General features: G+C 45.5%; 48 protein-coding genes (1 of these 48 only partly in view). 28 read left to right on the forward strand and 20 right to left on the reverse strand.

The window, feature by feature from the left end; all coding sequences use genetic code 11:
- From ACHA99_RS11540 to ACHA99_RS11560, 5 genes are all read left to right on the forward strand, one after another.
- Positions 1-944: the 3' portion of an EAL and HDOD domain-containing protein gene (locus ACHA99_RS11540; protein ID WP_393942830.1), read on the forward strand. 265 nt of this gene lie to the left of the window's left edge; the window shows 944 of its 1,209 coding nt (coding positions 266-1,209); its start codon lies off the left edge, out of view; the stop codon is at positions 942-944.
- A gap of 32 nt (positions 945-976) precedes the next feature.
- Positions 977-2,053, forward strand: coding sequence for a histidine kinase dimerization/phospho-acceptor domain-containing protein (locus ACHA99_RS11545; protein ID WP_393942832.1), 1,077 nt, complete (start codon positions 977-979; stop codon positions 2,051-2,053).
- A gap of 3 nt (positions 2,054-2,056) precedes the next feature.
- On the forward strand, positions 2,057-3,646 hold the full coding sequence (locus tag ACHA99_RS11550; protein ID WP_393942933.1) for an ATP-binding protein: 1,590 nt from the start codon (positions 2,057-2,059) through the stop codon (positions 3,644-3,646).
- Positions 3,639-4,889 carry a response regulator gene (locus ACHA99_RS11555; protein WP_393942834.1) on the forward strand — a complete coding sequence of 417 codons (1,251 nt, stop codon included), beginning with the start codon at positions 3,639-3,641 and terminating at the stop codon, positions 4,887-4,889. Before ACHA99_RS11550 ends, ACHA99_RS11555 begins: the two co-directional genes overlap by 8 nt.
- A 586-nt stretch (positions 4,890-5,475) precedes the next feature.
- Complete coding sequence (locus ACHA99_RS11560) at positions 5,476-8,583, forward strand: EAL domain-containing protein (protein ID WP_393942836.1); 3,108 nt, start codon at positions 5,476-5,478, stop codon at positions 8,581-8,583.
- Positions 8,584-8,741: 158 nt separating this feature from the next.
- On the opposite strand, the gene arsH is transcribed toward ACHA99_RS11560, so the two are convergent.
- The 3 genes from arsH to ACHA99_RS11575 all read right to left on the reverse strand — a co-directional run bounded on the left by arsH (position 8,742) and on the right by ACHA99_RS11575 (position 11,266).
- A complete protein-coding gene (gene arsH, locus ACHA99_RS11565; protein WP_311981122.1) occupies positions 8,742-9,464 on the reverse strand; it encodes an arsenical resistance protein ArsH in 723 nt (240 codons plus the stop codon).
- Complete coding sequence (arsC, locus tag ACHA99_RS11570) at positions 9,461-9,895, reverse strand: glutaredoxin-dependent arsenate reductase (protein ID WP_263255848.1); 435 nt, start codon at positions 9,893-9,895, stop codon at positions 9,461-9,463. The genes arsH and arsC overlap by 4 nt, the downstream gene beginning before the upstream one ends.
- A gap of 87 nt (positions 9,896-9,982) precedes the next feature.
- Entirely contained in the window at positions 9,983-11,266 is a 1,284-nt protein-coding gene (locus tag ACHA99_RS11575; RefSeq protein ID WP_393942839.1) for an arsenic transporter, read from the reverse strand.
- Positions 11,267-11,623: 357 nt separating this feature from the next.
- Here ACHA99_RS11575 and ACHA99_RS11580 point away from each other — a divergent pair, with 357 nt between their 5' ends.
- From ACHA99_RS11580 to ACHA99_RS11610, 7 genes are all read left to right on the forward strand, one after another.
- Positions 11,624-11,971, forward strand: coding sequence for a metalloregulator ArsR/SmtB family transcription factor (locus tag ACHA99_RS11580; RefSeq protein ID WP_105250495.1), 348 nt, complete (start codon positions 11,624-11,626; stop codon positions 11,969-11,971).
- A gap of 90 nt (positions 11,972-12,061) precedes the next feature.
- Positions 12,062-13,060, forward strand: a complete 999-nt coding sequence (locus ACHA99_RS11585; protein ID WP_393942841.1) for a permease — start codon at positions 12,062-12,064, stop codon at positions 13,058-13,060.
- Between the two features lie 11 nt (positions 13,061-13,071).
- Complete coding sequence (locus ACHA99_RS11590; RefSeq protein WP_393942843.1) at positions 13,072-13,185, forward strand: thioredoxin family protein; 114 nt, start codon at positions 13,072-13,074, stop codon at positions 13,183-13,185.
- 64 nt (positions 13,186-13,249) lie between these two features.
- The gene (locus tag ACHA99_RS11595; protein WP_393942845.1) at positions 13,250-14,260 is read left to right on the forward strand and encodes an ArsJ-associated glyceraldehyde-3-phosphate dehydrogenase; all 1,011 of its coding nucleotides are present in this window, start codon (positions 13,250-13,252) and stop codon (positions 14,258-14,260) included.
- A 5-nt stretch (positions 14,261-14,265) separates the two neighbouring features.
- Entirely contained in the window at positions 14,266-15,516 is a 1,251-nt protein-coding gene (arsJ, locus tag ACHA99_RS11600; protein WP_393942847.1) for an organoarsenical effux MFS transporter ArsJ, read from the forward strand.
- A 456-nt stretch (positions 15,517-15,972) separates the two neighbouring features.
- Positions 15,973-17,463 (forward strand): SulP family inorganic anion transporter, encoded by a 1,491-nt coding sequence (locus tag ACHA99_RS11605; protein WP_393942849.1) that lies wholly within the window; start codon positions 15,973-15,975, stop codon positions 17,461-17,463.
- A 31-nt stretch (positions 17,464-17,494) separates the two neighbouring features.
- Positions 17,495-18,349: a universal stress protein gene (locus tag ACHA99_RS11610; RefSeq protein WP_393942851.1), complete on the forward strand. Its 855-nt coding sequence runs from the start codon at positions 17,495-17,497 to the stop codon at positions 18,347-18,349.
- Between the two features lie 147 nt (positions 18,350-18,496).
- On the opposite strand, the gene ACHA99_RS11615 is transcribed toward ACHA99_RS11610, so the two are convergent.
- From ACHA99_RS11615 to ACHA99_RS11630, 4 genes are all read right to left on the reverse strand, one after another.
- The gene (locus ACHA99_RS11615) at positions 18,497-19,081 is read right to left on the reverse strand and encodes a YSC84-related protein (RefSeq protein WP_105250489.1); all 585 of its coding nucleotides are present in this window, start codon (positions 19,079-19,081) and stop codon (positions 18,497-18,499) included.
- Positions 19,082-19,235: 154 nt separating this feature from the next.
- The gene (locus ACHA99_RS11620; protein WP_393942853.1) at positions 19,236-20,150 is read right to left on the reverse strand and encodes a hypothetical protein; all 915 of its coding nucleotides are present in this window, start codon (positions 20,148-20,150) and stop codon (positions 19,236-19,238) included.
- A gap of 57 nt (positions 20,151-20,207) precedes the next feature.
- Positions 20,208-20,606, reverse strand: coding sequence for a nitrous oxide-stimulated promoter family protein (locus ACHA99_RS11625; RefSeq protein WP_071940633.1), 399 nt, complete (start codon positions 20,604-20,606; stop codon positions 20,208-20,210).
- Positions 20,607-20,753: 147 nt separating this feature from the next.
- The gene (locus ACHA99_RS11630) at positions 20,754-21,113 is read right to left on the reverse strand and encodes a DsrE/DsrF/TusD sulfur relay family protein (RefSeq protein ID WP_006083495.1); all 360 of its coding nucleotides are present in this window, start codon (positions 21,111-21,113) and stop codon (positions 20,754-20,756) included.
- Between the two features lie 275 nt (positions 21,114-21,388).
- On the opposite strand from ACHA99_RS11630, the gene ACHA99_RS11635 reads away from it, so the two are divergent.
- The 7 genes from ACHA99_RS11635 (at position 21,389) to ACHA99_RS11665 (ending at position 26,971) form a co-directional block, all read left to right on the forward strand.
- Positions 21,389-22,225: a hypothetical protein gene (locus ACHA99_RS11635; protein ID WP_393942856.1), complete on the forward strand. Its 837-nt coding sequence runs from the start codon at positions 21,389-21,391 to the stop codon at positions 22,223-22,225.
- A gap of 143 nt (positions 22,226-22,368) precedes the next feature.
- Positions 22,369-22,680 (forward strand): hypothetical protein, encoded by a 312-nt coding sequence (locus ACHA99_RS11640; protein ID WP_105250486.1) that lies wholly within the window; start codon positions 22,369-22,371, stop codon positions 22,678-22,680.
- Between the two features lie 9 nt (positions 22,681-22,689).
- A complete protein-coding gene (locus tag ACHA99_RS11645; protein WP_393942858.1) occupies positions 22,690-24,144 on the forward strand; it encodes a YdiU family protein in 1,455 nt (484 codons plus the stop codon).
- 13 nt (positions 24,145-24,157) lie between these two features.
- Positions 24,158-24,490, forward strand: a complete 333-nt coding sequence (locus ACHA99_RS11650; RefSeq protein WP_263168403.1) for a DUF3630 family protein — start codon at positions 24,158-24,160, stop codon at positions 24,488-24,490.
- A 2-nt stretch (positions 24,491-24,492) separates the two neighbouring features.
- Positions 24,493-25,515 (forward strand): serine/threonine protein kinase, encoded by a 1,023-nt coding sequence (locus ACHA99_RS11655; RefSeq protein WP_105250484.1) that lies wholly within the window; start codon positions 24,493-24,495, stop codon positions 25,513-25,515.
- A gap of 129 nt (positions 25,516-25,644) precedes the next feature.
- Positions 25,645-26,253, forward strand: a complete 609-nt coding sequence (locus ACHA99_RS11660; RefSeq protein WP_131524948.1) for a thiol:disulfide interchange protein DsbA/DsbL — start codon at positions 25,645-25,647, stop codon at positions 26,251-26,253.
- A gap of 505 nt (positions 26,254-26,758) precedes the next feature.
- Positions 26,759-26,971 carry a DUF1107 domain-containing protein gene (locus tag ACHA99_RS11665; RefSeq protein ID WP_006083486.1) on the forward strand — a complete coding sequence of 71 codons (213 nt, stop codon included), beginning with the start codon at positions 26,759-26,761 and terminating at the stop codon, positions 26,969-26,971.
- On the opposite strand, the gene ACHA99_RS11670 is transcribed toward ACHA99_RS11665, so the two are convergent.
- The gene (locus ACHA99_RS11670; RefSeq protein WP_006083484.1) at positions 26,968-27,189 is read right to left on the reverse strand and encodes a cell division protein ZapB; all 222 of its coding nucleotides are present in this window, start codon (positions 27,187-27,189) and stop codon (positions 26,968-26,970) included. The two genes, ACHA99_RS11665 and ACHA99_RS11670, sit on opposite strands and share 4 nt — an antisense overlap.
- 179 nt (positions 27,190-27,368) lie before the next feature.
- On the opposite strand from ACHA99_RS11670, the gene ACHA99_RS11675 reads away from it, so the two are divergent.
- Both ACHA99_RS11675 and ACHA99_RS11680 read left to right on the forward strand, forming a co-directional pair.
- Positions 27,369-28,862, forward strand: coding sequence for a Na+/H+ antiporter NhaC family protein (locus ACHA99_RS11675; RefSeq protein ID WP_393942862.1), 1,494 nt, complete (start codon positions 27,369-27,371; stop codon positions 28,860-28,862).
- 81 nt (positions 28,863-28,943) lie between these two features.
- Positions 28,944-29,297 (forward strand): RidA family protein, encoded by a 354-nt coding sequence (locus tag ACHA99_RS11680; protein ID WP_393942864.1) that lies wholly within the window; start codon positions 28,944-28,946, stop codon positions 29,295-29,297.
- A gap of 162 nt (positions 29,298-29,459) precedes the next feature.
- Here ACHA99_RS11680 and ACHA99_RS11685 read toward each other — a convergent pair whose 3' ends face one another.
- Together ACHA99_RS11685 and ACHA99_RS11690 are read right to left on the reverse strand one after the other, a co-directional pair.
- The gene (locus ACHA99_RS11685) at positions 29,460-29,801 is read right to left on the reverse strand and encodes a hypothetical protein (protein ID WP_219251781.1); all 342 of its coding nucleotides are present in this window, start codon (positions 29,799-29,801) and stop codon (positions 29,460-29,462) included.
- Positions 29,802-29,814: 13 nt separating this feature from the next.
- Positions 29,815-30,087 (reverse strand): Rho-binding antiterminator, encoded by a 273-nt coding sequence (locus ACHA99_RS11690; protein WP_105251101.1) that lies wholly within the window; start codon positions 30,085-30,087, stop codon positions 29,815-29,817.
- Between the two features lie 218 nt (positions 30,088-30,305).
- On the opposite strand from ACHA99_RS11690, the gene ACHA99_RS11695 reads away from it, so the two are divergent.
- On the forward strand, positions 30,306-31,397 hold the full coding sequence (locus ACHA99_RS11695) for a branched-chain amino acid aminotransferase (protein WP_263201299.1): 1,092 nt from the start codon (positions 30,306-30,308) through the stop codon (positions 31,395-31,397).
- Positions 31,398-31,482: 85 nt separating this feature from the next.
- Here ACHA99_RS11695 and ACHA99_RS11700 read toward each other — a convergent pair whose 3' ends face one another.
- The 6 genes from ACHA99_RS11700 to ACHA99_RS11725 all read right to left on the reverse strand — a co-directional run bounded on the left by ACHA99_RS11700 (position 31,483) and on the right by ACHA99_RS11725 (position 43,359).
- Positions 31,483-36,009, reverse strand: coding sequence for an EAL domain-containing protein (locus ACHA99_RS11700; RefSeq protein WP_393942936.1), 4,527 nt, complete (start codon positions 36,007-36,009; stop codon positions 31,483-31,485).
- Between the two features lie 371 nt (positions 36,010-36,380).
- Complete coding sequence (gene prpF / locus ACHA99_RS11705; protein WP_168825993.1) at positions 36,381-37,589, reverse strand: 2-methylaconitate cis-trans isomerase PrpF; 1,209 nt, start codon at positions 37,587-37,589, stop codon at positions 36,381-36,383.
- A 93-nt stretch (positions 37,590-37,682) separates the two neighbouring features.
- Entirely contained in the window at positions 37,683-40,286 is a 2,604-nt protein-coding gene (acnD, locus tag ACHA99_RS11710) for a Fe/S-dependent 2-methylisocitrate dehydratase AcnD (RefSeq protein WP_393942868.1), read from the reverse strand.
- Positions 40,287-40,366: 80 nt separating this feature from the next.
- On the reverse strand, positions 40,367-41,494 hold the full coding sequence (prpC, locus tag ACHA99_RS11715; RefSeq protein WP_393942870.1) for a 2-methylcitrate synthase: 1,128 nt from the start codon (positions 41,492-41,494) through the stop codon (positions 40,367-40,369).
- A 167-nt stretch (positions 41,495-41,661) separates the two neighbouring features.
- Positions 41,662-42,540 carry a methylisocitrate lyase gene (gene prpB / locus ACHA99_RS11720; protein WP_006084450.1) on the reverse strand — a complete coding sequence of 293 codons (879 nt, stop codon included), beginning with the start codon at positions 42,538-42,540 and terminating at the stop codon, positions 41,662-41,664.
- A 51-nt stretch (positions 42,541-42,591) separates the two neighbouring features.
- Positions 42,592-43,359, reverse strand: a complete 768-nt coding sequence (locus ACHA99_RS11725) for a GntR family transcriptional regulator (protein WP_393942872.1) — start codon at positions 43,357-43,359, stop codon at positions 42,592-42,594.
- Between the two features lie 300 nt (positions 43,360-43,659).
- Here ACHA99_RS11725 and ACHA99_RS11730 point away from each other — a divergent pair, with 300 nt between their 5' ends.
- The gene (locus ACHA99_RS11730) at positions 43,660-44,154 is read left to right on the forward strand and encodes a 2-thiouracil desulfurase family protein (RefSeq protein ID WP_131524937.1); all 495 of its coding nucleotides are present in this window, start codon (positions 43,660-43,662) and stop codon (positions 44,152-44,154) included.
- 7 nt (positions 44,155-44,161) lie between these two features.
- Here the strand turns inward: ACHA99_RS11730 and ACHA99_RS11735 are convergent, their stop codons facing one another.
- From ACHA99_RS11735 to ACHA99_RS11745, 3 genes are all read right to left on the reverse strand, one after another.
- Complete coding sequence (locus ACHA99_RS11735; protein ID WP_131524936.1) at positions 44,162-45,106, reverse strand: acyltransferase; 945 nt, start codon at positions 45,104-45,106, stop codon at positions 44,162-44,164.
- Positions 45,107-45,119: 13 nt separating this feature from the next.
- A complete protein-coding gene (locus tag ACHA99_RS11740; protein ID WP_393942875.1) occupies positions 45,120-46,016 on the reverse strand; it encodes an acyltransferase in 897 nt (298 codons plus the stop codon).
- Between the two features lie 112 nt (positions 46,017-46,128).
- Positions 46,129-47,655, reverse strand: coding sequence for a YifB family Mg chelatase-like AAA ATPase (locus ACHA99_RS11745; RefSeq protein ID WP_393942877.1), 1,527 nt, complete (start codon positions 47,653-47,655; stop codon positions 46,129-46,131).
- Between the two features lie 218 nt (positions 47,656-47,873).
- Between ACHA99_RS11745 and ACHA99_RS11750 the strand changes: the two genes are divergently transcribed.
- From ACHA99_RS11750 to ACHA99_RS11765, 4 genes are all read left to right on the forward strand, one after another.
- A complete protein-coding gene (locus ACHA99_RS11750; RefSeq protein ID WP_131524933.1) occupies positions 47,874-49,019 on the forward strand; it encodes a DUF1963 domain-containing protein in 1,146 nt (381 codons plus the stop codon).
- A gap of 712 nt (positions 49,020-49,731) precedes the next feature.
- The gene (locus ACHA99_RS11755; protein ID WP_393942880.1) at positions 49,732-50,760 is read left to right on the forward strand and encodes an ABC transporter substrate-binding protein; all 1,029 of its coding nucleotides are present in this window, start codon (positions 49,732-49,734) and stop codon (positions 50,758-50,760) included.
- 45 nt (positions 50,761-50,805) lie between these two features.
- Positions 50,806-52,590 (forward strand): GGDEF domain-containing protein, encoded by a 1,785-nt coding sequence (locus ACHA99_RS11760; protein WP_263237001.1) that lies wholly within the window; start codon positions 50,806-50,808, stop codon positions 52,588-52,590.
- A gap of 755 nt (positions 52,591-53,345) precedes the next feature.
- A complete protein-coding gene (locus ACHA99_RS11765) occupies positions 53,346-54,662 on the forward strand; it encodes a hemolysin family protein (RefSeq protein WP_105250472.1) in 1,317 nt (438 codons plus the stop codon).
- Between the two features lie 193 nt (positions 54,663-54,855).
- Here the strand turns inward: ACHA99_RS11765 and ilvY are convergent, their stop codons facing one another.
- Positions 54,856-55,728, reverse strand: coding sequence for an HTH-type transcriptional activator IlvY (gene ilvY, locus ACHA99_RS11770; protein ID WP_105250471.1), 873 nt, complete (start codon positions 55,726-55,728; stop codon positions 54,856-54,858).
- 231 nt (positions 55,729-55,959) lie between these two features.
- On the opposite strand from ilvY, the gene ilvC reads away from it, so the two are divergent.
- Positions 55,960-57,438 (forward strand): ketol-acid reductoisomerase, encoded by a 1,479-nt coding sequence (gene ilvC, locus ACHA99_RS11775; RefSeq protein WP_131524931.1) that lies wholly within the window; start codon positions 55,960-55,962, stop codon positions 57,436-57,438.
- Positions 57,439-57,671 lie beyond the last annotated feature (233 nt).

The raw sequence follows: 57,671 nt of genomic DNA on the forward strand, positions 1-57,671 counted from the left end.
CTGTTAGCCCAAGCGAGGATAACTTTATTTTAATTAAAGAGTTATTTAACTTGGGTTATTATCTTGCTTTAGATGACTTTGTTTATTCTCCTGAGTGGGAACGTTTTTTTCCTTTTTTTAAACTTATAAAAATTGATATAATTTCAACGCCTTTGGATAGTGTTTCTCATCTGATCCCTAAATTTAGACAGTATAATTTAAAACTACTTGCAGAGAAAGTTGAAACATTGGAAGAGTATAGGCTAGCTAAGTCACTCGGTTTTGATTATTTTCAAGGTTATTATTTTTATAAGCCAGAACTCATAGAGGGGAGTGAAATAGGTGCTACACAACATTTTGTTATGTCTATTTATAATGAGGTTTTTAAGTCTGATTTTAGTTATAAAAAACTTGAAAATTATTTTTCTCAAGATTTAGATCTTACTTATAAATTACTAAGATATGTCAATTCAAGTCAGTTTGAGCATGTGAATGAATTTACCTCTATTAAGCAGACTATGGTTTTTTTAGGTGAAAATAAACTTCGTAAGTTTGTAAGTCTCATTATTTTGGCTGAACTTAACCCCAATAAACCAGTTGTGTTAATTAATAATACTATAATCAGGGCTCGGTTATGTGAAGAGTTAATATCATTAATGGGATTTCCTTTGTTGAAAGAGTCAGCATTTTTGACTGGATTATTATCTACTTTAGATGCCATTTTAGATAAACCGATGAACAGAGCGATAGAGCCGCTTCCTCTTGAACAGCAAATAAAGCGTGCTTTACTTAATAATCATGGATACCTAGCTCATTGTTTACAACTTACTCTGGCGTATATGGAAGGTGATTGGGTTACTGTCGATTATTTCATTGATAATTATAATATTGATCCTGAGAGGCTCATCTCAGCGTGTGATAAAGTGTATAGCTGGTTTAATCAGTATAAAAATTCAGTTCAGTAGTAATGAATGCTAGTTTGCAATAAGGATATGCGATGATGAATGGTATTGATTTAGACTTGTTTGATTCTTGTGCATTTATGTTATCACCTGAGGTGGAGTGGTTAGGCGAGAATCAAATTTTCTCAAATAATAATTTTTTAAAAAATGCCAAGAAAAAAATAATTCAGCATTTTGAAAAGATTAAACAGAATATCACGCCTAATGAATGCTTAATGATAGGAAGTAACTGTTTAAAGTTTAGCCTATTAAAGATGGCAAATAAAAATTTTATTGTTCTCTGTGTCGTAGAACATGATGCGCCAATAACAAAAAGTTTCGAGTATGGCCAATTTAGGTGTGAGAATCCTGCGGGTGATGACTTTAGATATCAGAAAATTACTTCAGATGGTGTTCTTGTCGTAAATAGTCTTGGCAATATTGATTTTATTGGTGGCAGGGTTAAATACCTTTTCCCATATTTACATTTTGATAATTATATTGGCAAGTCATTTTTTAGTTTAATTCAAGATATTGTTAGCTATGAGGTTGTTGGTAGAAATAATTATAGAATTATGAAGTGGTTTAGATATAAATGTGCAACTAATAAAAAAATATGTCTATCTTTTAAAACTAAATCAGGGTTGTATTTTGAGTATAGAGATTTCTTCCTTGATGATGGAACTCGGTTTGGGTTAATTATAGATGAATCTAAACGATATGAGAAAGAAAAAGTATTAATAGAGAAATGTTCAGAGCTGGAACAATTGAATAGCTTTCAAAGTGATTTTATTGCCACTCTAGGTCACGAGATTAGAACACCATTAAACGCAGTGCTAGGCTTAATTGAGCTCAGTTTAGGTAATGTAAGGGCACAGGATAAGAAGTTATTATCTGTCGCATTCAGTACTTCAAAACAAGTTTTATTACTCATTAATAGTATGTTGGATTTTAAAAAGACAAATGAGAGTAGTGCAGATGTTAAAAATGATTCGGTAGATGTTAGGTTGTTAGGCGAATCTGTTGTTGATGCGTTTAGCCTTCAAGCAGATAAAAAAGACATTAATTTAGACTTTTTTATGCCATTAAATTTTAATCGCAGGGTTATTTGTGATGAAGTTAAACTAAATTAAGTTATCTATAATTTAATCTCCAATTCAATTAAGTTTTCCAATAAAATTGACTCGTCGATTCTATTAGAAGTAGAAGTTCTGGAACAGTCATTCGAAAATGTAAAACTAAAGTTTTCTGTTATTGATAATGGTATCGGTTTAACTGAAGAGGAACAATCAAAAGTGTTCGGTAAGTATGAGCAGGCATCATCAAATTCTTACCGTCAGTATAGTGGTGTTGGCTTAGGCCTATACATAAGTAAAAGTATATGCCGTTCAATGGGAAGTGACCTTCAGGTTATTAGTCGTATCGGTGATGGTAGCGTTTTCTATTTTGTTATTGATTTTGCTTTAGATAGTCACTTTACGGCACCTGATGTAAGCGGCTCCTATCGTTCTGATATTGATGCTTCAGTAACAGCATATACTAACAGTTCGATTTTTCACGAATCAGTTTCAAGATATTCCAAAGAGCTTGATTTCGAGTTGCTATATTTACCAAGTAATGAATTACTGGAATTTGAAACTGAAAGCTCAATACTTTTTATTGACTTGAATCAAAATGATATTATCTCAAAGAATGAATTTGTAACTAGTATTTTTACAAGAAAAGAAAGAGTTGCAGAGTTGAGGAGAGTGTCACTTTCTAAGTCTAACTCCGACTACGAAGTGATTTCATATCCACCACTCAGAATTCAATCAGTAACTGATTTCGTTAATGTTAAAAATTATTTGAATATTATTGACGAGCAGGCTTCGGATAGTGCTGATTATAGTAATATTAGTGTGTTAGTTATTGATGATTGTCAAGAAAACTTATTTGTCATCGAAAAGCAGTTATTATCTGTTGGAGTCATAGTTTCCTGTGTTCAAGATCCGATGCAAGCAATTGAGCTTTTTAAGACAAATAAATTAAATGTCGTTATTTCTGATGTGATAATGCCAAATATATCGGGCTCAGACCTCATTGGCGTCATTAGAGAAGTTGAAGGATATCGGGAATTAGCGCCATCGATTATTGTGATGTTGACCGCTGATAATGGCGACATATGTAAAGATGAATGTTTGCAGGCTGGAGCAAATCGCGTACTTGTAAAGCCTCTGACGTTGAATGATTTGATTGGCCTTTTAGATGAAGTAAAAGTCACTTTGTCAAATAATGCAAGTTTAAAAAAGTCTACAGTTAAAACTGATAATACTTCTTTTGATAATAGTTTTTTCTGTTGTGATGAAGCACCGCAGGAATTAGTAGACATCTTACAGATAGTCAACTTATCAGATATATATAATTTTGTAGGTGAAGATATAAGCGATGAAGAGTTATCTATTTTTTTAGAGCAATATTACAGTAATTTACTTGTTAAGCGTGAAGCATTAAGGTCTGCAATTGTGGATAATGATCTTCGTATTATTACTGCAATTAGCCATACCCTTAAAAGTAATTCTCTTTACATAGGAGCAAAAAAATTAAATTTATCTTGCCAAGAACTAGAGCGTGTTTCGCGTAACAATGCTATTGATTACAAAGTTATCTTAAAATGTTGGCAAGAGGTTGATGATGATTTATTTGCGTTAATTGAGTTTTTTATGCAAAGGAGTAATGCTAGTGGATAGAGTCAATTTTGAGCATATCGTTCTCTATACGAACGATCAAGATAATGATAGATTATTGATAAGTGTTCTAATTCGTCATTTTTCTCGTATTCATGTGATTAAAACGAATGCTGAGCTTGTTGAGCAAATCAAACAATCAACCCCCAAAGTGATTCTTGTTGCTGCTGAAACTTTACAAGAAACTTTACTTATTTATTACGAAGCCATAGAGGAATTGCAGGCTGTAGAAATATGTGAGCATGCCGTTGTTTCTCTTATTCCAAAACATCAAGAAAGAGAAGCGTACGAGGCTTATCGTAGTGGTGTGATTAATGATTATTTAATCGCTAGACCAATGTATGAAGTGCATAGAGCAATTATAATATGTACACATTTATTGCGGGAAATTGGGTTGAGAGGAAAATATAAAAAAGTAGAAGAGTTTGTAAATGTGCAAGATAACTACTCTTCGCACATCAAGGAGATTGTCCTTAAAGGTGTTCAGCGTAAGAAGGATTTAGAACATAGCTTTGAATTAAGTTTGATTGAAATCGAGCAATCATTAGATATGGCAGAAGCGCACCTTGCAAGTAATAGAACCGCTGAGTTAGATCTGGCTTCATTGAAGAAGATATTATCATTTATTCGTTCTAATGAAATTAGACCAGCTTTGTTGAAACTACAAAGTAAGGCGTTGCACTTACTTGAACTTGTTGTTACTGATGTATCAAATGTGGCGACGGTCGCAGAAGCCCCTTTGCCAGAACAGGAGCATATTGAGGTTAGCAACAAGGCAGCTCCAACCGTGCCTGATACTAAATACACGTATAATCGATTGTATTCGGAGTCAAAAAATTCTCTTGTATCAGTTGAAGTTCCTGTAGTGCCAAAGATGTTAATTGTTGAGGATGATCACATTAGTTTGAATTTAACTATTATGCTTCTTAGAACGTATGCCATTGAACTTGATACATCATTGTCTGGACGTATGGCGTTAGATTTACTTTCTAAGAAAAAATATGACGTTATTTTAATGGACATAAATCTTCCTGATACTAATGGGTTTTATATTATTAATCACATTAATAAGTCTAATGGAATAAATGCAATTACGCCCATTGTTATGTTGACTGGGAATAAAAATAAGTCATCAGTTCAGCAGGCAATAGCTGCAGGAGCTAAAGGTTACATTATCAAACCACTATATAAGGATTCGATAATCAAGCTTTTTAGGAAGTATGATATTCCATTGCATTTGCGATAGTTCTATAGACATGGGTTTTAATAGTGCTTGTATATTTTTCTTTTAACCTCACAGGTATGGGCTTATATCCTTACCCGTAATATCTACCTTTTTAGGTATTTAAATTATGGTTTTTTTATGTTTTGGAGGTAGAGGTTTTATGTCAGCATAGCTGATTCAGCACTCATCTTAGTTGGTGAGTTAGAAATGCGATGTGGTGACTGAGTTTCTAATGATTTACATCAGGGATTTTAGATTTTAATCGCACTGTGAGCCAGATATGCTGTGCATTTACTTAGAAAATTTACTGTAAGTTAGCTATATATCGCTTTTTATCGTTAACGATTGAACGCTCAATAATCATTTTTAGATACTGTTTGCAGTTTAATATCTGATAGCTATATTTTAGGCATGTATTTGATTTACATTTTATGTTGTACATTGTTCTTTCGGGTTTTTATTAGATTATACTGATGTTTTTTAAGTTATAGTCTTTAGCTTGAATATGATGTTCATCTGTGGAATGACCACCTATTGTTGGTTGGCGTTAGTGTCAATCATAGATCAAGGGAGTCGTTTTGATGGCGCTAGTTGTGATGGAGTTAGGATGGTTGACAATACTGTACATAATCATAAATCTCGGACTCAATATATTATTTTAGCTGTGGCTATTTATGCGCTTGCAGCGCTTGGATGGATCTTTTTATCCGATCAATTGTTGCTTGTCTTTACGGACACTGAAACTGTGTTTCGTTTATCCCTCGCTAAAGGTTTTTTCTTTGTATTTACCAGTGCCTTTATCCTACTTTTTGTTCTGAATGCCGTTCCTGACCGTCATAATGCTCCATCGGGTAATTTGCTAGAAATAACCTTTGCTCGCTCTGTAGCGATAAGCAATATCTCATGGCTTAAATACATTGCGATATTGAGTTTTACGCTGATAACGCTATGGTTTGCCAATTCGCTTTCAGCTGAGCAGCACCAGCGCTTACTATTGCTGATTTTTATGTTGCCTATTTCATTAAGCGCTATTGGTGGCGGATTCGCCCCCGGATTAGTCGCGACATGTCTCTCTGTTCTATGTGTCTATTATCTTCATCCAACCGCCAATAGTCTCGACAATATTCATTCTGTAGATTGGTTACAGCTTATTAGTCTAAGTGTTTACGGCATAGTGATCAGTGCACTAAGCGGCTATTTACGTGCTTCATTACAGAAATTGGATGTGAATCATCAACTGCTCGATTCTGTGGTTTCTCAAACAACCGATGGTATTTTTGTTAAGGATTTGGCGGGGCGTTATATTTTGGTCAACCAAGGTGCCGCTACCTTTGTCGGCAAGAGTATGAGTGACATCTTGGGCAAAGATGACACTGATATTTTTGATGCTGACTCTATTGATATTATCCAAGAAAAAGATCGCACTGTATTAGTATCCGCAATGGTCACCACACATAAAGAGTATTTACATATTCAGGGTGAAGCAGCCATTTTTCAAGTGACCAAAGGTCCTGTGTTTGACGCTCAAGGTGCAATTTGTGGCTTATTTGGAATAGCAAGGGATGTCACGACTCAAGAAAAAAATGCTGAACATTTACTCATTAGTGAGTTGGGATTAAAACAAGCACAACAATTATCAGGGATTGGCAGTTGGGAGTGGGATTTAGTTACTGATTCGCATACTTGGTCTGAACAGGTTTTTGTGATTTATGGCTTGCCATATAAAGAAGCTGCCCCTTCGATAGAACAAGTGCAGAAATTATTTACTCCTGAGAGTTGGCAAGCGTTAAGTACGCTGGTGATGCGATGTGTGCATACGGGAGAAGAGTATGAATGCGAAGCTGAGTTGCTAGATCCTAATCGTGCCCATCGTTGGATTATGGCTAGGGGTCAAGCACAGCGTGATCCGCACGGTAAGATATTTAAATTGCACGGTACAGTGCAAGATATTACCCAGGCGCGACAGCTTCAACAACAACTAGCGGCTCAAACAGCACAATTGCAAAGGGTTATTCAAGGTTCTGAACAAGGATTCTGGGACTGGAATGCTGTTACTGGAGAAGTGCAAATCAGCCCAAGATTTGAAGCCATTTTGGGATATCAAGCTGGCGAGATGAAGCTGACGGTTAATAATTGGCGCCAATATGTGTATGCCGAAGATGTGCAAAATATAGAGCAACAGGTTTTACAACATCTCATCCATAAAACAAGCAGTATAGAGTTGGAAGTGCGCTGCATTAAAAAGACTGGCGAGCTGTGCTGGATATTGTGTAAGGGGCGAGTCGTTGAAGAGGATAGTCAAGGTCGAGCGTTGATGATTTCAGGAACTCAAGTCGATATCACGTTATTAAAGACCCATGAGACTGAGTTAGATCGCGTGGCAAATTATGATGCACTCACAGGATTACCAAATCGTCGCTTACTTTTAGACCGTTTTCAGCAAATGATTGCCCATGTTCAACGTAATGGCAGTCTCTGTGCCGTGTGTTTTATGGACCTTGACGGGTTTAAGGTGGTCAATGATCGTTATGGCCATGAGGTTGGTGACCAACTGTTGATCGCGATTGCAAATAATGTGTCTGTGGTGATTCGGCAGCAAGATACGTTGGCCCGGGTAGGAGGCGATGAGTTCGTTATCTTATTTGAGATGATGTCTGAGGAAGAATGTACTCAAGTACTATTACGAATACTGGCGGCGGTCGATCAGCCGATATCAATCGGCGATATAAATCTTTGTTTAACGGCTTGTATTGGCGTGAGTTTGTATCCAGAGGATAACGTTGACCCCGACATTTTATTGCGCCATGCCGACCAAGCCATGTATATGGCAAAATCGGCAGGTAAGAATCGTTTCCAAATGTTTGATCCTGACATTGATCGTAACATTATTGCTCGGAGAACTTGGTTAGAAGAACTTAAGTCAGCTTTTGAACGTCATGAATTTGTGATGTTTTACCAACCAAAAGTGAATCTCGCTACCGGTAAAATTATTGGTGCGGAAGCCTTAATTCGTTGGCGTCATCCACTGCGAGGTATAGTCGGTCCGAGTGAGTTTTTACCGGATATTGCAGGCAGTGATCTTGAAATTGCTTTAGGTGAATGGGTTATCAATACTGCAGTAGCGCAATGGCAGAATTGGCAACAGAGTGGTCGTCCGATAGCAGTAAGTATTAACGTGAGCGCTCGGCAGCTATTGGCTGAACACTTTAGTGCATTCTTAAAATCGACGTTAATGCAATATCCCGATTTGACGGCCTCGGATCTAGAATTGGAAATTTTAGAGAGTGCCGCCATTGAAGATATGACATTGGCAATTGAGATCCTTCAGGAATGTAAGCGTTTGGGTGTCCATTTTTCCCTAGATGATTTTGGTACAGGTTATTCGTCGTTAACGTATTTACGCCAATTACCCATATCGACGATAAAAATTGATCAGAGTTTTGTGCGAGGCATGCTCGATAGCGAAGATGATTGGCGTATCGTGGAGGGTGTTATCCGCTTAGCGTCAGTATTTAATCTTAATGTGATTGCTGAAGGTGTTGAAACCATTGCCCATGGTAAAAGTTTAGCTGAATTGGGCTGCCAATTGTGCCAAGGCTACGGCATTGCTCGGCCTATGCCTGTAGAGGAGTTTGCTCTTTGGTACGATGAATGGCCATCGCAATATCAACAGATTAAACATGAATTCAAGCAAATGGACGAATTGCATCTTTAATAGCAAGTTACAGAGAGTTTTTAGCTGGCTTTAAGGATTTAGGTGCTCACTCGTGTATTTGGAATGTATTTATTTGGCGTGATGGTTCTTATCTGGAGCAAAAGTTGGCGCTGGGCTAATCTTTTGCTCCATAGTTCAGAATACTTTTAGTGTTTAATCTATATTTCTTTTTGATTTACTCGGGTTGATAGCTCTGAAGCGCTTTCTTTGCGTTCGCTATATCGGTTCGTGAGGAAATCAACATTGCCCCTCAGGAGTAAAGTGAACTTCATCAATTCCTCCATAACATCAACTACGCGATCGTAGTAAGGCGAAGGTTTCATTCGGCCTGCCTCGTCAAACTCTAACCAAGCTTTTGCGATTGAAGATTGGTTGGGTATGGTGAACATGCGCATCCATCGGCCCAATATACGCATTTGGTTTAGTGTGTTGAAGGACTGTGAACCACCACTCACCTGCATTATTGCTAATGTCTTACCTTGTGAAGGCCGGACAGCACCTTCAGCCAAAGGGATCCAATCGATTTGAGCTTTCATAATACTGGTCATCGCACCGTGGCGTTCTGGTGAACACCACACCATACCTTCGCACCAACGTACCATTTCTCTTAGTTCCATGACTTTGGGATGACTGTCAGGCGCATCATCAGGAAGTGGAAGTCCAGAAGGGTTAAAAATACGCACCTCTGCGCCCATGTGTGTTAATAGTCGAGCGGCTTCTTCCGTCGTCAGTCGGCTATAGGAGCGCTCTCGTACTGAGCCATAAAGCATCAGTATTCTAGGCGGATGGGTTAAAGGAGTTAGATTAAAACAGTCCATATCCATGTTATTAACCATTAATTCTTGTTTGAGCGCTGGCATATCGTGGTTTAGTGGTTTCATGTGCGAACTCTTTGTCCCTGTTCATTAATGATGATTTCGCCATCTTCTTTGGTGAAAGGGCCTTGTTGTGCTTTGGTCAAAATATCAAGCACTGTCTCAGATGGGCGACAGAGTTTTGTGCCTCGCGGCGTAACGACGATAGGACGGTTAATTAAAATGGGATAAGTCAGCATAAAGTTAACCAGTTCTTCATCAGTAAATGTGTCTTCAGAAAGTCCTAGTCGTTCAAATGGTTCAACATTGTTGCGTAACAATGAACGCACAGAGATTTTCATCTCATTAATTAACTTAAGTAATTCATTGCGGGAGGGTGGCGTTTCTAAGTAGTGGATGATTTGGGGTTCGACTCCACTATTACGGATCAATGCTAAAGTGTTGCGCGATGTACCACAGGCTGGATTGTGGTAAATCTTAATGCTGTCATCAATCATATTAGTCATAACATGTCTCTGATAAATAATCGCTTATAAATTTATCCATAGGCACTAAACAGATGCTCTAGTGCCCATGGACGAAGATTAGAAGGAGAGGCGCAGTGCCAGTGCCGCTAGGGTGACAAATAGCACAGGTAGCGTCATCACTATGCCGACGCGGAAATAATAGCCCCAGGTAATATTAATATTTTTCTGCGCCAGTACATGCAGCCATAGCAGGGTTGCTAAACTGCCGATGGGGGTGATTTTAGGGCCTAAATCGCTACCAATCACGTTAGCGTAAATCATGGCTTCTTTAATCACGCCGGTGGCATTGCTACCGTCTATCGACAGGGCGCCAATTAACACCGTTGGCATGTTGTTCATGATGGACGATAAAAAGGCGACCAAGAAGCCCGTGCCCATAGTGGCAGCCCAAAGCCGTTGTTCTGCCAAGCTATTTAATACGCTCGATAGGTAATCGGTTAAGCCTGCGTTGCGAAGACCATAAACAACCAAATACATGCCGAGTGAAAAGATCACTATCTGCCATGGCGCGCCGCGCAGTACCTTAGTGGTATCTATGGCATGGCCTTTTTTCGCAACAACAAACAGGAGCAGGGCACCCACGGCAGCGACTAAACTCACGGGCACACCGAGCGGTTCTAAGCCAAAAAAGCCCACCAAGAGTAAGACTAATACGCCCCAACCGGTTTTAAAGGTGTTGAGGTCGCGAATGGCGGCCTTAGGTTCGCGTAGTTTTTGCAAGTCGTAGGTCGCGGGAATATCTTTGCGAAAAAACAGATGCAGCATGACTAAGGTGGCACTAATAGCTGCAATATCGACGGGCACCATCACAGAGGCGTATTCGTTAAAACCTATATTGAAGAAGTCCGCCGAAACAATATTGACTAGGTTAGAGACAATTAACGGCAAACTTGCGGTATCGGCAATAAAACCCGCCGCCATCACAAAGGCTAAGGTTGCTCCGGCGCTAAAGCCCAGAGCCAGTAACATCGCAATTACGATCGGGGTGAGGATCAACGCCGCGCCATCATTGGCAAACAATGCGGCAACAGTCGCGCCGAGTAATACTATGTAAGTAAAGAGTAAACGGCCACGACCTTTGCCCCAACGGGCCACATGTAGCGCGGCCCATTCGAAAAATCCCGACTCATCTAATAATAAACTGATGATGATCACGGCAATAAAGGTGGCGGTCGCATTCCAGACAATATTCCATACCACAGGAATATCCCCTAAGTGGACCACACCCAGTAGTAGGGCCAATACGGCGCCCAAGGTAGCACTCCAACCTATGCCTAACCCCTTAGGTTGCCAAATTACTAACACTATGGTGAGAACAAAAATTGCCCCTGCTAACCACATACAAGCTCCTCAAAGAGTAGAGATTGTCTACCCTCAACCATAAAATAATGCCCTCACCTAACGATATTGTCGGTGGGTTTGAATGATTTTTTATATGTGAATTTTCGTATGTATCTTAGTGTTGAACACTATACTCAAACACCATTTTGACTAATGCGTGAAACTTAAGGTGATCTTATATACGGATATTTACATATATGAAAATTCGTATATATTGTACAAGGTCTTTCCAAAAGATCCATAGCCATGAAAAACGAGTGTTGTTTCTTACCGCTCACAGCTTGCTGTTTGAATGAACATTTAGGAAAGTTAACAAAAGGAACAAAATGTTTGTACTAGTTCAGTCTAAGGGCATCAATGATTAATCCAACCCAGTTTTTTAAATGTTTAGCCGATGAAACCCGCTTGCGTTGCATGATGTTGATCCAGCAAGAGGGGGAGCTCTGTGTCTGTGAATTGACCGAGGCATTGCAAGAGACCCAGCCTAAGATTTCGCGACATTTGGCCCAATTACGTAAATGCGGTTTATTAGTTGATCGCCGTCAGGGGCAATGGATTTTCTATCGTATCAATAATGACTTACCCGAATGGAGTCAGTTAGTGTTGAGTGAAGTTACCAATCAAAACACTGTATTCCTTGAAGAAAATATGCGTAATTTGTGCAAGATGGGCGGGCGTCCTGACCGTGCTAAAGCTTGCTGCTAGAAGACTAGCAGCAAAAATTTAACCTCAAATATACGTTTTTTCATATGTTTACGTGTATAAAGTTTTGCTTAATATTAAGGTGGCGTAACAATGCTGCAAATATTTTCAGATTTAGCAAGCTGGTTAACTTTTGATTTGATGGGTTTAGAGCCCAATACTAAGCTCGCCGACGCCATCCATTTTTTTATTGAAGATACCACTAAGATTTTTGCGCTCCTGTTGCTGATGATTTATGGCATCGCTTTGGTGCGGGCCTCGCTCAATGTTGAGCGGGTTCGGGATTACTTGGCGGGTAAAAATCGTTTTGTCGGTTACGTTATGGGATCGGGTTTTGGCGCTGTTACCCCATTCTGCTCATGTTCTAGCATTCCGGTTTTTTTAGGTTTTACTTCCGCGGGGATCCCCGTTGGGATCACTATGGCATTTCTGATCACTTCGCCGTTAATTAATGAAGTCGCTGTTCTGTTGCTTGTGAGTCTGCTGGGCTGGCAGTTCACTGTGATATACGTGCTGGTCGGCATGTCAGTGGGTATGTTAGCGGGGGCATTTTTGGACTCGATTCGCGCTGAGCGTTGGCTGCAGTCCTTTGCCGCCAAAGCACTCGAGCAAGGTCAGGCGCAAGCAAGTCGCGATAATAGCGAGGGTATGACATCAACATCCATGACGTTAACCGAGCGACATGAATTTGCGAAAGGCGAGACCCTAGAGATTTTTGGCCGAGTGTGGAAATGGGTCATTATTGGGGTTGGGCTTGGCGCCGCACTCCATGGATTTGTGCCTGACGGTTGGATCGAAGCCCACTTAGGCGATGGTCAATGGTGGTCGGTTCCTGCGGCGGTATTGATTGGTATTCCTCTGTATTCCAATGCGACTGGGGTTATTCCTATCATGGAGAGCCTTATCACTAATGGCTTGCCCGTAGGGACGACATTGGCATTTTGTATGTCTACGGTTGCCGCCAGTTTTCCCGAGTTCATTTTGCTCAAGCAGGTGATGCAATGGCGTTTGCTGGCCATCGTTTTTGCTATTTTATTGATTTCATTCACCTTAATCGGTTGGATCTTTAACGCTATAGGTCCCATTCTGTGAGAATTATAAAAATGTTAAATATCAAAGTATTAGGTAGTGGATGCGCTAAATACACTAAAACCGCTGAGATTATTACCGCCATTGCCAACGAGAAGGGCATTAGCGCGGCTATATCGAACAGATAACGCTTTAATCTTAAAAAAATAATATAAAACACCTAATATCAAACTGAGTGTGAAGGATGCAGGTATGACAATCAAAATCGGGATAAATGGCTTTGGCCGTATGGGACGTTTAGCACTGCGCGCTGCTTGGGGCTGGGATGAGGTTGAGTTTGTGCAGATTAATGATCCCGCAGGGGATGCGGCGACCTTAGCCCATTTGCTGACATTCGATTCTGTGCATGGTCGCTGGCAGTACGAAGCCAATGCCGATGCTGATGACATCATTATCGATGGCAAGCGTATTCGCTGTACTCGCAATAAAACCATCGGGGAAACCGATTGGTCCGCCTGCGATGTGGTGATTGAAGCCTCGGGTAAGATGAAAACCAAAGAAGTGCTACAAGCTTATTTAGAACAAGGCGTTAAACGCGTTGTAGTCACTGCGCCCGTTAAAGAAGAGGGCGTGTTAAACGTCGTCATGGGGGTGAATCATCAACTCTATGACAAAGCCATTCATCCGATTGTAACCGCAGCCTCCTGTACTACTAACTGTTTGGCGCCAATCGTCAAAGTGATCCACGAAAACCTCGGCATAGTGCATGGTTCCATGACGACCATTCATGATATTACCAACACTCAAACTATTTTAGATGCGCCGCATAAAGATCTTCGCCGTGCGCGGGCCTGTGGTTTAAGCCTTATCCCCACGACAACGGGCTCGGCGACGGCCATTACCCATATTTTCCCTGAACTCAAAGGTAAGCTTAACGGCCATGCCGTGCGGGTGCCGCTTGCGAATGCCTCATTAACCGATTGCGTGTTTGAGGTGAGTCGCCCAACAACGGAGGCTGAGGTCAATCGCCTGTTAAAAGAAGCCGCCGAAGGGCCATTAAAAGGCATTTTAGGTTATGAGGAACGCCCGTTAGTGTCGGTGGATTATAAAACCGATCCCCGTTCGAGCATTATCGATGCGCTATCGACCATGATCATCAATGGTACTCAGGTCAAACTCTACGCTTGGTATGATAACGAGTGGGGTTATGCCAATCGCACCGTCGAACTGGCCCGCATGGTCGGTCTGATGGATAAGGCATAAGCTTTATGGCTAAGCTGACAGGGTTCTTGTCTAACATATCACCCGAGATCCGCCAGTATTTGGTGGTTACAGGCAACTATTGGGCATTCACGCTCACCGATGGCGCATTACGTATGTTAGTGGTGCTCCATTTCCATGGATTAGGTTATAGCCCGCTGCAAATTGCCATGCTATTCCTCTTCTATGAAATCTTTGGGGTGGTAACGAACTTAGTCGGCGGCTGGCTCGGGGCGCGTTTAGGCTTAAATAAGACCATGAATGTGGGCCTATTTATGCAGATTGTTGCCCTTAGCATGCTGCTTGTGCCTAGCGGTATGCTGACGGTTGCTTGGGTGATGGCGGCGCAGGCCTTGTCGGGTATCGCTAAAGATCTCAATAAAATGAGTGCAAAAAGCAGTATCAAGTTGTTGGTGCCCAATGATGCTCAGGGTGAGCTGTATAAGTGGGTTGCCATGCTCACTGGCTCCAAAAATGCGCTAAAGGGCGCGGGGTTCTTCTTGGGCGGCGCCTTACTGACCCTGTTTGGATTCCAGCAGGCCGTGTTAGGCATGGCGATTGGCCTATTGCTGGTGTGGATTTGTAGTCTGTTAAGTTTGCAACGCGATTTAGGTAAAGCCAAAAACAAACCTAAGTTCACGGAAATTTTCTCTAAGAGTCCGGCGGTAAACACGCTTTCTGCCGCACGCATGTTTTTGTTTGGTGCGCGGGATGTGTGGTTTGTGGTGGCTTTACCCGTTTATTTGGCCTCAGCCTTTGGTTGGGATCATTGGTATGTCGGCGGTTTTCTCGCACTCTGGGTGATAGGTTATGGCATAGTGCAAGGCTTCGCACCTCGCTTGACGGGGACAAAGTCGGCGGGCAAAAACAAGGTTCCCGATGGACGTAGCGCCTTAGGTTCGGCGGCGATATTGAGCATAGTGCCAGCAGGCATTGCGCTGGCGATAAGTTATGACTTTCATGCCGAGAATATACTGATTTGGGGATTGATGCTATTTGGCGCCTTATTCGCGATCAACTCTTCATTACACAGCTATCTTATCGTCAGTTATGCGGATGACGATGGCGTATCGTTAGATGTGGGTTTTTACTACATGGCGAATGCTATGGGACGCTTGATCGGGACTGTGTTGTCTGGCTGGGTGTATCAAGTGTATGGCATGGCGGCTTGTCTGTGGATATCGGCGGCATTTATTGCGTTAGCGGCGCTTATCTCAATCAAACTGCCTCGGCATAAAGCGATATCAGATGGTGCTTAATACTTACCTAAGCTATCCCTGAGTTGTTGCGGTTGTTTTTATTCAATACCCACCAAAGTATGGTGGGTATTTTAATCACTCTGATGTTAACTGAAGTTTTTTGATTTTGAGCAAACAACTCTCTATACTCCGGCCTGTTTTATACACGTCATTATGTCGCTATTCCCAATAGCACAACTATTTTTAATGCAGTCAAATTTGAGTTGGCTCATATAAGTGAGGTTATTTTTCGGTGATGAGCATTAAGCCGCATTAGTTTAATCCTTCCTTTTTGGATCGTTAAGATCCGTCCTTAGTCGCTACCGACTCGGTAGTTGTTTTGCTGTACCCCATAATCCCAATTGCATTTCGTCACCTTGACGCATAAGTACCTCATTGGCTATGCGCTGACATTTGAGTCAAGTGTTGATATTAGCTATTGGAAGATATGATTAAATTTCAATCAGAGTGAGTGACATGATACAAACCATGAAAAAAGAGTGGTTCTCCAACATACGCGGAGATCTGTTAGCCGGTATTGTGGTTGCACTGGCGTTAGTCCCTGAGGCGATTGCCTTTTCTATCATTGCAGGCGTCGATCCTAAAGTCGGCCTGTATGCTTCATTCTGTATCGCAGTGGTCATCGCGTTTACAGGTGGCCGTCCTGGTATGATCTCTGCCGCAACGGGTGCTATGGCGTTGTTGATGGTGACCTTAGTGAAAGAACACGGCCTCGAGTATTTACTCGCGGCGACCCTATTAACGGGTGTGCTGCAAATTGCCGCGGGTTACTTAAAGCTAGGAAGCTTGATGCGTTTCGTCTCCCGCTCTGTGGTGACGGGCTTTGTGAATGCACTGGCGATTCTGATCTTTATGGCCCAGTTGCCCGAACTGACCAATGTGACTTGGCACGTATATGCGATGACGGTAGCTGGCCTCGGTATCATTTACCTATTCCCACTCATCCCAGTGATCGGTAAATCCTTACCTTCGCCTCTCGTGTGTATTGTCGGATTAACACTTTTTGCGGTTTATATGGGGTTAGATATTCGTACTGTCGGCGACATGGGACAACTGCCTGATACTTTGCCTATTTTCCTCTGGCCTGAAGTGCCATTGACCCTTGAAACTCTGATGATCATCTTCCCTTATTCGGCCGGCCTTGCCGTGGTGGGTTTGCTGGAATCTATGATGACTGCCACCATAGTCGATGACTTAACCGATACCCAAAGCGATAAAAACCGCGAGTGTAAGGGCCAAGGTATTGCCAATATCGGCGCGGGTTTAATGGGCGGTATGGCTGGTTGCGCTATGATTGGTCAGTCGATCATCAATGTTAAATCGGGTGGTCGCGGACGGTTATCGACCTTTTCAGCGGGGGTATTTCTACTCATATTGATTGTATTCCTCGGCGAATGGTTAAAGCTCATCCCTATGGCGGCACTGGTTGCCGTGATGATCATGGTGTCTATCGGTACTTTCTCTTGGGATTCAATTCGCAATCTTAAGCATCATCCAATATCAACCAACCTTGTGATGGTGGCGACCGTTGCTGTGGTGGTTGCTACCCATAACTTAGCTATGGGAGTATTTGTGGGGGTATTACTCGCGTCCCTGTTCTTTGCTAATAAAGTGGGCCGTTTTATGGTGGTTAAGAGTGTAACGGCTGCTGCCGACGCAGGTCGCCATTATCAAGTTATTGGGCAAGTCTTTTTTGCCTCGGCAGATAAGTTCAGTAATTCATTTGATTTTAGGGAAGTGGTTGATAAGGTGACTATCGACTTATCTCAAGCGCATTTCTGGGATATTACTGCGGTATCGGCCCTAGACAAGGTAGTGATTAAATTCCGTCGCGAGGGAACTGAAGTGGAGTTAATTGGCCTTAACCAAGCCAGTGCAACCATAGTCGATAAATTTGGGGTGCACGATAAGCCAGAAGACGTTGAAAACATGATGTCTGGTCACTAAGCCCTTAGCAACACAGGAAAAGGAAAAAACGATGACAAATGTGATTGCCTGTATCGACGGTTCAAAAGTGACACTCGCTGTATGTGACGCCAGTAGCTGGGCCGCCCAGCAACTGGATGCCTCAGTAACTCTATTGCATGTATTGGATAAGTCAGCCTATCCGATAGAGCCAGATCTGTCGGGAAATATTGGCCTAGGTACACGGGAGCACTTGCTCAATGAAATGGTTGAGCTCGAAGCGCGCCGAGGCAAACTCGCACTTGAACAGGGTAAGTATATGCTGCAAGACGCAAAAATCCGCGTTGTTGAGAAGCAGCCTAGCAGAATGGTTGCAACCTTGCAGCGTCACGGCGATTTAGTCGAAACCCTGTTAGAGCAAGAATCCCATGCCAGACTGGTGGTGATGGGCCGTCAAGGGGAGCAGCATCAAGATCAAGCGCAGGCCATTGGCAGCCATTTAGAAAATGTCATTCGCACGCTTAAGCAGCCTATTTTAGTGGTGATGGACGAGTTTACTGCACCGAAGCGATTTATGATCGCCTATGATGGCAGCATTACTGCGAAAAAAGCCCTTAATCAAGTGCTAACGAGTCCACTTTTAAAAGGGCTCGAATGTCATTTAGTGATGGTGTCTGATGATCAATCGCTGGCGACCGCTGAACTGGCGTTGGTGACCGAATCTCTGATTGCGGCGGATTTCAATGTGGTTACCGCCGTTTGTCAGGGAGAAGTGCAAACGGCCCTTGAGATCTATCAACTTGAGCATCAAATCGATCTTATGGTGATGGGCGCCTATGGTCATTCGCGTATTCGGGAGTTTTTTGTGGGTAGTAACACCACAAGGATGATCAGTAAAAGCCATATCCCCTTGTTATTACTTCGCTAGGTTAAATATACATTTCAACTTATTTTGCTCAATCCTAATGACTTGGTTTTAGTTAGAACATCTGAGTCAGAAGCTTGAGGTAATTATTTAAGAAAAAACGGCGAGCATTTAGGCTCGCCGTTTGATATCACAGCCGAATGGCTCGTGTTAGTTAGCTTTAGGCTCAAAGCTAAAGGCTTGACCCGCAAGAGCGGCTTCAAACATTAAGCCGCCTTTTGCTGCGGTAAATACTGCCATACCGTTGATATAAGAGCCGCTCGCCGAGCGATTACCACCCGATTGGCCTGCGCCTGCTGAGTTGCCTGTGGTTCCTGCTTGAGCGCTTGCTCCCATGTTGATGGCAACTGCCGACGCTTGGGCGTCAAACTCGAAACTGCCGCTCGTGAAGGCTTCGTAGGCTTTGGCATCTTTAAAGAAGATGATCTCGCTGTAGGCTTGTCCACCTAATTGAAAACCGATGGATAATTGAGTCAGACTCGAATCACCCATATAGGCACCGCCTTGGTAGACTCTGCCTTTGCCATAGGCTGCACCGATCCCAATTCCGCCTTTACCCACAGTTGGGAATAAAGCATAGCCATAGGCTGTGTCGAAAAATTTACTGGTTTCTTTCGCTTTTTGGAAATTGACTACTGCCTGATCGTAGCTTTCATCTGCATGTACAGTTGGGGCAGCAAATAGGCTCACAATAAGGCATGTTGATGCCGCAATGGCTGTTAAAAATGATTTCATGGTAACGCCTCTTCTCAAGTCTTTAGTTGTTCCAGACTAGCCTTTATCGACACAAATGACAGCCAAAAGTGACATATGTGTCAGCTTAGGTTCAGTGTTCGACTTAATGGTTGGAGTGATATTGGTGGTGATGATTGGAGTGCGGTTTCGCCAATTAGTTCTTAGGTGGCGAAGAACCTTGGTTTTTTTCTGCATCGTCCTGCTGAACTTGATGCAAAAATTCATACTCCTCTGGGGTGAGAACATTTTCAATGACGAGTGGGCGTTGCTCTAACTCTGGTTCGGCCATGCGGCCTTTTAAGTAGGCAGAGCGGGTGATTTGCTTTAGCCCATACACCGCCAGCATATACATGCTCAGTAGTAAGGTCAGCCTTGGCAATGCGTGGGAAAGTAGCGATAGATTATCACCAAGATAGAAAGGCAAGATCACCACAAATACGCGGATTAACCAATTCAACAACATGGCCAAGGTCAAGCTTATCAGCCAACGAAACCGAATGGTGCCGAGCGCCTCTTGGGTTTGAGTGACATCTCTTTGATTGCGTTTATGTCGACGAAACAACATCCACAGCGCGATAAAGTAAAAACAGGTTTGTACAGATAACAGCGCTGGGAGTAGAGCGCCCCATTGGCTGATACTCATTTCTTTAAGCATCAGAGCTATGGGTTGCCACTCGTTAATGGGATGCGCAGTTAATCTTAGGGCAATATCTAAAATGGCGAAAAATAATGTTAATGCAGATGGCCAGTAATGCTTTGAAAACCCTAGCGGTTTATTGGTTGGTGCTAAACTGCGTTTGCAATATAGATAGAGCAAAGGCATGAGCAAAAAATAGATGGGGTTAATCAGATTGAATAGGATATGAATGGGAATTGGACTGTTATCGCGGTTTAACATACCCGTGAGGAAGTATAGAGCAATAAGACTTAAGAAAGCGGCGAGGAGTTTTTGGTTAGCGTCTGGGTGATAAAAATAGCGAATATAAATAGCTAACGCGAGGCAATGTACGCCTCCAAATAATGACAACCACCAGTAAGCTTGAGTGAAAAAACTATGAAACTCGTTCATATGCGATACCTCGAGCCCTGTTATATCAGGGAAATCGGCTCGGTAAAAGTATCGCCGTTAGTTTTTCTGTTGGCTTGCTATGCGCTGATGGCGATTTGAAGCCGCCTCGGGCACAACGCTGGGAACAGGAATGCGTTCTGCGAGTAAGTGCTTGATTGCACGAACGGGATGCGGTAATAACATCCGTGGACCAGAAAAGATCATGATCTCTTTGACGATTTGTTTCTGCGCAGGTTTGTAGCAATGCACTGGGCATTTATTACAGGTGGGTTTGTTTTGTCCGTAGGGGCAGCGATCTAGGCGTGTTGCGGCATAATCCAATAACTCAATGCAATCTGCACATAGGCTCGTCGCGTCTTGGCCTTGGTGTTTCGCCTTGCAATAAATCGTCACCATTGCGGCAATGGTTTGGTGTTCGTACAGGAGTTTGCCCGTAAGCAGTGTGGCTGTGCCCATTGGAATACCTTAGCTTGTCACTCGGATATCCCATCATAGGCAGTGAAATTGGCGCTGACAAAACGAAAGCGCCAATTTATGAAGGTGCGCACAAAATGGGGCTTTAAATAATCCAACTATCCCCAATGTCACACCTAAAAATAAATCTTAGATATGCATCACTTTGTCGGCGGCCAGTGTCCAGCGAGTTAAATCTTGTAGTGTGCCTATGTGCGCACCTTCGATAATCATTTCCGCAGTAACACCTCGTGCTTGAGCGCAGGTCTTGCAAAGTAGAATAGGAACTTGCTGTGCCGAGAGAATTTCAAACATCTGCTGCAGGTTGTAGCTTAAGTCAGGTGTGGTTTGATTTTTGAGTGCGCCAAACACGGCATCTGACATGAGAAAAAGTTTAAGATCGACCGCTTGCTCGTCCTGATCCTTCAGGGCTAATGCGATGCGTAAGCTATTAAATAGCTTTTCTGTTCCGTAGGGACTGGCATGGGCCACGATAAGAATACTTTGCATCAGGTTTTCCTTATGTTTGTTATAAGCAGGTGGATGGGGGGGGATTAGGGAACTCGATTGTGCCAGTCTAGCGCAATTGGCTATAACTATTTGAGCGCAAGATCGTATAAAAAGGCATAAATACTTGATTTGCACCGACACAATGGACTTTAATAGCGGTTAATCTCTGCTCAATTTTTAGCTAGACTCGGTTGCCATGGACACAGTCCTGATGGACGTTGGCAAACCCATTGACACGGCTTCTGATGAGAAGCGGCTATCAAAGGTGAACAAGAATGAAGATCTTAGTCGTATTTATACTGATTGCTGTCGGGGTGTTTTTATTCCTTCGCGCGCAGCGATTGGCGAAAGAAGAACAAGAGGCGATGAAACCCAAGTCGACCTCGGTAAAACCTGTAGTTCCCACCGAAGAGGCACCTATTTTCTCCGCTGCTGAGCCCGAGCGTGTAGAACCTGAGCCAGTTAAAAGGGTTGAGGATACTGGCGTGGCTGAAGTAGAGCCCGTTATCGAAGTTGAAGCCGAATTAATGCCCCGTGAGACCGAAAGCCCTGCGAGCATTTCGGTGGCGCTAGACACAGATATCATCGAAGTCGATATACCTGCAGCCCATAACGAAGAGGCGGTGATCATTTTAGGCACTACGCCTACAGATGAACAAGCTGACACCCAAGATGACGCAGAGCCAGCATCGAACACACGTTCTGAGGTCGGTGCGCCAGGGGCTTGGGCGAATGTGACTTTAGTTCGGGCCTTTGAGGAGTATCAAGGAGCGACGTCAGCCAGTGCTCGCTATACCGCGCTGCAAAATATGATTGCTGAATGCTACAAACAGCGTAAATCGGCGGATTACCTCAACTATGGTGCTCAATTAGCGGAAGAGTATATTGCACTGTTCCAAGCGGCTAGCGCCGAGCAAGGCAAAGATACTGAGCTTAAATCTTCCGGTTTCCTGCATTTAGCCACCTTGCTAAATGATACCCAAGCCTTCGATGCCGCCATTGTCATCTGTCGTAAAGCACTCGAGCTTGGGCTGAGCGATGGCACTGTCACTGGCTTTGAGGGCCGAATCAACCGGATTGAGAAAGCACAGACTAAAGCAACCACGGCTTGATATGTTGTAGGGAGCGCTTAGCGGGTAAACCCTTAGTCGAAAAGCGGTTATTTCCCTCGTCTAAGCAGTGTAGAATCCCTGCTAACTGAATGCGCAAAAGGCGAACTAAGGTTCGCCTTTTTTATGGGCTTAATAGGGGAAAAATGAAACTAAGCTATGCCTTACCGAATGTCTTATTCGGGCTTGGATTATTGCTACTCAGTGGCTGTACTAAAACCCCAGAATGGACTCTATTTTATTATCCCGATGTGAGTGCCATTCCGGTGACACCTTTGCAGGCCGAAGATATTAATGGTTACTACGATTCTCTAGAGCAATGCCAGAGCAAGGCTCATGGTATGCAACGTCTAAGTCGTTCTGGCGTGAGTGGTTTTGGCCTTGGATCTTATCAATGTGGGCACCTATGCGAGTTCGACGATAAGTCGGTGCTGGTTTGCAAGACCATGAGCCAATAGGTGGACAAGATGAAGTTTAAACAGGATTTTTTTACTCAGCTGCCTGAGTTTTACTCGCAAGTATATCCACAAGGGATAACTAAGCCTGAATGGCTGGCATGGAGTAATGACGCCGCGCAATTGATTGGCTTGAGCCAACCCACCGATGAGTTGTTATTGGGCTTATCTGGCAATGCGGCCGTCGATGGCGCGACCTACTATGCCCAAGTGTATAGCGGCCACCAATTTGGCGGTTACACGCCGCGCTTAGGGGATGGACGCTCGATCATTTTAGGTGAAGCGATTGGTCCAAATGGCGCATGGGATGTCGCTCTTAAAGGCGGCGGTCCGACGCCTTATTCGCGCCGTGGTGATGGCCGTGCTGTGATGCGCTCCGCGGTGCGCGAGTTTTTAGTCTCTGAGGCGCTGCATCATCTGCACGTGCCGACGACTCGCGCTTTGGCCGTGATTGGCTCTGACTTGCCCGTATGGCGTGAGAGCCAAGAAACCGCAGCCATTACCGTGCGTTTAGCCCGTAGCCATATTCGTTTCGGTCATTTCGAGTTTTTCTGCCACAGTGAGCGCGGCCGTGCCGATAAGCTGACTCAATTACTCAACTTCACTATTACTCAGCATTATCCCCATTTGAGTTGTGATGCCGCAGGTTATAAAGCGTGGTTTTTACAGGTAGTGCAAGATACCGCCAAGATGATTGCCCACTGGCAGGCGGTCGGTTTTGCCCATGGCGTGATGAACACAGACAATATGTCGATTCTAGGTGACAGTTTTGACTTCGGTCCCTTTGCGTTCCTCGATACATTCCAAGAAGACTTTATCTGTAATCATTCTGATCCCGAAGGTCGCTATGCCTTTGGTCAGCAGCCGGGTGTCGGTTTGTGGAACTTGCAACGTTTAGCGCAGGCGCTCACACCAGTGATCCCATCCGATGACTTAATTGCCATTCTTAATCAATACCAAGAGGCGCTAGTGCAGCCTTATTTGTGCTTGATGCGGGCAAAACTAGGTCTATCTGCAGTTGATGTTTCGTCGGTGGAGCAGGACAAACAGGATCTCGAACTTATAGGTCGATTTACTGTGCTGATGGAGAAAAATCAACTCGATTACACTCAGACTTGGCGTCAATTAGGCAAGTTAGATCCAACCAGCAAACACAGTGCGCTGCGGGATGACTTTATCGATGTCTGTCAGTTTGATGTTTGGTATCAAGCCTATCAACAGCGATTGGGCGTGGTGGCTGATATCCCTGCGTGGCAAACTGAGCGTAATAATGTGAATCCCAAATATATTTTGCGTAACTATTTAGCCCAAGAGGCGATAATCGCAGTAGAAGAGGGTAATCTTGCGCCGCTGCATTTGCTGCAAAAAATCTTAACTCAGCCCTTTGCCGAACACGCAGAGCATGAAGACTTGGCCAAGCGTCCACCAGACTGGGGCCAAGGCTTGATCATGTCATGTAGTAGTTGATGGGATAACAAGCATGAAATTATCAAGTACGCATTTAAAAGCCATGAGCTTAGATACCATTAGCTTAGATAAAAGTGCCTTAAGTTTAGCGGTCAGTGCGGATATCGATTTTGATCGTTTCGCCGACTTTGCCGAACCCTTAGCCGCGGCGCTAGATTGCACTGTGCGCGAGCGTCAGTGGGGTGCCGACAGGCATCAATGGTTATTAGAATTTGAAGGCAGCCAGTTATGGCTCAATTATGAGTTTTACGGCAACATTTGCTGGCTCTCGACCGAACGAGAAGCCGATTTTGAGGTGCTGGAATACTTAGCCACTTTGCTGCAACCTCACCTAAGAGTGAACTGAATATGAGTCAGAATATGACGCCACCAACCACGAGTTCTAGCGGCGCAGAGTTCCATTTTCAAGCCCTAACACCGGATTTGATCTTAGATGCGATCGAAAGTCTGGGCGTGTACCCAGAAACGGGCTTACTCGCGCTGAACAGTTACGAGAACCGCGTTTATCAGTTCCGTAGCGATGAAGGGCTGCGTTATGTGGTGAAGTTCTATCGCCCAGATCGTTGGAGCGATGCGCAGATCCAAGAGGAACATGATTATGCGCTCGCACTCGCGGCAGAAGATATCCCGATTGCCGTACCTGTAATTATCGAAGGCCATACGTTACACAAGTACCAAGGTTATCGATTTACCCTGTTTCCTTCCTTGGGTGGTCGCGCCTTCGAAGTCGATAATTTAGAGCAGCTGGAATTAGTGGGTCGGTTCATCGGTCGTATACATCAGTACGCGGCGCAAACGGTATTTGCTGAACGTGAACCGCTGAATCCGCAGATTTTAGGCGCCGAGCCGCTCGCGTGGTTAAAGCAATCTAATCTGGTGCCTAATAGCCTACGCTTGCCGTTCTTTACCGTAGTAGAGCAGGTGTTGGCAAAGGCGAATGCGATTTGGGATCGCCAAGATTTTGCGGCCATTCGTTTACACGGCGATTTACACCCAGGCAATATTTTGTGGACGCCAGACGGTCCCGGATTCGTCGATTTAGACGATGCTCGCATGGGACCGGCGATTCAAGATTTATGGATGATGCTAACCGGGGATAGAGCGCAGCAACTGATGCAGCTTGAGATCTTACTCGAAGCCTATGAAGAATTTTGTGAGTTTGATACAAGACAGTTAACCTTGATTGAACCGTTGCGGGCGCTGCGTATGGTGCATTACAACGCGTGGATTGGCCGTCGCTGGGACGATCCTGCTTTCCCGATGAACTTCCCGTGGTTTGGGGATGAAAAGTATTGGGAACAGCAGATTTTGGCGTTCAAAGAGCAATTATTTGCCCTTAGCGAACCACCACTGAGCCTAGTGCCGTATTAGCATTGAGCAAAATATGATTTCACAGACGTATCTTGTGACATTAGATTGAACTCTTAAGCTTGAGTTACACTCAAAAAATGGAATATGTTAGTCTCCAGCCAATTTATCAAAATGATTTAAGGAATTTTCATGAAAAAAGTATTACTCATGGCCGCGGCTCTGTTAATGGCGCCACTGGCAGTATCGGCTGTGGAATACCAAGAAGGTGTGCATTACACAGTGATTAACGATGGCCCAGCAACTGCGAAGCCTGAGATTACTGAGTTTTTCTCTTTCTATTGTCCGCATTGTTTTACTTTCTCTAAAACCGTAGTGCCAAAAATTCTCACCGAGAAGCCAGAAGGCGTTGCGTTTAACCAAGCACACGTTGATTTTATCGGCAAAGAGATGGGGGTTGAAATGTCACGCGCATTTGCAGTCGCACATCAGTTAAACGTCGATGAGAAAATGGATGCGGCGTTATTCTCTGCTATTCATGAGAAGAAACAGCATTTTACTAATCGCGATGATGTTCGTGCTGTGTTTATTGCTAACGGTGTCGATGGTAAAACCTTCGATGCGGCTGCAGAGTCTTTCATGGTAAAGGCGCAAATGGCAAAGATGAAGCGTGATACTGAAAATGCTAAGCTGACGGGTGTACCTGCTCTGGTTGTTAACGGTAAGTACCGTGTTGAAACAGGGGCAATCAAATCCTACGACGAGCTGTTAGAAATTGCTTTCTACCTAGCAAAAAAATAGTTCGATAGGCGTTACCCGCACTGCTGTCATATGAGCGGATGATAATGCTGTATCGATTGCATGTTAAAGAGAGCCTAAGGGCTCTTTTTTATTGGGGCGGTTGGCAACAACAAGGCAAATAGCGCTTTGATAGGGAGTTTAACGTACTGAGTTAGGCCTCTGTAGGCTAGTCGTTTGAACTTATGGAATAAAGACGAGGCAAAAAATGGGCAAAAAAAACCGTACTTCTTGTAAAAGAAAGTACGGACTTGAGCCAGAGGACTCATTTTTACCCTGAGTAACGCTAATAATTTAGCAGAGTGTCAAAAAATTGGCAAGTGACATTATTATGGCGTTCTTCTTTTTTACTCACAGGGTGACATATTCATAGTTTAACTAAATCAAACGATTAAGTATTTTTGGCGATAAAAGATGAAAAATACCACTCTAACGATGAAACTCAAGTGGCAAAGCTTCTGTCAAACAACTGTAATCAATAACAACAAGAATGCTTGTAGGTGGTCATATGAGAGTTTTTCCTGTCTACGCACCTAAGCTTATCGTTAAGCACGCGCGTATTTTTCTCACTGGTGTTATTTGGGTTAAAGATTTAGGACGATTGGAATTTGAGAAGGGACGGTTTTTACTGCCAAGAAAAAGCCTGCCAAAAGTGAAGCAGGCTATTTTAGAATTGAACGAACTGATCGAAGCGCAGCATCATCAAACTAATGCAGTTTAGATTTCGCTGTTTAACAAGCCAACAAGGCCAGTCACTTTTTCGTTCCAAGAAGTGAGTTCTTCTTGTAGTTGCTGGTTTTGCGCATTCAATTGTTGATTGTGCTCACTCAGCGTAGACGCTTTTTGCTTCTCTTCTTCAAGCTCCATTTTTAGAAGCTCGATAGTTTCGAGTGCAGCCTGGATTTTGGTTTCCAGTTTGGACAGTAATTCAAGGCTCATCTGGAGAGTCCTATGGTTTCTGGATGGGACTGTGATTCTAGCAGTGCCTAGAACTTAAGGAATAGCGATTCTTGCCGTTTGGTCAAAAAACACCCTATTACTGGGTTCTAAATTAAGTTTTTTTGCATTTGTTATTAACTCGTTAGTATTCTTGGTTTTATTTTTTATCGGAATGGTCCATGTCGCCTAGTTTGCTCGCCATACTCCCGTTACTGTTGACCTTAACCTTAGCCCTGTTTTTACGCCGCACGCTGGTGGCGTTAGGCGTTGGTATCGTCTCTGGCGCCCTATTGATCGCCCAATTTGACCCGCTGCAAACTGGGTTGTATTTGCTTGATATCGGTGTAAAACAATTTTATGCCCAAGGTGCTTGGCAAGCGTGGCATCTCAATGTGCTGTTCGCCATGTTACTGCTCGGTAGCATGACGCAATTGTTAGCACGTGGCGGTGCCGTGGGTCAGTTTGGCGATTGGCTGTATAGCCGTATTCGTACTGAGCGTCAGGCGCGTCTTGGGGTCGTATTTCTTGGTTGGTTAGTGTTTATCGATGGGATTTTCAGTTGTCTTGCTGTCGGCCATGTGTGTCAGCCGCTCAGCCAGCGTTATGGTATTCGCCATGAGCAGCTTGCCTATTTGGTTGATTCCAATGCTTCGCCTTTATGCGCGCTATTGCCTTTCTCCAGTTGGGGCCCCTATGTGATGGCGCTTATCGCGGGGATCAGCTTTTTACCTGTGTCGCCACTGGAAGCCTTTATTGAGGTAGCCTTGTTTAACTTTTACGCCATAGTGACCTTAGGCTTGTCCGTGCTCGTCGCTTGGTATGGCGTGGGTTTTCACTCTTTTGTTGCTGCTACTGCTGTGGAATCCTCCAATACGGTCGAGGTTAAGGGAAATCCTTGGCTGCTCGCAATCCCTATGCTGACTCTGCTGTCTGCTTCAGTTGGATTAACTTTGTGGTCGGGGGCTCAGCAGGTCTCTTCTTGGGATGTGTCACTTTGGCTTGCTAAGGCTGATATTGGCGCTTCTATGCGCGATGCTTGTTTGTTGGCAACCTTGGTCACTCTTGCCATGTTAGGCTTGTCTGGGCGACGTTTAACGGCGTTAGTGGGGGATTTGAGCCACGGAGTTCGCATGATCGCCTTCGCCATTGCGATTTTACTCTGCACTTGGATGATTGGCACTGTGATCCAAGATCTTGGCGTCGCTAAATTATTGGCTGCTTGGGCTAAGGCTTATCTTTCCCCGCATCTGCTGGTAGCGGGAATGTTTTTACTCTGCGCGATAATGGCTTTTGCGACGGGTTCAAGCTGGGGAACATTTGCAATTATGATCCCTATTGGCGCAGAGATTGCCCATAACTTAGATCCTCATTTGTTGTTACCTGTACTGAGCGCTGTGATGGCGGGGTCGGTTTTTGGCGACCACTGCTCGCCCATTTCAGATACCAGCGTGCTCAGTGCGACCAGCTCAGGTTGCGCTCCCCATGACCATGTGGTGACTCAGTTGCCCTTTGCTTTGATCGCGGCATGCGCAGCCTTAGTCGGATTTCAATTAGTCAATTTAGCCGTGGCGACGCCGTTAGTGTGGCTGGCCGTGGTGAGCTGTAGTCTAGGATTATTTGTCTTGATGGCACGTTTTTATTCACCTTTGCCCAGATTCGTGGCGCAGACATAAAGCCAGTTTATCGCTAAAATGGCCGATTCGGTTCTTACTGAGCCATTTATTTAAGTGCATCTGATTTAAGAGATTATCAATATGAGTATTACCCGTTTAGATGTAGGTACCCGCATGAGCAGTATAGTGATCCACCAAGGTACTGTGTATCTGTGTGGTCAAGTGGCGAAGGACAAGTATCAAGGTATCACCGAGCAAACTGTCACTATGCTTGAGGAGGTCGATACCTTGTTAGCGCAGGCGGGAAGTTCGCGTGAGCATTTACTGTCAGCGACTATTTATCTGAAAGATATGGGTGATTATGATGCGATGAATGCGGTATGGGATACTTGGGTGCCTAAAGGTCATGCGCCAGCCCGTGCTTGTGTGCAAGCCGCTATTGCCGAGCCTGAATATTTGGTTGAAGTCTCAGTGATTGCGGCGGTTGCGGTTTAAGCGCTAAGCTATTTTTCGTCCCGTTTAGAAGCCTGTTTCGATCCCTATTTCGAATCCTGTCACCGAGTGTCATGACTCGGTGAAGCTTTTCCGCAATACACCTCGCTAACTAAACCTGTATTGTTCAGCAGGTCCACTCTCTTCTAACAAAACCCTTTTGCTTTAACCTAATAAGTATTCCATTAAATGTGCAGGGACAAGCGGCGGATGATCCCCATATTGTTCTGAGAGTGCGGTGGCGATAGTCTCAATATCTTGTTGGGCTAAGCCTTGTTCGATAATGGCAAACGCCCAAGGAGCCTCGGTTTTGAGTTTGAGGAAATAAGGCGTTTCGACAAATTGTGCGAGTGAGTAAGCGGAGCCTCCTAAACCATGCCCCCAACCTTCGCTGACCTGAAAGGGTCTATCTAAATGTGCCATATCAAACTCAATGAGATGGGGGTATTGGCCGTTATGCCCACCGATCCAATGACCGATTTCAACCGATAAAATCATAGTTGCCATGTTATATCCTTTGCTAGGGTTGCTTGGCCGCAATGAGTACTCGGCTAAATTCAGCATTAGGCTCGAGGGGGGTGATGGCGGCGATATGGTCGAGTCTAAGGGATTGTTTAGTTTGTTGCAGTTGGATGATAAGCCACTCAGTTTTGTCGGCTCTTGTCTGCGTGGTGATAGCTTTACCTTGGCATTGGGTGCCATCAATAAGCTCAATGTTGAGTTGATAACCACGCAGACAGGCGAGTTCGAGATAGTCGTAGTGGGCGCAGGGGATCATTTTATAATCTGACATTGGATCATCTCATTGGGAGTTCGACCCTATTGTGGCAAAAATACTTGCCATTGGCATTATTGTGGATTGTTTTATCCTGTCTCTGAGGCCGTGTGAAAAGTTGAACCAAGCGTGTTAGCGAGTTTTTTATTTGCTTAGACCTTTAGATATGCGCGCCCCTCTTGACTTTATTCCTGTCGCTCCCTAGTCTGCTTGTTCAGTAATCAAGGTGGTATGCGATGGAAATAACCTACAATTTAAAACCTGCGTCCGAGCGCCGTACTGAGCAATTCAAGCCCGAGGGGAATGTGGGCTTTGGTAGCCTCAGAACCGATCATATGTTTTTGATGGATTATCATGATGGACAATGGTGCGATCCGCGCATCGTTCCTTATGGACCATTTGAAATGGCACCGGGTGCAATGGCGTTGCATTATGGCCAGTCGATCTTCGAAGGCGCGAAAGCCTTTATGCACGAAGATGGCGAGATTTATACTTTCCGCATTAATAAGAATGCCGAGCGGATGAATCGCTCCGCCGATATCGTTTGTATTCCTAATATCGATGAACAAATGCAGATGGATGCGATCAATGCGTTGATTGATGTCGATCGCCTGTGGTTCCCGATGCAAGAAGGCGCGTGTCTGTATATTCGTCCTTTTATTTTTGCGACCGAAGACCGCCTCTCTGTGAGCCCAAGTTCGCGTTATACCTTCTGTGTCGTGTTAAGCCCAAGTGGCGCTTATTACGCGGCTGGCGTGAACAAAGGCATACGCTTGCTGATCAGCAAAACTTTCCATCGTGCAGTATCGGGTGGCACTGGCGCCTCAAAAGCTGCGGGTAACTATGCGGCTTCGTTGCGTGCGGGTAAAGCGGCGGCAGCCTTTGGTGCATCGCAAGTGTTATATCTCGATTCAACCAATCAACAGATTGAAGAAGCGGGCGCGATGAATCATTTCCACATTCTGAAAGATGGCACTGTGATTATTCCAACCTTCACAGATACTATTTTGAAGTCGATCACCTCGCAATCTATTATGGAATTGGGAGATATGCTCGGTTGTGAAGTGCGCCAAGAGACTGTCATGCTTGATAAATTTATCGCTGATATTGAATCTGGTGAAATTGTCGAGGCTGGTGGTTTTGGGACGGCGGCCGTGGTTTCTGCTGTAGGCTCCTACATTTTTGAAGATGGCCATGTTGTCACTGTCGGTAATGGTGAAGTGGGCGAGCATGTTCAGCGCATCTATAAACTGTATACCGAAATCCAAAAGGGCCATATTAAAGGTCCTGAAGGTTGGGTTAAGCGTGTTGAACGTTTAGCAAAGTAAGGAATTTGTGGTGATGTTTAAAGGCTCTTAGGAGCCTTTTTTATTGGCTGAATTTTGCGATGACATTTGTAGACTTCGCCTTAAATCAAAGTGGCTGTGGCTTAGATTGATTTTTGAGTAAGGTTAAACAATCTTCGGCATTTAAGGGTTTACTCAGTAAAAAACCTTGTACTTGATCGCAACCCTGCATCGCCAAGAAGTTGAGCTGTTCTTGGGTCTCTACGCCTTCGGCGACGACATTCAGTTCTAAGCTGTGAGCGAGGGCAATAATGGCGCTGGTGATGGCGGCATCGTCGGGATCGTTGGTGATGTCTCTGACAAATTCTCGATCGATTTTGAGTGTGTCTATCGGGAAGCGTTTGAGATAGCTTAGGCTCGAATAACCCGTACCAAAATCATCCACGGCTATGGTCAATCCTAGGGCCTTGAGTTTAGATAGGATGCTGACCGATTCCTGCGGATTGCCCATGATCATTGATTCAGTAAGCTCAAGCTCAAGGGATTGAGCCGGGAGACCTGATACGGCTAAAGCAACTTCGATGGTGGAGATAATGTCCGCTTTCAGTTGGCGAGCCGATAGGTTGACGGCGATAGTGATCCCGTTAAATCCTAGGCTATTCCATTCGGCTAATTGCTGGCAGGCGTGGTTGATCACCCAATGGCCAATTTGGGTGATGATGCCGGTTTCTTCCGCCAGTGGAATAAACTCGACGGGGGAAATGGGGCCAAGTTCAGTGTGATACCAACGTAAAAGTGCTTCCAGTCCTGTGAGTGAACCATCTCGTAAACAGAATTTAGGTTGATAAACCAAGCTTAGTTCTTTGCGTTGGATAGCTTCCTTTAAACCACTTTCGAGTTGTACATGACGGGTGGCGATTTCATTTAACTTAGAGGTATAAAACTGAAAGTTATTTCGACCTGATGATTTTGCGTGGTACATGGCGGTATCGGCAAATTTAATCAGTGAGTCGGCATTGTCCGCATCGTTAGGGTATAAGCTGATACCTATTGAGGTCGAAATGGTCAGCGTTTTATCGTCCAATAGGAAGGGCGTTTGGAATGCTCTGAGTACTTTTTCTGAGATCAGGGTTGCGGCTTTTGTTTTCGCAACACCTTCTAAAATAATAGTAAATTCATCGCCACCTAAGCGTGCAACAGTATCGCCATCACGCACCGCATTTTGCAGTCGTCTTGCCACGGCTTTCAGTAACAAATCCCCGACATGATGACCCATAGAGTCGTTGATATGTTTAAAGCGGTCGAGGTCTAAGAACAGCAAGGCAACGATATTATTCGCTCTGTGCGCTTGAGTAATCGCGTGATTGAGCCTGTCTTGAAATAAGGTTCGGTTAGGTAAGCCAGTTAATGTGTCGAAGCTGGCGAGAAAACGCAGATCTTCTTCGGCTTTTTTCCGCTCTGTGATGTCGGTAAATACTGCAACGAAGTGACTGGTTTCGCCTTTGATATCGATTACTTGGTTGATTTCAAGCCAGACTAAAATGGCCTGACGTTGTTTATTGCGGATCCACAGTTCTCCGACCCAATGTTTGTGACGCAGTAGCTGTTGTTCAATTGTATTGAACAACTCCCGCTGTTGGCGACTAAAGGCTAAGTGAATGAAATGCCTGTCGGTTATTTGGCGTTCTGTGTACCCTGTAATGGCACAAAATGCTGGGTTGACCGAACGAATTCGATAATTTAATCCTCCCACTACAACGGCTTCGTTCATACTGTTGAGCACTTGTGATGACAGTACCAACTCGTTTTCAATCAGTTTGCGTGAGGTAATGTTGCGGTTGGTCCCTGTCATGCGGATCGGATTATCTAGGCTATCTTTTTCCACCACTTTACCGCGGTCTAAAATCCATACCCAATTACCGGGGGAGCGTTCGACTCGGTACTCTGCTTCGAAGAAAGGCGAACGACCTTGAAGGTGTTCGTTAAGCTCAAATTTGAATCTTTCCCTATCCTCTGAGTGCATGCTCTCATGGGCTATATTGCTGCTATTCCAATGGGGGACTGAAGAATCCATATTGGTACGATAGACTCGATTTTCTGGTATGTTCCAGTCCCACATGCCATCGCCAGAGGCCCAAAGTGCAAGTTTGAGTCGCTCCTCTGAGGCGCGGATACTGGTTTCAAATTCGCGCTGTTGCTGGCGTTTTCTTTTGCGCCAGATAATGATCCAAGCCAACAGCCATAGAGAGAGCAAGCTATAGAGGGCGTAGGCGAACTGAGTTCGATAGAAGGGCGCTTGTACATGAAGATCGACAGAAAGGGCGTAGTCACCTTGAGTGTTGTATTGCAGCCCATGGCGAACATGCAGTTGGTAGTGGCCAGGGTTAATATTGGTGAAGGTGATTTCATTACCTGTGGGGAGCTCATGCCACTCGTTATCAAATCCTTCAAGAAAATAGCTGAAGCGGTTTTTACCCGTATAGCTGAAATCCAATGAGGTCACCTCAAAACTGATCAGCTGATCGCTATAGTCCATTACTATGCTAGGTGGATGGCTCAAATCGAGAATAGTGTGCCCTTTACCCGCAATACTATAGCCAGTGAGTGCGACTTTAACATCGGGTCGTTGATCTGGAATTGACTTTGGATTGAAACGATTTATGCCATTAATACCACCAAACCAGAGATCGCCATCGCTGTCTTCAAGTTTTACGCCACCGTTAAACTCCAGTGCTTGTAGCCCTTCTTGTTCGTTAAATATGATGACACGATTGGTTTTAGGATTGAGCTTTCCTATCCCCGCATTACTACTAAACCAAATGTTGTGTTCTTGATCCTCGAGTAAGGCATAGATGGTATCACTTGGTAATCCCTGATTGCGGGTATAGTGGCTAAAACCTGCATCGGCCTCTTGGGACGGTAACTTGCTGATCCCACCATGGGTGGCAAACCATACCTCGCCCGATTTTGTGACTAAAATATCGCGGACACGGTTGTTGATCAGGCTGTTTTTGTCTGAGGATTGATGGAAGTAGGATTTACCTGTGCCTGTTTTCATATCCAGCTTAAGCAGGCCATCGAGTGTACCTATCCATAGCGTATCTTTGTGTGTTCTGAGGATTAAAAACTGGTTTTGTGCAGGATAGAAATTATCAATATGTGCCAATGAGATAAAAGTAAATTCATCGGTATTTATCGCCTTACGGTAGAGGACATCGGTTGTTGCCACCCAGAGGTGACCTTGCTCATCAATATCTAAACTACGGATATAATTGGTTTCTGAGCCTTGATCAGTGCGTTCTGTCACCTTGAGTAACTGGAATTGGCCATCTAGCGCCAGTCGACCTAACCCATAGTTAGTGGCAAACCAAAGCACGCCATTTTTGTCTTGGTCTATATCTCGCAGGATAAGATTTAAGTTGCGTTGATGCATCCCTAAGGCGTTAGCAAAGAGCTCCGTGTAGTGTTCATATTTTCCATTGGCCAACATGCGTTTAAGCCCAGCACCTTCGGTGCCTATCCATAGCGCATTATCTTGGCTGCGGAACAAGGTGCGAATGTTGTTACTTTGTTTCGACAGATTAGGGGTGGATTCGTAAATATGCTGAAAATACTGACGACGGGTATTAATTTTATCTAGACCAGAATAACTGGCACCTAACCATAAATTGCCAAAGGGATCTTGCAGTAAGCTCAGTATGTTATTTTCACTGATACTGTTGGTACGCTTAGGATCATACCTGTGGTAGGTAGCAGTAAATGCCTTATCGTTTCTCTCGAGTTGAATAAGACCGGCTTCTGGCCCAACAACCCAAAAGTCACCCTGCTCAGTTTGGATAAAATCTTTAATGTAAGGCACATTATCGTCTGTCTGCCAGAGGATTTCGCCCTGTTGTGACGCCAAGTTGTAATGCCATAATTGCTCACCCAGAGCTAAAGTGATCGCATTAGCGGAATGTGCCCTAATTTGATGTGCAGTGAGATTCTGCGGGACATTTAAGCGAGTGATAGTATTGGCACTGACAGCAAAGGTGCCGCTATCTTGTGTTCCTGCCAGAAGGTAAGTGTCTTCAACATTGGCTAAGCTGGTGATGTGGGGTTGAACACTATTACCTAAGTTCACTTGGGTAATGCGTTTGGTTTTGGTCGATAGGGAAAATAGTCCTGCTTTAGTACCAATCCAGAGTGTATTGCCTACAACGCTGAGTTTGGTTGTGCGTGGATCGGTAAGCCCTTGTTCTTGGCCAAAGTGTTCAAAGGTCCCTGTGCTCAAATCGAGTCGATTTACCCCTTGGCTGAAAGTCGAAACCCAGATATTACCTTCTGAGTCTTGAATAATGTCAGAGACATAGCTCTCAGAAATACTCCTCGGATCATTGGGTGAATGGGGGAAAATATTGAAGCTGTGACCGTTATAAGCATGCAAACCATCTTGAGTGCCAATCCATAACATACCTGCATTGTCCATAAACAGGCTGGTAATCGTATTTTGGGTAAGGCCATCTTCACTGCGAATATGTTCAAATTTGAGCTGTGTGGAAGCCGCGCTCAATGGTTGAGCTAATCCATTGCACGAGATCCCCCACAAACTTAGGATAAAAAGCGTACTAAATATTAGCTTGTGGATTAGTTGACTCAAATTTTCCCCTACCAAAAACGGACCCATCCTGATTAGGTTTCTATTTAGTTTAGTTCTTAGCCTAGACCTTACATGCCATTTTGCTGTAAAAATGCGACTTAAATTGCTGACTTGGTTTAAAAATAACCAAAATCGATGGGCACGATTCTGTAATAGATCATGCAATATATTAACTGTACCGTTTTACTGCCAATATTCTTTTTATGACGAGTTTGTATTCTGGCGTTTTTGCTAAAGGATCTTAGCATTGTTTCAGGTATGTCAACATATCATGCTAAGACAAATACGGGCGAAGCAGATTAAAATGATGGGCGAGAATAGAAAAAAGACCTTGCCGGAAGGGGGAGAAGCAAGGTCTTTGGTTGAACTGTTTTACTTAGATAAAGTTACGCAGCGGGCACCCGCACAAAACCTTCCATCAGCACGCGGGCGCTGCGGCTCATAATGGCTTTGACAACCGTCCATTCTCCATTCACTAAGTTTGCCTCAGCGCCAACGCGCAAGGTGCCTGAGGGATGACCGAAACGTACAGCATCTATCGTTTTGTGAGTGTCTCCGCCTGCGGCTAAGTTGACTAAAGTGCCGGGAATTGCCGCCGCCGTACCAATCGCAACGGCAGCCGTGCCCATCATTGCGTGGTGCAGTTTGCCCATAGACAAGGCGCGTACCAGTAGGTCAATTTCATCTGCATTGACGGTTTTGCCGCTCGATGACACATAGGCTTTAGGTTTAGCGACAAAGGCGATCTTAGGCGTGTGTTGGCGTGCAACTGCTTCATCAATATGCGAAATCAAGCCCATACGCACGGCGCCATAGGCGCGAATGGTTTCAAATTTGGCAAGGGTGGCATTGTCACTATTAATATCATCCTGTAGCTCAGTGCCTGTGTAGCCTAAGTCTTCTGCGTTGATAAAAATGGTGGGAATGCCCGCGTTGATCATAGTAGCGTTAAAGTTGCCAATGCCCGGCACTTCTAGCACATCGACAAGATTGCCCGTAGGGAACATGTTGCCACCGCCACTGCTGGCATCCTCATCGGCAGCCGGGTTCATAAACTCGATTTGCACTTCGGCGGCAGGAAAGGTCACACCATCGAGCTCAAAATCACCGGTTTCTTGCACTTCACCCTTGGTGATGGGCACATGGGCGATAATCGTTTTGCCTATGTTGGCTTGCCAAATTCGGACTGTACAGACGCCATTGTGTGGAATACGGGCCGTATCAATTAAGCCATTGCTGATGGCAAAGGCACCGACAGCGGCGGTCAAGTTGCCACAGTTACCGCTCCAATCGACAAAAGGTTTATCGATCGCCACTTGGCCGAAGAGGTAATCGACATCGTGATCGGTTTGGGTGCTAGGGGAGAGGATCACGGCTTTGCTGGTGCTCGAGGTGGCTCCACCCATGCCATCGATTTGTTTACCGTAAGCGTCTGGGCTGCCTATCACTCGTAGTAACAAGGCATCACGTGCAGGACCTGCAACTTGTGCGGCTTTAGGTAAATCCTGCAGACGGAAAAACACGCCCTTGCTGGTGCCGCCGCGCATATAAGTCGCGGCGACTTTGATTTGTGGCGGGAAAAAATTCTTACTCATGCTATTAACTCCAAGGGGAATAGCGATACAGGTTAGCGTTGCTATCAAAGGTGGCGATTCACGTGTGGAGTCGCCACCTGTTGAAAGCGAGTTTTACTTCAGATTCGACTCTAAAAAGTCCTGAGCAAAACGCTGCAATACGCCGCCGGCCTCGTAGATAGACACTTCTTCGGCGGTATCGAGACGACATGTGACTGGCACTTCGATGCGCTCCCCGTTTTTACGGGTGATAACGACAGTTAAGTCTGCTCTTGGCGCTGGAATGCCGAGCACATCGAACACTTCGGTGCCGTCTATACCATAGGTGGCGCGGTTGTCACCGGCTTTAAATTCCAGTGGCAACACGCCCATACCGACTAAGTTAGTGCGATGAATACGCTCGAAACCTTCGGCAACAATGGCCTCAACCCCCGCTAAACGCACGCCTTTGGCGGCCCAGTCACGGGACGAACCTTGGCCGTAATCTGCGCCCGCTATGATGATCAGCGGCTGCTTACGTTCCATATAGGTTTCAATCGCTTCCCACATACGGGTCACTTGGCCTTCTGGCTCGATACGCGTCAGTGAGCCTTGTTGTACTTTGCCATCAACCAGCGCCATTTCGTTTTTAAGCTTGGGATTGGCAAAGGTGGCGCGCTGGGCGGTTAAGTGATCCCCCCTGTGGGTGGCGTAGGAGTTAAAGTCTTCCTCCGGCAAGCCCATCTTGTGCAGGTATTCGCCCGCGGCGCTGTCCATCATAATGGCGTTCGACGGCGATAAATGGTCGGTGGTGATGTTGTCACCCAGCACCGCCAGTGGTCGCATGCCTTTTAACGTGCGCTCTCCGGCCAATGCGCCTTCCCAGTAAGGAGGGCGACGAATATAAGTAGATTGCGGGCGCCAATCGTACAGCGGGCTGATTTGTTCGCCATAATCGACGGCTAAATCAAACATGGGTTCGTACACTTTACGGAACTGCTCAGGTTTAACACTTTTGGCAATCACGGCATCGATTTCTTCATCCGATGGCCAAATGTCGATAAGTTTGACTGGGTTGCCGTCTTTATCTAATCCCAACACATCTTTTTCGATATCGAAACGTATGGTGCCGGCAATCGCGTAGGCGACGACCAATGGCGGCGATGCTAAGAAGGCTTGTTTTGCATAAGGGTGAATACGGCCATCGAAGTTACGGTTACCCGATAACACAGCGGTGGCGTACAAGTCGCGGTCGATCACTTCTTTTTGAATCACAGGATCCAGCGCGCCGCTCATGCCGTTACACGTCGTGCAGGCAAAACCAACAATGCCAAAACCGAGTTGTTCAAGTTCAGGCAATAGCTTGGCTTCTTCCAAATACAACTGCACCGCTTTTGAGCCTGGTGCCAGTGAGGTTTTGACCCAAGGTTTGCGGCTTAAGCCTTTAGCGTTGGCGTTGCGGGCAATGAGACCTGCAGCAATCACGTTGCGTGGGTTACTGGTGTTAGTACAGCTGGTAATCGCCGCAATAATCACAGCACCATCGGGCATTAAGCCTGGCTCGTTTTCGACTACGCCGCTAATTCCGCGCTCAGCCAATTCTGATGTTGGCACCCGTGCATGTGGGTTTGATGGCCCTGCAATGGTGCGCACCACCGAAGATAAATCAAAATGCAGTACGCGTGGATAGTGTACTTCGGTCAAGCTGTCGGCCCACAAACCTGCGGTTTTGGCATAGGTTTCAACCAGTTTAACTTGCTCGGCTTCGCGGCCAGTTAAGGTCAAATAATCTAAGGTTTGCTGGTCGATGTAGAACATGGCCGCAGTGGCGCCAAATTCAGGTGTCATATTCGAAATCGTGGCGCGATCGCCTAATGTCAGCGCCGCTGCGCCCTTACCGAAGAACTCTAAATAAGAGGAGACGACTTTTTGTGCGCGTAGAAACTCGGTCAAGGCTAATACGATATCGGTAGCCGTAATGCCTGGCTGTGGTCTGCCCGTGAGCTCGACACCGATAATGTCCGGTAGACGCATATAGGATGCGCGCCCTAGCATGACGCTTTCGGCTTCTAAGCCACCGACACCTATGGCGATAACGCCGAGCGCATCAACGTGCGGCGTGTGGCTATCGGTGCCGACTAAGGTATCTGGGAAGGCCACGCCATTGCGTGAATGCACCACAGGCGACATACGTTCTAAGTTAATTTGGTGCATGATGCCGTTACCCTGAGGGATAACATCAATGTTTTTAAAGGCTTTTTGCGTCCAATCAATAAAGTGGAATCTGTCTTCGTTGCGTCTGTCTTCGATGGCGCGGTTTTTGGCGAAGGCGTCTTTATCAAAACCACCAAATTCGACAGCGAGTGAGTGATCCACAATTAATTGTGTTGGTACAACAGGGTTCACTTTGGCCGGATCGCCACCCTTAGCGGCAATAGCGTCACGCAGACCCGCAAGGTCAACTAAAGCGGTTTGCCCCAAAATGTCGTGGCACACCACGCGGGCAGGAAACCAAGGAAAATCCAGTTCTTGCTTAGATTCGATAATCTGTTTTAGCGAGTCGGTTAAAACGGCCGGATCGCAGCGACGGACTAAGTTTTCAGCTAAAACGCGCGAGGTGTAAGGCAGCTTGGCATACGAGCCAGCTTGAATGGCTTCTACGGCTTCGCGGGTATCGAAGTAATCGAGTTGAGTGCCGGGTAAGGGCTTACGATATTGGGTATTCATAGCAGTGCTCATAACATCATCCATTTCGGAAAATGAAGTTGGCGCGAGACTTACATTGAGTGAAATCTCGCGCCAAGTGTGGTCAATTTTGCTTAACGGTTGGCAATTGGTACCACTTTGCGCGGCGCAACGCCCACATAATCGGCACTCGGGCGGATGATGCGGTTGTTAGAGCGTTGCTCCATCACGTGCGCCGCCCAGCCAGTGACGCGTGAACACACGAAGATTGGCGTAAACAACTTAGTCGGAATATCCATGTAGTGGTAAGCGCTGGCATGGAAGAAGTCAGCATTACAGAAGAGTTTTTTCTGTTCCCACATCAGGGCTTCGCAGGCAACTGATACGCGGTATAGGCGGTCGTCACCGTTGGCAGCCGCCAGTTTTTCTGACCATTCTTTGATGATGGCGTTACGTGGATCGCTGTCGCGGTAAATTGCGTGACCGAAGCCCATTATCTTATCTTTACGCTCGAGTTTGCCCATTAAGATGTCGCGCGCATCGGCTTCATCTTTCATGTCTTGGATCAGTTCCATCGCCGCTTCGTTCGCGCCGCCATGCAGAGGGCCGCGCAGTGAACCAATCGCCCCAGTCACGCATGAATGCATATCTGACAGGGTGGAAGCACATACGCGAGCGGTAAAGGTTGATGCGTTAAATTCATGTTCTGCATAAAGAATTAACGATACGTCCATCACTTTAGCATGCAGTGCCGACGGCGCTTTGCCATGCAATAAGTGCAGGAAGTGTGCGCCAATTTGATCGTCATCGGTTTCAGTATCAATACGCACGCCATCGTGGCTAAAGCGATACCAGTAACAGATGATCGATGGGAATGCGGCGAGTAAACGGTCGGTGATTTCACTCTGTTCGGCAAAGCTGTGCTCGGCTTCTAAGTTACCTAGCATAGAGCAGCCAGTACGCATCACATCCATAGGATGAGTGTCGGCGGGAATGCGCTCCAATACTTCTTTTAATGCTTGCGGCAGACCGCGAAGGCCTTTGAGTTTGGTTTTGTAGGCATCAAGTTGGGCTGCCGTGGGCAGCTCGCCGTAAAGAATAAGGTAAGCGACTTCTTCGAAGGTGGCATTTTCACCGAGATCTTTCACATCATAACCGCGGTACGTTAGGCCGCTGCCTGACACGCCCACTGTGCTCAATGCGGTTTCGCCTGCGCTCTGGCCACGTAATCCTGCACCGCTTAGTTTTTTAGCTTCTGACATAATCCTTCCCTTCCGTTAACTCTGTTTGGTTATTGCTGGCGGATTTCAGTGCTCATTTCAGAGCACTTATTCGCCGACATTTATTGGTTAAGGCTGCACTTTTTATGTAATTTGTTTAACGCTAAATCGGTTTTAACGCCAAACCCTGTAGGGTTGCAGCTTTTCGGTTATTTATCTTGGCTGAACAGTTGATCTAACTTGTCTTCAAAGGCGTGGTAGCCCAAGTATTTATACAAGTCTTTACGGGTCTGCATCGTGTCTAGCACGTTGCGTTGATGACCATCATTCATCAGCGCTTGCATGACGTTCAGTGCGGCTTGGTTGGCTGCACGGAAAGTACCGAGTGGATAAAGCACCATGTCGGCGCCCGCCTCGGCGAGTTCTTCTTTATTGAACAATTGGGTTTGACCAAATTCAGTCATGTTCGCCAAAATCGGTGCTTTTACCTGTGCTTTAAAATGGCGATATTGGTCTAGCTCAGTTAAGGCTTCGGCGAAGATCATGTCGGCACCGGCGGCAATATAGGCTTGCGCGCGTTCGATACCTGCTTCTAAACCTTCCACGGCGACCGCATCGGTGCGCGCCATGATCACAAAGTTAGGATCGGTACGGGCATCGACGGCCGCTTTAATGCGATCGACCATTTCTTCAATGCTCACGACTGCTTTGTTGGGTCTATGGCCGCAACGCTTTTGCGACACTTGGTCTTCCATGTGCACAGCAGCGACGCCGATTTTTTCGAATTCTTTGATGGTACGAGCAATGTTGAATGCGCCGCCCCAGCCAGTATCGATATCTACCAATAAAGGCACTTGTGTGGCTGAGGTGATACGACCGGCATCAATCAGCACGTCGTTCATTGAGGTCATGCCCAAGTCAGGCAAACCGTAGGAAGCATTGGCAACGCCAGCGCCCGAAAGATACAAGGCTTGGAAGCCTGTTTGTTCTGCCATTAAGGCAAAATAGGCATTGGTGGTGCCAACGATTTGTAACGGTTTGGCCTTAGCAAGAGCTTGGCGAAAACGTAATCCTGCGCTTTGAGTCATGGTTTTATCCTTTTCCATTTTATGGGACGTGGCATATTGAGCCGTATGAACTTAGCTAATGTTGGCTAAGGTTTCTTTTGCGGCTGCATTGGCTTGCAATTCAATTAAGCGTAATTCGGTATTTTTACGCCCCTGTTCGATATGGCGGCGCATCAGCAAACTGGCCAATTCACCATCACGCTGGGCAATGGCTTCGACTATGCGTCTGTGTTCGGCAATCGCTTTCACGGGACGACTTTTATTAGTGCACTGGTAGCGATACATACGTAGCAAGTGATACAGGCCGCCTACTAAGGTTTCCTGCAGATGCTTGTTACCGCTGGCTTGAATAATTTGGTAGTGAAAATCGACATCGCCTTCCTCTTGGAAGTAAGTATCGCCCTTGGCGAGCGCCGCTTCTTGCGTTGCGAGCAGATCTTCTAGTTTGACTAATTGTTCTGGGGTAATACGGCTGGCGGCGAGTTCGCAGGCCATGCCTTCAAGTACGCTACGTAGTTGATATAAATCGTTAAGTTCATTCACCGTCAGTTGGGCGACGCGGGCCCCAACATGGGGCGCACGCACTACTAAACGTTGTCTTTCTAAGGTTTGCAGTGCTTCGCGGGTCGGGCCGCGGCTGATGCCGTATTTTTCGGCCAGTGCTTGCTCGTTAATCTTGCTGCCTGCAGGCAGTTCGCCCTTGATAATGCTGGTTTGGATCTGCACCAAAATTTGATCGGCTAATGTGGTCGACGTTTTATCTGCCGAGGTCGATTTGACCTTGTGCAGGTGGGTAACTTGAGTGTCATCAGAAACGAACGTCGTGTCTTGCTTCAACATAGAACGCATCACTATTAATAGGATTGTCGACAATGGGTAAAAAATAGCCCTCCCTTGGTGGATTGTCAACAATGTGTTTACTTAGACGTAAGTCTATATTTCAATGGATTTCTATTTTTATTATTGATTTTTATCATTTTATTTTAATTATCTCGTTGTTAATATTTTGTGTTATGAATATTTAAATATTAAATTGTCAACAATGACGTGGTTTTAACCTTCCAACCTCGTTGCGGATGTTGATGGTTTTGGAGAAAATCGTCCAAATGCATTTGGCATGTTTATCCTTCGCGTTATGCTATGGGCGGAATGAGACATTTGGGGATGACAGTGGAAAAAGTGTTAGTGAGCAGTTGTTTACTCGGACAAGCGGTGCGCTACGACGGTGGCCATAACTTGATGGAGAGCGAGCTGGTGCAAACGTGGCTCGAGCAAGGGCGGATTGTGGCGATTTGTCCCGAATGTGCAGGCGGTTTGCCAACACCTAGACCGCCAGCGGAGCGGATTGGACAGCGTATCTTAACCGCTCAGGGTGAGGATGTGACCCACGCTTTTAGTCTGGGAGCCGATCTCGCGCTTAAGCTGGCGCAGCAACACGGGATTAAAGTGGCGATTTTAAAAGCCCGCAGTCCATCCTGTGGTAATAGGCAGATTTACGATGGTCAATTTGTAAAACAGTTAATTGCGGGACAAGGATTGACAGCTGAAAAACTCAGCGCCGCAGGAATAACCGTATTCAATGAATTGGAGTTATCCGCTGCAGCGGCATGCGTTGCTAAACTAGAGCAAAGCTAGAGACGAGCTAGCTTGCTTGAGTGTGATTTGGGCTGGTGGCCTTATTATTCACACTTTGGTGCGTTTGGAGTAAAGCATCAATTTGTTGATCTTTTTCCGCCCACACTTGGTTTAACCAGCGCTGGAATTCGACGCGGTACTCAGACTCAGAGAAATAACGTGCCGCATCGACCTGAGGCACGGGCAGGGCGTTAATTCGCACAATAATCTTACTGACCTTACCATTCATCACCCCAAACAGAATATCTTCAGGCGCATCTGGGTAGACGATTGTCATATCCAGCAGGTTAGTAAATTGTTCGCCCATGGCTGATAAGGTAAAGGCGATACCACCCGCTTTAGGACGTAACAAATGTTGATAAGGCGAGTTTTGGCGCTGATGTTTATCTTGGGTAAAACGGCTGCCTTCAACATAGTTAATGATCGACGTGGGCATATTGCTAAACTTGGCACAGGCGCGGCGTGTGGTCGCTAAATCTTTACCCTTAAGCTTTGGATTCTTTTTGAGTTTTGCGGGGCTGGTTCTATTCATAAATGGCATATCCAGCGCCCAACATCCTAGGCCCATGATGGGCACATAGATGAGTTCTTTTTTGAGGAAGAACTTCAGCATAGGGATGTGGTTACGTAACACGTAAGTTTGCGCGGCGATATCGAATCCACTGAGGTGGTTGCTGATCAGCAAATACCAGCTGTTTTTATCGAGTCCTTCGAGCCCTTTGACATCCCACTCAATTTTAGCGATCAAATACAAGATGCCACCGTTGCAGCAGGCCCAAGCCCACATAAAACGGTTCATGACCGCAGTCACCGCATTGCGCGCACCTTGTGCTGGCATCACAAGTTTCACTAATCCGCCAATGCTGATAAGCGAGCCCCAAACGGCGGTATTAATGATCAGCAAGCTTAAGCTCAGAATAAACAACACTGAACCAGGCAGGAAATTCAACATAGTGGCGTTACCTTTATTCTTTATTCGCTTGGCTAGCGAGTTGGCTTAACACTTGATCCTTAGTGAGCCAGAGTTGATTCAGTTGTTCTTGGAAGCCAATTTTAAAATCGCGGTCATTCATATAATCGCCGCGCATCGCAGGATCAATATCGGAGACCTTGATGTGTACTTTAACGCTTGGCAACTTGCCTGTCAGGTAGTCCCAATAGCTCGGTACTGCGTCTGGGTAGTAAATGGAGACATCGACTAGCTTGTGGATCTGTTCACCCATGGCTGATAGCGCGAAGGCCATACCGCCCGCTTTAGGTTTTAGCAAATGTTGGAACTGTGAGTTTTGTTTTTGATGCTTAGCCTTGCTGAAGCGTGTGCCTTCGACAAAGTTCATCACACTTACAGGTTTAGCCTTGAACTTAGCACAGGCTTTACGTGTAATTTCAATGTCTTTGCCCTTTAGCTTAGGTTTTTTACGTAGCTGTGCCGTGCTATAACGGCGCATAAACGGAAAATCGAGCGCCCACCAAGCTAGGCCTAAAATCGGCACAAAAATCAGTTCTTGCTTGAGGAAAAACTTCAAGAAAGGGATTTTTCGATTAAAAATCCGCTGCAGGATCAGGATATCGACCCAAGACTGGTGGTTGGCTATCACCATGTACCACTCTTTAGTGGAAAAGTCGGCGTCACCACTCAGTTCTATTTTAACGGGATGTAAGCAACGCTCAATCACGCCATTGACGCTGATCCAAGCGCTGGCACAAAAATCGAGCACATGACTAGTCGCAGTCCTTAATGGACTGATAGGTATCAGTTTTACAAAACTGATTAACACGATTGGGATAGTCCAAAAGACGGTATTTATAACGTAACCTAAAAATGCAATACAGCCTTTTATCTGTGAAAACAGCATTCCCATCCGAGCCCCCTGACAAAAATTGGAGGCCTATGTTACTCGGTGTAGGCGTTTGGCTCAATCTTAGGCACAGCTGGTCGGTGCATTTGTTCATCTTCACTGTAAAGCGGCTGACTCAATATTGCTGGGATAGTCGTGCCAGCAACCTATCCATAGCACGATAACCCAGTGCTTGGGCAAGATGACGGCGTTCGGTGTTAGGGGCTTGTTCAAGATCGGCGATAGTGCGGGCGACTCTTTGTATACGATGAAAACTGCGAACCGAAAGGCCAAGCTTCACCACGCTTTGCTCCAAAAATACTAAATCACCATCACTGAGTCCGCTGAAGCGTTTCAATTGTTTCCCTGTAAGTTCGCTATTGAGCACACCAGCACGGGCGAGTTGTAGCTCACGTGCTAGCTTAACTCGTTTGGCGATATCTTGGCTGGTTTCTGTCTGCGGCGCGGCTTGAGTCAAAGTGCCCGCGGGAAGTTTGGGCACTTCTATGGTCAAGTCGAAACGATCGAGAAACGGACCTGAAAGCCGCGAAAGGTAACGTTGGATTTGTTCTGGGCTGGATCTATGATGGCTATCCAAGTCGCCACTAGGGCTAGGATTCATCGCTGCGATTAATTGGAATCGACTTAAAAATGTCAGCTTAGCGGCGGCGCGGGAAATCACTACTTCGCCGGTTTCCATCGGTTCGCGCAGGCAATCTAAGACTTTACGCGGAAATTCAGCCACTTCATCCAAGAATAATACACCGCGATGGGCGAGGGAGATCTCCCCTGGTTTTGGGATACTGCCACCGCCCACGAGGGAAATCGAAGAACTCGTGTGGTGCGGCGCCCTAAATGGTCGCTGTAAAAAATGCTGCGGTTTAATGTCGAGTCCAGCAACGGAATGAATTGCCGCCACTTCTAACGCTTCCTCATAATTGAGTGCGGGCAATAGCGCCATCATGCGGCTGGCAAGCATGGTCTTGCCAGTCCCCGGCGGGCCTAGCATCAAGAGGTTGTGGTTACCCGCAGCGGCAATTTCGAGTGCTTGCTTGGCCTGATATTGGCCAATCACATCGCTCAGGCAAGTATGGGACTCGGGTGTCTCTTGGCTTACCCATTCTAACTGTGGCGCCAGTGTGGGCAGTTGGTTTTGCCCTTGTAAATACGCGGCTAGACTTTGCAGATGCGAACCAAATAACACATTGGGATAGCCGACTAGCTCGGCATCGTGGCGGTTATCTTGCGGTAAGACCAAGGTATGGTCTTGGCGCTTTGCCGCGATAATCGCGGGCAATAATCCTTGGCAGTAACGTATGTGCCCAGACAGTGCCAGCTCGCCGACAAACTCGATATTTTTTAAACTGTTAATGGGAATCTGTTCCGAAGCAGCCAATATGCCCACGGCGATGGGTAAGTCGTAGCGGCCACCTTGTTTAGGTAAATCAGCTGGCGCGAGATTGACTGTTATCCGCCGCATTGGAAACTCGAATCCCGCATTGATCAAGGCACTGCGTACTCGCTCACGGGCTTCTTTTACCGAAGCTTCGGGTAAGCCTACAAGATTAAATGCTGGTAAGCCGTTGCTGAGATGCACTTCAACTGTGACTTGAGGAGCTTCGACTCCACAACTGGCTCGGGTATTGACACAGGCTATCGCCATAAACAAATCCTTTTGTTAATTTTTTTGCGCTGAATTTGAGTGTAGCAGTAATTAATGGGAGGGGTTTCCTATCGCCTAGGTTGTTGCCCTTCTCATTAGCAAGCCGTTGACTCCGGCTTTGCTAATCGTGTGATAGGTTTAGCAATTTGCCTTATTTGAAGGTGGCAAATAGTTGATAGAAATGATAAAAAAACAAATATTGGAGTCGTGAGGTAAATATGGATATGTTGTTAGCAGAAAATTCCCCCATTCGTCAGCAGCTGCTAGAGCAAAAGTTGGCGCAGTTTAAAGACCCGCATCTTGCCCATACGCTTTCGGCATTTATTCGAAGTAGTGTCGATCTCTATCCCTGTGCAATCGAAGACTATGGCCAGTTAGGTAATAGCCGACTGGGTGGATTGCCGGATTTGCCTGTTGGCATGGATTATCCGGTGACTTTGGTCGGAAGGGAGGAGATGTTGGATGGCTATGTTGAGAGCTTTGGCCATACCCGCGAGTTTATTAATGAGCATTGGCGGGAGGACTGGCAGGACGATTGGGAGACTGATGAGGAGCATAATTGGGATTGGGACGAGGCGGCGCAAGCCTTCCGTGTGCCCATGCAATTTATCGCACAGCTCAACTGCAGCGACCTGAAGGCGTTTCAATCTTATTTGCCTCGAGAAGGGCGATTGTTGTTCTTTTTGGAGCGCTGGCGATTCTCGGAAATGCTTCGCGGCCATGTCTATTATGTCGCAGAGGATCAGCAACTGAACTCTGGAAAAGCGATTGCCGAACCTAAGTTCGACGATGCGGTATGTGCAAACTATGAGTATGAAGAGGCTTATCAACTTCAGGGAATTGCCAGCATTAAGATGATAGCCCCTGACATGATTAATAGTGACAACCCGCATTTAGTAAAGTTAGCCAAGGCACGTTTACAAGCGCTACCAGAACCGCAACAAGCTATGGTGCTGGAGGCCCTAGCGGTTGTGGATGATGAATTGGCACCAGAGTGGCAAGATCAGCTCAAGGGCTATGAGCTGATACAATTGAATGAGCAGGGGTTTATCCCTGGTCAGATTCTCACTCAATCGCAATGGGCTAATACCGACTGGCAGTCATCCAACTTGCAGGTATTGCTGGTCCCCGAGCAGCCGCTGCCGTATTACAATGGTATCGCCAGCATTAATGGCCATGGCGATAGTCGCTATAAAGCCCCCGAACTCCATGCCGCGGCTGAATTAGGCGGCAATGCCGAAGATTATCTAGTACTGTTCAAAGTCGTCTACAGTGAGCATTCTATGCAATTGAATTTTATTATCCACCAAGCGGATTTAAAGTTAGGAAAATTCGATCGCATTTACTGCATTTATGATTATTAGTTCATTGAAAGGTTGGCTACAGCCAACCTTTTTGCTGGGCGATACGGGCTATTGCTGGGCGATACGGGCTACACAGCAATAGGAGTACATCGAGACGATTGAAGGTGTATGTTGCGACCGATTAAAAGAAGAGTCACAAGCACAATTTAGTGCCTTTGAATGAATATGAGTTATAAAGGATTGATTCTGGGATAAATGATTACCACTGAATAGATTGAGTGCTTGATAGTTATATTTAATTATTTCAATCAGTTAATAGAGATTTGTCAACCTATGCCATTATATGAGGGCATCGTTGAGCAGTCTCATTTGGTTTACCCTCCACTGAAAATCATGGTTCCCCTCCCCACGACCTTGATTCAACTTGACCGCTAGGCTGCATTAACGTCTGAGTTCTAACTTGTATTCCTTTTAAGTCCCCGTCATTTTCTCCGTGGTTAGGTTGCAAGACTGACCATAAGGCCGCCACTTACATCCCCATAAACATTCTGCTACTGAGCCACTCGCCCCCCTATACCGACAGGGTGTCTGAATAAATAGTCAGCATATAAAGTATACTTTGTATCATTTTGTGGTTTAATCGAAACATCTGCTGCCGATTTTAGCAACATTTTGGGTGGCGATGCGGTAACAAGGTTGTGAATCGATAATAATAAAGTGACCTCTTGTGAAGGATGACATTTGAGGGAACATGGTCGAGGAGAACTCGCCTATGCGTTCGTGGATGTTAGCGTGTGTGTTTATCTGTACTGCGGGTTTTGGTGGGGCAGCATGGGCAAAACTCGATGTGGTTTTCTTTAATCCTGGGGCTGTCGATGACAGTTTTTGGGGAGATGTCGACCAATTGATGTTGGCGGCATCGACGACACTCGATATTAAACTCGATATCATTCATTCCGATCGCAATCACTTCAAGATGATCACTCAACTCGATGAGTTGTTAGCTTCTGCAAAGGTGTTACCTAATTACGTTATTCTGGTTAATGAAAAACAATCCGCGATAAAAATGCTGCAGGCGCTTTATCCTCACCCTGTTTATGTGCAATTGATTTTAAATGATATTTCCCCTGGCGAGCGTGATGCCTTGCTGCAAGATCCTCATTGGCAAGAATATCTGTTACCCGCCATTATTCCCGATAATTACGCTATTGGTTCGGCGACCGCTAAGGCCTTAATGGATGACTTAGAGGGAAAGGCGGCTAAAGTTCTGTTGATTTCGGGCGATAAATCGACACCTGCTTCAGTGTTACGTACCCAAGGCACCAGCGACTATTTCTTTATGCAGTCCAATGCCACTCTGACTCAAACGGTCTATGGCCAATGGAGTGAGGCTGTGGCTTATGGGCAAGCGTTAACCCTGCTGAATCGTTATCCTGATCTGAATGTGATTTGGACCGCCAGTGATCGTATGGCGATTGGGGTGCTTAAGGCATTGAAGGAAAAAGGTTTGGTGTCTGGTAAAGATGTATTTGTCGGTACGATCAATACTTCACCTGAGATTTTACAGCTTTGTCGCCAGCACTCTGTGAGTGTTATTGGTGGCGGGCATTTTTTGGTTGGCGCTTTAGGTTTGGTCGAATTGCAATATTATCAGCAGCATAAAAAATATTTCCCCTATGACAATGTTGCCTTGTTCGGTGTTTTGCAACCAGACTCGGCATTTTATCAAATGTTAGTTGCTCAAGATTGGCCACAGATTTTCCAGTCTCAGATTTTGAATAAGTTGCCCCTCAAGGCGTAATAACAGGTGTACATGAAGCATCGTAATCATTCTATTAGCCACAAGATGACGCTGATTATTATTGGGGTGAGCTCGTTTTTTGCTGTGTTAACTATGCTGGTACAGTTGATTTGGAACTATCAGGATAGTATCGATAATGCGACTTCGGATATCCGCGAGTATTCAGAATCTATTTTGCCAAGCGTGGCTAAGTCACTGTGGGACGTCGACCGTAGCTTGTTATCGGATTTGCTCTCTGGACTGGGGATGATGCCACTAGTGTCGAGTGTACATTTAGACAGTATCGATGGCGTCACTATGCATCTGGGTAAACCTTTGTTAACCGATGATGAGTCGCAAACTCTATTTCACTATCCTGTGACCTATCAAGAGCAGTCGATAGCGACTTTGACCGTAGGGTTAGATACCAATCGGCTTTACTACGAGCTGTGGCGGCAGTTGATTTTTATCGTGCTCGGTAATGGGTTAAAGACCCTATTGATGATTTATTTGATTTTGACCTTAGTGCGACTCATGGTGACAGATAGATTGTCGGCATTGGAAGATTTCACTAATAAAATCAATCTTAACTCGTTAAAAAAGTTATCTGTGCCCGAGACGGTAACCGCAAGACCCGATGAAATAGCCCATGTTGCATTGTCACTTAAGGGTATGTATCAAAGGATACGTAATGATTTAGCCATCAATAAACGTCAGCAACGTGCACTGCAACAACAGCAGCATTTATTGTCTGACTTAGTCAAAGAACGAACTAAAGAATTAGATTGGCAGTCGCAGTCGAATCAATTGTTGGCTGAGATTTCGTTGCAATTTTTGAGTATAGATACCTGCAATGTGGATAAAACCTTAACTGAGGTATGCCACAAAATAGGTCAGTTATTTGATGTTGAAAGGGTGAGTCTTCTCGAATTCAATCAGCAGCATGCCTATTACCGCAGCTTTTGGACCAGTGACTTACACGCAAATAAGGTCCAAGTGATTTCGGTAGATAATATTGCTCAACTGGCTAAAAAATTCGAGACGGAATCGACCTTAGTGATTGAGGATCTTGAGGCGTTAAAGGCTTTTTCACCACAGGAATATGAGGTAATGAAATCCGTGGGGATATGTTCGATTGCCGCCTTTGCGATTAAAAATGCTGGGGAGTTATTGGGATTGCTCTCGCTGTCGACTGTGTCGCGGCCATTAAATTGGAACGCCCAGAAAAAGAATATGCTGACCCAATTCGCCACCGCATTGAACGAGTTACTGCTACGCGAACAGAAAGAGCGTCAGATGATAGTGCTACAACAAGCGCTGGTTGCCGCGAATAGCCAATTAAAGGTGATGGCTGAAACCGATGAGTTAACTGGCTTAGCTAATAGACGACCCTTTACCGAAAGATTAGCTACTGTGCTACAAGCTAACACTCCAGCGGGATTGTTAATGTTGGATATCGATTATTTCAAATCCTACAACGACACTTATGGTCATCTTGAAGGCGATACTGTGCTCAAGCGGGTGGCAGATGCCTTAGCACAGTGCGATATCCTGCCGAACAATGCTCTATTGGCTCGCATTGGTGGTGAAGAGTTTGCTTTGGTCGTCGAGCAGGTCACGCCAGCACAGTTAACGGCTATTGCTACGCAACTGTGTTATCTCGTTGAGCAACTCAATATTCCCCATCAAGTATCTCCCTTGGCTGTGGTGACGATCAGTATTGGCAGCGTGTTTTTGCCATTAGATAAGATCTCGGGATTTAAGATGGCCGACGTATTACGCCGCGCCGATGTTTGCCTCTATCGCGCTAAGGATAAAGGTCGCAATAGAGTCGAGGTTGAAGTGATTTAATGGGAGCCGGTTGAAGGTGACGTTACTCTTTCGCCAAGATATCACAACACGTTGCTGGATTGGCTACTGAGCTTCAAGAGTCTAGGCGCTATGCTGCAAAATTGGAGACATATTCGGTTAGCATCACCACGCCACAGACGTCCTCAATCATGCTAACTAATTGATAACATTTATGTGAAACACAGCTGTAGATAAGTCGCTAAGATAAAAATTACTCAAGGTGAGGTAATATTAGGCGGCAGATGAGATATAATCTGTCGCCTATTGTCGATTTAGCGATGCACTCTGAGTGACATCCATGCTGCCATTCTGGACGTATTTTACGTAACGCAACTAAGCAAAGCCACGACTGCATAGTCAATTCTGTTGGTTTAAATGTACGTTCTAGCAGCTCAATATCAAAGCCACCGCGCTCGGATGTCTAATGCCATCGAGTCGAGTAAAATAATTAAATGCTGTATATTCAGTCGTTTCGACATAAAACATTACTTAAATGATGCAAGTGCATTAGCGCTATGCGTGGGCTGCGAGAGCGGAGTCACGCATAACTCGTGAATTTGCAGATATACTGAGTGCACCCTAAGGATTGTCATCTAAGCGCTCATTCATCTTTGGGGTGAAAGTGGTCAATACAATCTTGTTGTGCAGCGACCAGACAAAGCAAACTTTGCTCAAATACAATGAATTCAACTGACTTGCGAGCAATAAAGCGCGAGTTGGTCCTAGTTAGTCCAGTGTTAAATGAAAGGTGTTACATGAGTCTCTTTGATAACGTGATGATTATATTGTGTCTAATCGGCGCGAGTTGTTTTTTCTCTATGTCAGAAATTGCACTTGCCGCTTCACGTAAAATTCGTTTACGTCAGTTAGCCGATGAAGGCGATGCACGAGCAGAAAAAGTGCTGCAGTTACAAGCCGTTCCCGGCAGCTTTTTTACGGTAGTACAAATTGGTCTTAATGCCGTTGCCATCATGGGCGGTATTGTGGGGGAGTCGGCATTTCGGCCTTACTTCTATCAATTGCTTTCCCCTTTAGTCGCCGAGCCTTGGCTGAGCCAATTGAGCTTTGTTTTATCCTTCATAACGGTAACCAGCGCCTTTATTTTAGTCGCCGATTTAATGCCAAAACGCATTGCCATGGCGATGCCTGAGCCTGTCGCTTTAGCTGTTGTCGGGCCTATGTCTTTCTGTATTGTGCTATTACGCCCATTAGTGTGGTTTTTCAATGGCATGGCGAGTGGTATCTTTAAACTGCTGCAGATCCCAACCGTGCGTAACGATGCCATCACCTCCGACGACATTTATGCCGTCATGAATGCGGGTGCCGAAGCTGGGGTGCTAGATCGTGGTGAGCAACAGATGATGGAAAATGTGTTTGAAATGCAAACCGTTTCTGTGACTTCGGCCATGACGGCCCGTGAAAGCTTAGTGTACTTTTTACTGCAAGACAGTGAAGAAGATATCAAGCGTAAAATTTCTGAAGATCCCCATACTAAGTTCCTCGTCTGCGATGGTCAGTTGGATATGATCAAAGGCTTCGTGGATGCGAAAGAATTGCTGATCCGTGTGATCAACGGTGAGAATATCATCTTAAAAGGCAGTAACTTAATCCATACTTCGCTGATCATTCCCGATACGCTGAGCCTGTCAGAAGCGATGGAATACTTTAAAAATAGTCGCGCCGATTTTGCCGTGGTAATGAACGAATACGCTTTAGTGGTGGGGATTGTGACTACCAACGATCTACAGCGCGCCGTAATGGGGGCTTGGTCATTGCACGAGAGCGAAGAGCAGATCATCGCCCGTGATAGCAACTCTTGGTTAGTCGACGGTGTGACGCCTATTACCGACGTAATGCGCGCCTTTGGTATTGAGGAGTTTCCGCATAATCAGAACTACGAAACCATTGCTGGTTTTATGATGTATATGCTGCGTAAAATCCCTAAGCGTACGGATTTCGTGAACTATGCAGGCTATAAATTTGAGGTGGTCGATATCGATTCGTACAAGGTCGATCAGCTATTGGTGACTCGTATCGATCCTATTGATAAGCTCAACTCGCCGGATGTGTAATCCTGTCATCTTGTGTTGATTGCCTTGCGATAGAAATCCTGTGGCAATAGTTTGTTAGCACCAATTTGATAGCAACTGTTCGATAGTGAAGCGGTTCTCTTTAGCTAAGTTTTTAGCTTTTTGAGAGCCGTTTCGGTTTTCTATCTCGTTGAAACTCTTCACTCGCACTTTTATTTTGTATTACTTTCCCCGTTTAAATCACATCCAAAAACGCATTAACGATGGGATCATCAAGTCGTTTCACTTTGCAGCAGCAACCTAACTCGAACGGTGGAATAGCAACCGGCGACGAGAGTAGCTGAATGCGATCTCGCACTGGGCTATTATTGATCACCACTTCGGGGCTCATGCTCACGCCGCAACCTAACGCTACCATAGAGGCGATCGCCTCCTGTCCCGAGACTTGGGCGTAAATATTAGGGCTGATGCCCATTTGTTTGAACCAGTTATCGGCGCGGCGCCGCCCTGGGCCATGATCTGGGATGATAAAGGGTACGCTCGACCAATCGATGGGCGTTTGGCTAACTTGTTGCTGTACTGCACAGCGGATCGTCGGTGCGATAATCGACAGCGGCACATCGTCGATTTTGGCAAAGTGTAAGCTGCTGGGGAAAGGATCGGGCAGGGCAGCGATGGCGATATCGGCGCGATTCTGCTGCACTTCTGCTAGCGCGTTCGCTGCATCTCCCGTGGTTAAGGCGATTTCGACGAAGGGATGCTCTTGGCGGAATAGATCCAATAAACCCGGTAAATGACTGTAGGCGGCAGTGACCGAGCAATACAGATTTAACCGACCGCGCAGCACGTCCTGCTTGAGATCGATACTGTGCTTGAGTGTGCTCCAATGGTTCAAGGTCTGCTCGGCGAATCGCTTAAACTCGTGTCCCGCGTGGGTTAAGGTCACGCTGCGATTATCCCGCTCTAACAACTTAGCGTTTACTTCCTCTTCTAATCTTTGCAGGGCTCGGCTTAAGGTTGATGGGCTCACATGCATCTGCTCCGCCGTCTTGGCGAAGTGCAAACTGTCACATAAGTGCAGGTACAATTTGAGGGTACGAATATCCATAACTTATCCTGTTTAGCCTGAGCTTGAGTGCTGCATATTGCCGCCGATGTTGCTGCCAGTGTTACTGAGCGTTATTGCGGCTGACGTTGCGTATAATGCAATATGAAGTTCCGAATATATCATTTTAAGCAATGATAAGCATGGGTTATAGTGATTTCAATCACAACCAAGTCGTAACATTATGTTAGTTTGGTTGCGTCCAAAATTTCTGACTTATAGGTGGTATATCAGATGGCTAACTATTTTAACTCTCTGAATTTACGTCAACAATTAGCACAGCTTGGCCAATGTCGTTTCATGGATCGTTCTGAGTTTAGCGACGGCTGTAACTACATCAAAGATTGGAATATTGTTATTTTAGGTTGTGGTGCTCAAGGTCTTAACCAAGGCTTGAACATGCGTGATTCGGGTCTGAATATCTCTTTTGCCCTGCGTCCTGAAGCAATTGAACAGAAACGTGCCTCATGGCAAAAAGCGACCGATAACGGTTTCCGTGTCGGTACCTTTGAAGAATTAATCCCCGCGGCGGATCTGGTTCTTAATCTGACGCCGGACAAACAGCATTCAAACGTGGTTAACGCAGTTATGCCACTGATGAAGCAAGGCTCTACCTTGTCTTACTCACACGGCTTCAACATTGTTGAAGAGGGTATGCAAGTTCGTTCCGATATTACTGTGGTGATGGTTGCGCCTAAGTGCCCAGGTACTGAAGTGCGTGAAGAATACAAACGTGGTTTTGGTGTGCCTACCCTTATCGCTGTTCACCCAGAAAACGATCCAAACGGTGACGGTTTAGAGATTGCTAAAGCCTACGCTAGCGCAACGGGTGGCGACAGAGCTGGTGTTTTACTGTCGTCTTTCATCGCCGAAGTGAAGTCGGATCTGATGGGCGAGCAGACCATTCTGTGCGGTATGTTGCAGACGGGTGCCATCTTAGGTTACGAGAAAATGATCGCCGATGGCGTTGAGCCAGGCTATGCGGCCAAGCTTATCCAGCAAGGTTGGGAAACGGTCACTGAAGCGCTGAAACATGGCGGCATCACTAACATGATGGACCGTTTATCTAATCCAGCCAAGATTAAAGCATTTGAAATTGCAGAAGATTTAAAAGAAATTCTGCAACCATTATTTGAAAAGCACATGGATGACATCATCAGCGGCGAATTCTCACGCACTATGATGGAAGACTGGGCAAACGATGATGCGAACTTACTGCGTTGGAGAGCGGAAACTGGCGAAACAGGTTTCGAAAATGCGCCCGTATCGAGCGAGCATATCGACGAACAAACCTATTTCGACAAAGGTATTTTCCTTGTTGCTATGATCAAAGCGGGTGTGGAACTGGCGTTCGACACTATGGTGTCTGCGGGTATTGTGGAAGAGTCGGCTTATTACGAGTCACTGCACGAAACCCCACTGATCGCCAACACGATTGCCCGTAAGCGTTTGTACGAAATGAACGTAGTGATTTCAGACACAGCCGAATACGGTTGCTACCTGTTCAATCACGCCGCCGTACCTATGCTGCGCGACTATGTTAATGCCATGTCATCTGAGTATTTAGGTGCTGGCCTGAAAGACAGCGCAACCGGTGTCGACAACCTAACGCTCATCGCTGTTAACGAAGCTATTCGTGAAACGGCAGTGGAATATGTTGGCGCTGAGCTTCGCGGTTACATGACAGATATGAAGAGCATTGTTGAGGCTTAAGTGATAGTGAGTTAAGCCCAGCATTGGGGGAGAGAGTTGAGACTCAAAGGACTTGGGTCTCAGATCAGTTCCCAAGCAAGCTCAAGATAGTGAAACGCGCATCTTGAGCTTGCTTAGTGATAAATCAGTTTAGTGAGAAACAAATTTTTTCCTGTTCAGTGGGTTGTCGAGCGGGCAAAAACGACACAGTTAGTGAGTCTATCGTTCAGTAGGTGAATCGCGCCGACTGAGGC

This window comes from Shewanella sp. S23-S33, assembly GCF_043359565.1.
Classification (GTDB): Bacteria; Pseudomonadota; Gammaproteobacteria; order Enterobacterales; family Shewanellaceae; genus Shewanella; species Shewanella oncorhynchi.

Bases quoted from the DNA above. Each gene is read 5' to 3' on its own strand.
- ACHA99_RS11610 (WP_393942851.1), top strand. From the start codon at position 17,495: ATGACAAATGTGATTGCCTGTATCGACGGTTCAAAAGTGACACTCGCT.
- arsC (WP_263255848.1), bottom strand. From the start codon at position 9,895: ATGATTGATGACAGCATTAAGATTTACCACAATCCAGCCTGTGGTACA.
- ACHA99_RS11680 (WP_393942864.1), top strand. From the start codon at position 28,944: ATGAGTATTACCCGTTTAGATGTAGGTACCCGCATGAGCAGTATAGTG.
- ACHA99_RS11685 (WP_219251781.1), bottom strand. From the start codon at position 29,801: ATGGCAACTATGATTTTATCGGTTGAAATCGGTCATTGGATCGGTGGG.
- ACHA99_RS11545 (WP_393942832.1), top strand. From the start codon at position 977: ATGATGAATGGTATTGATTTAGACTTGTTTGATTCTTGTGCATTTATG.
- ilvY (WP_105250471.1), bottom strand. From the start codon at position 55,728: ATGGATATTCGTACCCTCAAATTGTACCTGCACTTATGTGACAGTTTG.
- ACHA99_RS11745 (WP_393942877.1), bottom strand. From the start codon at position 47,655: ATGGCGATAGCCTGTGTCAATACCCGAGCCAGTTGTGGAGTCGAAGCT.
- ACHA99_RS11625 (WP_071940633.1), bottom strand. From the start codon at position 20,606: ATGGGCACAGCCACACTGCTTACGGGCAAACTCCTGTACGAACACCAA.
- prpB (WP_006084450.1), bottom strand. From the start codon at position 42,540: ATGACTCAAAGCGCAGGATTACGTTTTCGCCAAGCTCTTGCTAAGGCC.
- ACHA99_RS11750 (WP_131524933.1), top strand. From the start codon at position 47,874: ATGGATATGTTGTTAGCAGAAAATTCCCCCATTCGTCAGCAGCTGCTA.
- ACHA99_RS11730 (WP_131524937.1), top strand. From the start codon at position 43,660: ATGGGCGGAATGAGACATTTGGGGATGACAGTGGAAAAAGTGTTAGTG.
- ACHA99_RS11670 (WP_006083484.1), bottom strand. From the start codon at position 27,189: ATGAGCCTTGAATTACTGTCCAAACTGGAAACCAAAATCCAGGCTGCA.
- ACHA99_RS11655 (WP_105250484.1), top strand. From the start codon at position 24,493: ATGAGTCAGAATATGACGCCACCAACCACGAGTTCTAGCGGCGCAGAG.
- ACHA99_RS11725 (WP_393942872.1), bottom strand. From the start codon at position 43,359: ATGTTGAAGCAAGACACGACGTTCGTTTCTGATGACACTCAAGTTACC.
- ACHA99_RS11560 (WP_393942836.1), top strand. From the start codon at position 5,476: ATGGTTGACAATACTGTACATAATCATAAATCTCGGACTCAATATATT.
- ilvC (WP_131524931.1), top strand. From the start codon at position 55,960: ATGGCTAACTATTTTAACTCTCTGAATTTACGTCAACAATTAGCACAG.
- ACHA99_RS11640 (WP_105250486.1), top strand. From the start codon at position 22,369: ATGAAACTAAGCTATGCCTTACCGAATGTCTTATTCGGGCTTGGATTA.
- ACHA99_RS11620 (WP_393942853.1), bottom strand. From the start codon at position 20,150: ATGAACGAGTTTCATAGTTTTTTCACTCAAGCTTACTGGTGGTTGTCA.
- ACHA99_RS11580 (WP_105250495.1), top strand. From the start codon at position 11,624: ATGATTAATCCAACCCAGTTTTTTAAATGTTTAGCCGATGAAACCCGC.
- ACHA99_RS11740 (WP_393942875.1), bottom strand. From the start codon at position 46,016: ATGGGAATGCTGTTTTCACAGATAAAAGGCTGTATTGCATTTTTAGGT.
- ACHA99_RS11605 (WP_393942849.1), top strand. From the start codon at position 15,973: ATGATACAAACCATGAAAAAAGAGTGGTTCTCCAACATACGCGGAGAT.
- ACHA99_RS11675 (WP_393942862.1), top strand. From the start codon at position 27,369: ATGTCGCCTAGTTTGCTCGCCATACTCCCGTTACTGTTGACCTTAACC.
- ACHA99_RS11615 (WP_105250489.1), bottom strand. From the start codon at position 19,081: ATGAAATCATTTTTAACAGCCATTGCGGCATCAACATGCCTTATTGTG.
- ACHA99_RS11660 (WP_131524948.1), top strand. From the start codon at position 25,645: ATGAAAAAAGTATTACTCATGGCCGCGGCTCTGTTAATGGCGCCACTG.
- ACHA99_RS11755 (WP_393942880.1), top strand. From the start codon at position 49,732: ATGCGTTCGTGGATGTTAGCGTGTGTGTTTATCTGTACTGCGGGTTTT.
- ACHA99_RS11690 (WP_105251101.1), bottom strand. From the start codon at position 30,087: ATGTCAGATTATAAAATGATCCCCTGCGCCCACTACGACTATCTCGAA.
- ACHA99_RS11765 (WP_105250472.1), top strand. From the start codon at position 53,346: ATGAGTCTCTTTGATAACGTGATGATTATATTGTGTCTAATCGGCGCG.
- arsH (WP_311981122.1), bottom strand. From the start codon at position 9,464: ATGAAACCACTAAACCACGATATGCCAGCGCTCAAACAAGAATTAATG.
- ACHA99_RS11695 (WP_263201299.1), top strand. From the start codon at position 30,306: ATGGAAATAACCTACAATTTAAAACCTGCGTCCGAGCGCCGTACTGAG.
- prpC (WP_393942870.1), bottom strand. From the start codon at position 41,494: ATGTCAGAAGCTAAAAAACTAAGCGGTGCAGGATTACGTGGCCAGAGC.
- ACHA99_RS11650 (WP_263168403.1), top strand. From the start codon at position 24,158: ATGAAATTATCAAGTACGCATTTAAAAGCCATGAGCTTAGATACCATT.
- ACHA99_RS11760 (WP_263237001.1), top strand. From the start codon at position 50,806: ATGACGCTGATTATTATTGGGGTGAGCTCGTTTTTTGCTGTGTTAACT.
- ACHA99_RS11585 (WP_393942841.1), top strand. From the start codon at position 12,062: ATGCTGCAAATATTTTCAGATTTAGCAAGCTGGTTAACTTTTGATTTG.
- ACHA99_RS11665 (WP_006083486.1), top strand. From the start codon at position 26,759: ATGAGAGTTTTTCCTGTCTACGCACCTAAGCTTATCGTTAAGCACGCG.
- ACHA99_RS11645 (WP_393942858.1), top strand. From the start codon at position 22,690: ATGAAGTTTAAACAGGATTTTTTTACTCAGCTGCCTGAGTTTTACTCG.
- acnD (WP_393942868.1), bottom strand. From the start codon at position 40,286: ATGAGCACTGCTATGAATACCCAATATCGTAAGCCCTTACCCGGCACT.
- prpF (WP_168825993.1), bottom strand. From the start codon at position 37,589: ATGAGTAAGAATTTTTTCCCGCCACAAATCAAAGTCGCCGCGACTTAT.
- arsJ (WP_393942847.1), top strand. From the start codon at position 14,266: ATGGCTAAGCTGACAGGGTTCTTGTCTAACATATCACCCGAGATCCGC.
- ACHA99_RS11735 (WP_131524936.1), bottom strand. From the start codon at position 45,106: ATGTTGAATTTCCTGCCTGGTTCAGTGTTGTTTATTCTGAGCTTAAGC.
- ACHA99_RS11575 (WP_393942839.1), bottom strand. From the start codon at position 11,266: ATGTGGTTAGCAGGGGCAATTTTTGTTCTCACCATAGTGTTAGTAATT.
- ACHA99_RS11595 (WP_393942845.1), top strand. From the start codon at position 13,250: ATGACAATCAAAATCGGGATAAATGGCTTTGGCCGTATGGGACGTTTA.
- ACHA99_RS11635 (WP_393942856.1), top strand. From the start codon at position 21,389: ATGAAGATCTTAGTCGTATTTATACTGATTGCTGTCGGGGTGTTTTTA.
- ACHA99_RS11590 (WP_393942843.1), top strand. From the start codon at position 13,072: ATGTTAAATATCAAAGTATTAGGTAGTGGATGCGCTAAATACACTAAA.
- ACHA99_RS11630 (WP_006083495.1), bottom strand. From the start codon at position 21,113: ATGCAAAGTATTCTTATCGTGGCCCATGCCAGTCCCTACGGAACAGAA.